The organism is Parabacteroides sp. PH5-46 (genome assembly GCF_029892785.1).
In the GTDB taxonomy this organism is placed as follows: Bacteria; Bacteroidota; Bacteroidia; order Bacteroidales; family Tannerellaceae; genus DFXE01.
On the sequence record NZ_JARXXA010000006.1, the window covers coordinates 115,344 to 173,014 of the forward strand.

47 protein-coding genes and 1 riboswitch (2 of these 48 cut by a window edge) are annotated in these 57,671 nt (G+C 43.6%); of the genes, 26 read left to right on the forward strand and 21 right to left on the reverse strand.

What is annotated here, in order from left to right; all coding sequences use genetic code 11:
* Positions 1-908, reverse strand: partial view of an alpha/beta hydrolase gene (locus tag M2470_RS08085; protein WP_280744604.1) — the 5' portion only. The gene continues 52 nt to the left of window position 1, outside the view; 908 of the gene's 960 nt are visible here — the first part of the coding sequence; it begins with the start codon at positions 906-908; the stop codon falls past the left edge of the window.
* Positions 909-1,288: 380 nt separating this feature from the next.
* Between M2470_RS08085 and M2470_RS08090 the strand changes: the two genes are divergently transcribed.
* The 6 genes from M2470_RS08090 to M2470_RS08115 all read left to right on the forward strand — a co-directional run bounded on the left by M2470_RS08090 (position 1,289) and on the right by M2470_RS08115 (position 7,490).
* Positions 1,289-3,514: a GH92 family glycosyl hydrolase gene (locus tag M2470_RS08090; protein WP_280744603.1), complete on the forward strand. Its 2,226-nt coding sequence runs from the start codon at positions 1,289-1,291 to the stop codon at positions 3,512-3,514.
* Between the two features lie 148 nt (positions 3,515-3,662).
* Positions 3,663-3,977 carry a hypothetical protein gene (locus tag M2470_RS08095; RefSeq protein WP_280744602.1) on the forward strand — a complete coding sequence of 105 codons (315 nt, stop codon included), beginning with the start codon at positions 3,663-3,665 and terminating at the stop codon, positions 3,975-3,977.
* 82 nt (positions 3,978-4,059) lie between these two features.
* Positions 4,060-4,737, forward strand: a complete 678-nt coding sequence (locus M2470_RS08100) for a response regulator transcription factor (protein WP_280744601.1) — start codon at positions 4,060-4,062, stop codon at positions 4,735-4,737.
* Positions 4,737-6,014, forward strand: a complete 1,278-nt coding sequence (locus M2470_RS08105; RefSeq protein WP_280744600.1) for a HAMP domain-containing sensor histidine kinase — start codon at positions 4,737-4,739, stop codon at positions 6,012-6,014. The genes M2470_RS08100 and M2470_RS08105 overlap by 1 nt, the downstream gene beginning before the upstream one ends.
* A 101-nt stretch (positions 6,015-6,115) precedes the next feature.
* Complete coding sequence (locus tag M2470_RS08110; RefSeq protein WP_280744599.1) at positions 6,116-7,042, forward strand: DUF4097 family beta strand repeat-containing protein; 927 nt, start codon at positions 6,116-6,118, stop codon at positions 7,040-7,042.
* A 7-nt stretch (positions 7,043-7,049) separates the two neighbouring features.
* Positions 7,050-7,490 carry a PepSY-like domain-containing protein gene (locus M2470_RS08115; RefSeq protein ID WP_280744598.1) on the forward strand — a complete coding sequence of 147 codons (441 nt, stop codon included), beginning with the start codon at positions 7,050-7,052 and terminating at the stop codon, positions 7,488-7,490.
* Here the strand turns inward: M2470_RS08115 and M2470_RS08120 are convergent.
* Positions 7,471-8,664, reverse strand: coding sequence for a DUF418 domain-containing protein (locus tag M2470_RS08120; RefSeq protein WP_280744597.1), 1,194 nt, complete (start codon positions 8,662-8,664; stop codon positions 7,471-7,473). The two genes, M2470_RS08115 and M2470_RS08120, sit on opposite strands and share 20 nt — an antisense overlap.
* A 70-nt stretch (positions 8,665-8,734) precedes the next feature.
* Between M2470_RS08120 and M2470_RS08125 the strand changes: the two genes are divergently transcribed.
* From M2470_RS08125 to M2470_RS08155, 7 genes are all read left to right on the forward strand, one after another.
* Positions 8,735-9,970, forward strand: coding sequence for a 3-phosphoshikimate 1-carboxyvinyltransferase (locus tag M2470_RS08125; protein WP_280744596.1), 1,236 nt, complete (start codon positions 8,735-8,737; stop codon positions 9,968-9,970).
* Between the two features lie 68 nt (positions 9,971-10,038).
* The gene (locus tag M2470_RS08130) at positions 10,039-10,458 is read left to right on the forward strand and encodes a phospholipase (RefSeq protein ID WP_280744595.1); all 420 of its coding nucleotides are present in this window, start codon (positions 10,039-10,041) and stop codon (positions 10,456-10,458) included.
* A 4-nt stretch (positions 10,459-10,462) separates the two neighbouring features.
* Positions 10,463-11,281, forward strand: a complete 819-nt coding sequence (locus M2470_RS08135; RefSeq protein WP_280744594.1) for a metal ABC transporter permease — start codon at positions 10,463-10,465, stop codon at positions 11,279-11,281.
* A gap of 36 nt (positions 11,282-11,317) precedes the next feature.
* Positions 11,318-14,779, forward strand: a complete 3,462-nt coding sequence (locus M2470_RS08140) for a tetratricopeptide repeat protein (RefSeq protein ID WP_280744593.1) — start codon at positions 11,318-11,320, stop codon at positions 14,777-14,779.
* A 162-nt stretch (positions 14,780-14,941) separates the two neighbouring features.
* Positions 14,942-15,223: a type II toxin-antitoxin system RelE/ParE family toxin gene (locus tag M2470_RS08145; protein WP_280744592.1), complete on the forward strand. Its 282-nt coding sequence runs from the start codon at positions 14,942-14,944 to the stop codon at positions 15,221-15,223.
* 1 nt (position 15,224) lies between these two features.
* Positions 15,225-15,527: a HigA family addiction module antitoxin gene (locus tag M2470_RS08150; protein ID WP_280744591.1), complete on the forward strand. Its 303-nt coding sequence runs from the start codon at positions 15,225-15,227 to the stop codon at positions 15,525-15,527.
* Positions 15,528-15,609: 82 nt separating this feature from the next.
* Positions 15,610-18,204: a DUF5916 domain-containing protein gene (locus tag M2470_RS08155; RefSeq protein WP_280744590.1), complete on the forward strand. Its 2,595-nt coding sequence runs from the start codon at positions 15,610-15,612 to the stop codon at positions 18,202-18,204.
* On the opposite strand, the gene M2470_RS08160 is transcribed toward M2470_RS08155, so the two are convergent.
* The 9 genes from M2470_RS08160 to M2470_RS08200 all read right to left on the reverse strand — a co-directional run bounded on the left by M2470_RS08160 (position 18,205) and on the right by M2470_RS08200 (position 31,788).
* Positions 18,205-19,323: an ABC transporter substrate-binding protein gene (locus M2470_RS08160; protein ID WP_280744589.1), complete on the reverse strand. Its 1,119-nt coding sequence runs from the start codon at positions 19,321-19,323 to the stop codon at positions 18,205-18,207.
* A 2-nt stretch (positions 19,324-19,325) separates the two neighbouring features.
* Positions 19,326-20,996: a DUF5074 domain-containing protein gene (locus tag M2470_RS08165; RefSeq protein WP_280744588.1), complete on the reverse strand. Its 1,671-nt coding sequence runs from the start codon at positions 20,994-20,996 to the stop codon at positions 19,326-19,328.
* A 27-nt stretch (positions 20,997-21,023) separates the two neighbouring features.
* Positions 21,024-23,030 (reverse strand): TonB-dependent receptor, encoded by a 2,007-nt coding sequence (locus M2470_RS08170; RefSeq protein ID WP_280744587.1) that lies wholly within the window; start codon positions 23,028-23,030, stop codon positions 21,024-21,026.
* Between the two features lie 37 nt (positions 23,031-23,067).
* Positions 23,068-23,274, reverse strand: a riboswitch (cobalamin riboswitch).
* Between the two features lie 307 nt (positions 23,275-23,581).
* On the reverse strand, positions 23,582-24,643 hold the full coding sequence (locus M2470_RS08175; RefSeq protein WP_280744586.1) for a 6-bladed beta-propeller: 1,062 nt from the start codon (positions 24,641-24,643) through the stop codon (positions 23,582-23,584).
* 229 nt (positions 24,644-24,872) lie between these two features.
* On the reverse strand, positions 24,873-25,796 hold the full coding sequence (locus M2470_RS08180) for a fimbrillin family protein (RefSeq protein WP_280744585.1): 924 nt from the start codon (positions 25,794-25,796) through the stop codon (positions 24,873-24,875).
* 83 nt (positions 25,797-25,879) lie between these two features.
* Positions 25,880-27,616, reverse strand: coding sequence for a fimbrillin family protein (locus M2470_RS08185; RefSeq protein ID WP_280744584.1), 1,737 nt, complete (start codon positions 27,614-27,616; stop codon positions 25,880-25,882).
* An 89-nt stretch (positions 27,617-27,705) separates the two neighbouring features.
* Entirely contained in the window at positions 27,706-29,376 is a 1,671-nt protein-coding gene (locus M2470_RS08190) for a fimbrillin family protein (protein WP_280744583.1), read from the reverse strand.
* Positions 29,377-29,431: 55 nt separating this feature from the next.
* Positions 29,432-30,466, reverse strand: a complete 1,035-nt coding sequence (locus M2470_RS08195; RefSeq protein WP_280744582.1) for a DUF5119 domain-containing protein — start codon at positions 30,464-30,466, stop codon at positions 29,432-29,434.
* A complete protein-coding gene (locus tag M2470_RS08200) occupies positions 30,463-31,788 on the reverse strand; it encodes a DUF3575 domain-containing protein (protein ID WP_280744581.1) in 1,326 nt (441 codons plus the stop codon). The genes M2470_RS08195 and M2470_RS08200 overlap by 4 nt, the downstream gene beginning before the upstream one ends.
* 432 nt (positions 31,789-32,220) lie before the next feature.
* Here M2470_RS08200 and M2470_RS08205 point away from each other — a divergent pair, with 432 nt between their 5' ends.
* Entirely contained in the window at positions 32,221-32,850 is a 630-nt protein-coding gene (locus M2470_RS08205) for a hypothetical protein (protein ID WP_280744580.1), read from the forward strand.
* A 12-nt stretch (positions 32,851-32,862) separates the two neighbouring features.
* The gene (locus tag M2470_RS08210; protein ID WP_280744579.1) at positions 32,863-34,143 is read left to right on the forward strand and encodes a hypothetical protein; all 1,281 of its coding nucleotides are present in this window, start codon (positions 32,863-32,865) and stop codon (positions 34,141-34,143) included.
* On the opposite strand, the gene M2470_RS08215 is transcribed toward M2470_RS08210, so the two are convergent.
* Positions 34,133-35,641 (reverse strand): GH3 auxin-responsive promoter family protein, encoded by a 1,509-nt coding sequence (locus M2470_RS08215; protein WP_280744578.1) that lies wholly within the window; start codon positions 35,639-35,641, stop codon positions 34,133-34,135. The two genes, M2470_RS08210 and M2470_RS08215, sit on opposite strands and share 11 nt — an antisense overlap.
* 79 nt (positions 35,642-35,720) lie before the next feature.
* Between M2470_RS08215 and M2470_RS08220 the strand changes: the two genes are divergently transcribed.
* From M2470_RS08220 to M2470_RS08230, 3 genes are all read left to right on the forward strand, one after another.
* Positions 35,721-36,734: an ATP-dependent 6-phosphofructokinase gene (locus M2470_RS08220; RefSeq protein ID WP_280744577.1), complete on the forward strand. Its 1,014-nt coding sequence runs from the start codon at positions 35,721-35,723 to the stop codon at positions 36,732-36,734.
* A gap of 93 nt (positions 36,735-36,827) precedes the next feature.
* Complete coding sequence (locus tag M2470_RS08225; RefSeq protein ID WP_280744576.1) at positions 36,828-37,364, forward strand: DUF3267 domain-containing protein; 537 nt, start codon at positions 36,828-36,830, stop codon at positions 37,362-37,364.
* A 417-nt stretch (positions 37,365-37,781) separates the two neighbouring features.
* Positions 37,782-38,447 (forward strand): ATP-binding cassette domain-containing protein, encoded by a 666-nt coding sequence (locus M2470_RS08230; protein ID WP_280744575.1) that lies wholly within the window; start codon positions 37,782-37,784, stop codon positions 38,445-38,447.
* On the opposite strand, the gene M2470_RS08235 is transcribed toward M2470_RS08230, so the two are convergent.
* From M2470_RS08235 to M2470_RS08260, 6 genes are all read right to left on the reverse strand, one after another.
* Positions 38,434-39,585: a DUF6261 family protein gene (locus M2470_RS08235; RefSeq protein ID WP_280744573.1), complete on the reverse strand. Its 1,152-nt coding sequence runs from the start codon at positions 39,583-39,585 to the stop codon at positions 38,434-38,436. The two genes, M2470_RS08230 and M2470_RS08235, sit on opposite strands and share 14 nt — an antisense overlap.
* A 25-nt stretch (positions 39,586-39,610) precedes the next feature.
* Positions 39,611-40,045 (reverse strand): helix-turn-helix domain-containing protein, encoded by a 435-nt coding sequence (locus tag M2470_RS08240; RefSeq protein ID WP_280744572.1) that lies wholly within the window; start codon positions 40,043-40,045, stop codon positions 39,611-39,613.
* Positions 40,046-40,494: 449 nt separating this feature from the next.
* Positions 40,495-41,373, reverse strand: a complete 879-nt coding sequence (locus tag M2470_RS08245) for a response regulator (RefSeq protein WP_280744571.1) — start codon at positions 41,371-41,373, stop codon at positions 40,495-40,497.
* Positions 41,374-41,391: 18 nt separating this feature from the next.
* A complete protein-coding gene (locus tag M2470_RS08250; RefSeq protein WP_280744570.1) occupies positions 41,392-42,627 on the reverse strand; it encodes a sodium ion-translocating decarboxylase subunit beta in 1,236 nt (411 codons plus the stop codon).
* The gene (locus M2470_RS08255; protein WP_280744569.1) at positions 42,627-44,540 is read right to left on the reverse strand and encodes a biotin/lipoyl-containing protein; all 1,914 of its coding nucleotides are present in this window, start codon (positions 44,538-44,540) and stop codon (positions 42,627-42,629) included. Before M2470_RS08255 ends, M2470_RS08250 begins: the two co-directional genes overlap by 1 nt.
* 24 nt (positions 44,541-44,564) lie before the next feature.
* Entirely contained in the window at positions 44,565-44,846 is a 282-nt protein-coding gene (locus tag M2470_RS08260) for an OadG family protein (RefSeq protein WP_280744568.1), read from the reverse strand.
* A 314-nt stretch (positions 44,847-45,160) separates the two neighbouring features.
* On the opposite strand from M2470_RS08260, the gene M2470_RS08265 reads away from it, so the two are divergent.
* On the forward strand, positions 45,161-45,832 hold the full coding sequence (locus M2470_RS08265) for an MIP family channel protein (protein WP_280744567.1): 672 nt from the start codon (positions 45,161-45,163) through the stop codon (positions 45,830-45,832).
* A gap of 94 nt (positions 45,833-45,926) precedes the next feature.
* Here M2470_RS08265 and M2470_RS08270 read toward each other — a convergent pair whose 3' ends face one another.
* Positions 45,927-46,199 (reverse strand): HU family DNA-binding protein, encoded by a 273-nt coding sequence (locus M2470_RS08270; protein WP_280744566.1) that lies wholly within the window; start codon positions 46,197-46,199, stop codon positions 45,927-45,929.
* Positions 46,200-46,385: 186 nt separating this feature from the next.
* Here M2470_RS08270 and M2470_RS08275 point away from each other — a divergent pair, with 186 nt between their 5' ends.
* The 3 genes from M2470_RS08275 to M2470_RS08285 are packed head-to-tail and all read left to right on the forward strand — an operon-like array spanning position 46,386 to position 49,069.
* Positions 46,386-47,105: a rhomboid family intramembrane serine protease gene (locus tag M2470_RS08275; RefSeq protein ID WP_280744565.1), complete on the forward strand. Its 720-nt coding sequence runs from the start codon at positions 46,386-46,388 to the stop codon at positions 47,103-47,105.
* Positions 47,089-47,964 (forward strand): rhomboid family intramembrane serine protease, encoded by an 876-nt coding sequence (locus M2470_RS08280; protein ID WP_280744564.1) that lies wholly within the window; start codon positions 47,089-47,091, stop codon positions 47,962-47,964. The genes M2470_RS08275 and M2470_RS08280 overlap by 17 nt, the downstream gene beginning before the upstream one ends.
* Positions 47,948-49,069 carry an endonuclease/exonuclease/phosphatase family protein gene (locus M2470_RS08285; protein ID WP_280744563.1) on the forward strand — a complete coding sequence of 374 codons (1,122 nt, stop codon included), beginning with the start codon at positions 47,948-47,950 and terminating at the stop codon, positions 49,067-49,069. Before M2470_RS08280 ends, M2470_RS08285 begins: the two co-directional genes overlap by 17 nt.
* Before the next feature lies 1 nt (position 49,070).
* On the opposite strand, the gene M2470_RS08290 is transcribed toward M2470_RS08285, so the two are convergent.
* Both M2470_RS08290 and M2470_RS08295 read right to left on the reverse strand, forming a co-directional pair.
* Positions 49,071-49,619 carry a DUF4468 domain-containing protein gene (locus M2470_RS08290; protein ID WP_280744562.1) on the reverse strand — a complete coding sequence of 183 codons (549 nt, stop codon included), beginning with the start codon at positions 49,617-49,619 and terminating at the stop codon, positions 49,071-49,073.
* 10 nt (positions 49,620-49,629) lie between these two features.
* Positions 49,630-50,793 carry a DUF4468 domain-containing protein gene (locus M2470_RS08295; protein WP_280744561.1) on the reverse strand — a complete coding sequence of 388 codons (1,164 nt, stop codon included), beginning with the start codon at positions 50,791-50,793 and terminating at the stop codon, positions 49,630-49,632.
* A gap of 199 nt (positions 50,794-50,992) precedes the next feature.
* Between M2470_RS08295 and M2470_RS08300 the strand changes: the two genes are divergently transcribed.
* The 4 genes from M2470_RS08300 to ftcD form a co-directional block, all read left to right on the forward strand.
* Positions 50,993-51,874, forward strand: a complete 882-nt coding sequence (locus M2470_RS08300; protein WP_280744560.1) for a PepSY-like domain-containing protein — start codon at positions 50,993-50,995, stop codon at positions 51,872-51,874.
* Positions 51,875-52,185: 311 nt separating this feature from the next.
* Entirely contained in the window at positions 52,186-55,206 is a 3,021-nt protein-coding gene (gene secDF / locus M2470_RS08305; RefSeq protein WP_280744559.1) for a protein translocase subunit SecDF, read from the forward strand.
* Positions 55,207-55,389: 183 nt separating this feature from the next.
* Positions 55,390-57,393 carry a urocanate hydratase gene (locus M2470_RS08310; protein ID WP_280744558.1) on the forward strand — a complete coding sequence of 668 codons (2,004 nt, stop codon included), beginning with the start codon at positions 55,390-55,392 and terminating at the stop codon, positions 57,391-57,393.
* On the forward strand, positions 57,390-57,671 hold the 5' portion of the coding sequence (gene ftcD / locus M2470_RS08315) for a glutamate formimidoyltransferase (RefSeq protein WP_280744557.1). 624 nt of this gene lie beyond the right edge of the window; 282 of the gene's 906 nt are visible here — the first part of the coding sequence; its start codon is at positions 57,390-57,392; its stop codon lies beyond the right edge, outside the window. The genes M2470_RS08310 and ftcD overlap by 4 nt, the downstream gene beginning before the upstream one ends.

Here is a 57,671-nt window from a genome sequence, read left to right on the forward strand (position 1 = left end):
GGTTTGCCTAATTGTTTCATTTGGGTATGGATCATCAGCGGCTCTTTGTTTTCTACATACTTGGTGATAAAGGTGCGTATTTCGTTCAGGTTCTGAACCATAGGGTCACCGGATATCTCATGGGCGGCATTTTCCACATCATAGAAGTAATAGGGGAGTTCAGACTCCTTTAATTGCTGACTAATGGGCTGTGAGCCGTATACGGCCCAATCCATCATCTCTAGTTTGCCGTAAGGCACATTGCTGTCTGCATTTCCGTGGAATAGCTGAATAGGACTGGGGTTTACCGTCCACTTGAGCCCTCCCTGATTGCTAAAGATCGCTCCGGCAAAGGCGATAATACCTCCGTAGCAGAAGTCATCCGGCAGGCGTTTGGCCGCTTCGTGCAGGTTACACCAAAGGTATTCACCCTGCAGAACGGTTATGGCGCCGGCGCTTGATCCGCAGGCTACGATCCGGTTTTTGTCGATATTCCACTCACCGGCATTCATGAATACAAAGCGGGTGGCATCGTATAAGTCTTCAACTGCTATATTGATAGCATTATCCAACATGCCGACGAATGTCATGGGGTTGCCATCCAGTTGTTTGGAAGCATCCTTCATGCCCAGGCGGTAGTCAATCGCTATGGCTACATAGCCGCTTTTTGCCAATTCGTGCATAAAGGCAGTATTGAACTCATTATCACGTTCTCCATTGGCAAATCCTCCTCCGAAAACAAAGATAACACAGGTTCTCTCTTCTTCCGCCGGAGAGGGTATTTCGTATTTATCCAGCCGCAAAGTATCCCGGTCTTTGATACCATAAATATAGGTTTGTTTCTTGATTTCGTCTGCAACGGAGAGGCCGGCAAACAAATATACATTCGTAAGAATAAGGCAGATAGCAGTCAAGACATATTTTTTCATATTCGTCATAATTATAGATACGCCGTAAAGATACTTATTTCAGTACAAATGCCTTGAAAAATGAATGGCGTACTTGCCGAAAAACGCTTGTTTTTATTTGTTGCCGATAACTATCAACAATTCTGCTGATAATTATCAACAATATTGCCGATAACTATCGGCAGGCTTGCCGACAATTGTCGGCAACAAAAAGTAATGGGGGAAATACTGGGTGTTATCTGCTTGAAATCAGGCAATAGAGTCGCTTTTTTATTGTGTTTTCGTATGTATTTCCGGCAACAAGAGTTTACGCTATACTTGTTTTGGATTATTTGCAGAATGTACAAAAAGCTGTACCTTTGCATCTCGCATATTTTTACTTATTTAATATACTATATCTTATGGCTATAAAAAGGGGATTTATTCTGGTTTTGGCTAGTGTTGTTGTTTTTAATTCTTGCGTGAGTACAAAGAAGGAGGAGGCTATACTTCACAATCTTACTCAGTATGTAGATCCGTACATCGGGACGGGTGATCATGGACACGTATTTATGGGGGCGAATGTGCCCTTCGGACTGGTGCAGGTAGGACCGTCCAATATTCCACAAACATGGGATTGGTGCTCGGGATATCATATATCCGACTCTACAATCATAGGTTTCAGCCATATGCACCTGAGCGGAACAGGTATTGGCGATTTGGGGGATATCAACTTTATGCCTGCCATTGGCGAGGTGAACCTTAACAGAGGACAGGCAGACGACTATAACACAGGTATATTTTCCCTGTTCGACAGGAAAACGGAAAAGACAAAAGCCGGCTATTACGGAGTGCACCTTGACCGGTATAATATTGATGTAGAGCTGACAGCCACCAAACGGGTTGGTTTCCACAAATATACTTTCCCTGCTTCGGAAGATGCCAAGGTAATTATCGACCTGGAAAACGGGCAGGCCTGGGATGCTCCTGTAGAAGGATATATTGTGCAGGAAAACGATTCGGTGATATCCGGTTACCGCTATTCTAAAGGCTGGGCAAACGACCAACGGGTTTTCTTTACCGCGATATTCTCTAAGCCGATGAAGCAATTTATCGTTTCGGAAAAGAACGAGATAAAAGAAGGTAACAGTCTGAAAGCCAGAAGAACGTATGGACAGGCGCTTTTCAGTACACAAGACAAGGAAGAACTTTACGTAAAGGTGGCGCTTTCTCCTGTAAGCATAGAAAATGCCAAGCTGAATATGCAAGCCGAACTTCCTGCTTGGAATTTCGAGCAAACAATCACAAATGCTGATAAAGCGTGGAATGAAGAGCTGAACAAAATCCTGATTGAAACAAATGACAATCGCGTAAAGCGGACGTTCTATACTGCATTGTATCATACGATGATTGCTCCGTCTGAGTTTTGCGATGTAAACAATGATTATTACGGAGCAGATAACCAAATGCATAAAGCCGGAGCATTCAAGAACTATACGACCTTCTCCCTTTGGGATACCTATCGCGCGGCACATCCGCTGATGTCGATTATCCATCCCGAAAAGATGAGCGATATCATGAATACGATGCTTACGATCTACCAGCAGCAAGGCAAACTGCCTGTATGGCACCTGATGGGTTGCGAAACCGACTGTATGGTAGGTAATCCGGGTATATCCGTAGTAGGAGATGCCATCCTGAAAGGATATGGCGGATTCGATAAGGAGCTGGCTTTTGAAGCAATGAAGAACTCGGCCATGCTGGACGAAAGAGGCCTGAAATACATGAGAGAATATGGCTATATCCCTTACGATAAAGAACCGGAAGGTCTGGCCAAGTGTATGGAGTATGCGATTGCCGACTGGAGCATAGCCCAGGTAGCCAAACAAATGGGTAAGACTGAAGATTATGAGTATTTCCTAAACCGTAGCAAATCTTATAAGCATTATTTCGATCCGGAAACCCAGTTCATGCGTGGGTTATCTTCGGAAGGCGTATTCCGTAGTCCGTTCAACCCCTTTGAGTCTGTACACCGCGACAATGATTATACCGAAGGAAACGCCTGGCAATACACCTGGCTTGTGCCTCACGATATAGAAGGGCTGGTAGAACTTTTCGGAAGCAAAGAACGCTTTATCGAGAAGCTGGATTCACTCTTTATCGTAGAAGGCTCTTTGGGCGAACATGCCTCTCCCGACATCAGCGGACTGATCGGCCAGTATGCCCACGGAAACGAGCCGAGCCATCACGTAGTCTACATGTATCCGTATGTAGGACAGGCTTATAAAACAGCCGAAAAAGTACGCGAAGTACTGAGCGTGATGTATAACGACCAACCTGCCGGACTCTCAGGAAACGAAGACGTAGGCCAGATGTCAGCCTGGTATATCCTGTCGTCTTTGGGTATGTATCAGGTAGAGCCCGCCGGAGGTAAGTACATCTTCGGTAGCCCGATAATGGACGAAGCTACCATCCGCGTGAAAGACGGAAAAACTTTCCGCATCATTGCTCACAACAATAGCACGCAAAACAAATATATCCAGGCCATCAAACTAAACGGACAGCCCTACGATAAGTATTATATCGACTTCAAAGACATAGAAGCCGGCGGAACATTAGAGTTTGAAATGGGTAGTTCGCCCCTGTAATTATCAGGGATTACCTATAAGATATTCCTTTATGAAAGGCGTTCTCCATAATTGTCACGGAGAACGCCTTTTTTATTCCGAAATACAAAATTCCTACAGATTCCCTCTTTACTTTTGGCCAATAAATCGTTTTAAATATTCTATTAATATGAAAAAATTGGTATTATTTGTAGTGATGGCATTTGCCTTGGATGGCGCCTGTATGGCAGATGCAAATACAGATTATGTACATTATAAAAGGAACTATGGGCAGACGTATTATAAGGGGTATGTATCTCCGAAAGAATTGCCGAAAGCAGTCATAAAATACCTGGATAAACATTATCCCGATTATACGATCATGATCTCTAAAAGAAAAGGAAACGGGCATTATTTTGTAAAAATCCGTTTTGCAGGAAATGGTTATCATGCGTATCATAGAAGTTTAGTCTTTGATTCTGAGGGGAGAGTGATTAAGGGATAAAGTAATCTTCATCAAATGCCTGTGCTTTTTGTGCAGGCATTATTTTTTTAGTAGATTTATTGTTTTAATCCGATGCATTCATATGAACCTGTTAATTATTGAAGATGAGATAGATTTGCTGGAGTCAATAAAAGAATTCTTATTGTCGGAAGCATTTACGGTAGAAACGGCAACTACCTTTCAGGCGGCTGAGGAAAAAATAGACCTCTACGACTATGATTGTATCATTGTAGATATCAGTTTGCCGGGTGGAAGCGGCCTTGACCTGATACGCAAATTAAAGAACCGGGATAAGGATACGGGAGTAATCATTATTTCAGCTAAAAATTCGCTTGGCGACAAATTAACGGGTTTAGATATAGGAGCCGACGATTACCTTACAAAGCCTTTCCATCTTTCGGAATTAAATGCACGTGTCAAATCTATCATACGGCGCAGAGGTTTGAAAGGAACAAACGTAAAGAAATTCAACGAGCTGACACTCAATTTTGATACACGCCGACTTTTTGTCAATGATAAAGAGGTAGTGCTGACCCGCAAGGAATACGACCTTTTGCTTTACTTTATTATGAATGAAGACAAGGTATTGAGCAAAGAAAATATAGCAGAACATTTATGGGGAGATAACATGAGTATTGCTGCCGATTCGTTTGATTTTATCTATAATCATATTAAAAATATGAGAAAAAAACTGATAGAAAACGGCAGCAAAGATTATATAAAAACGGTGTACGGGATTGGATATAAATTTTCGGAATAATGAGTCTGATAAAGTTAATACGAAGGTATCTTTTGGTGTCTGTTTTGATAGTACTCCTGCTCGGTTGTATTTCTCATTTTCTGATATTTCGTTTCTTCATACATTATTCGAGCGATGAGATGCTGAAAGACCAGAAAGTGAAAATAGAAAATTATATCGCCCGCAATGATACGCTTCCTTTAGCTGCTACTTTGGTATTGAAACCGGCCCGTATAGAAGTAAAAAAAATAGAAAACCTCCAGTCATTCCCCGCTGAAATATTTAAAGATACGGTCATGTATAGTGAAGAAACAGGGACTTTTACTCCCTATCGCCAGCTGTATTTTACCGTCTCGTATAAGGATGAACATCATCTGATAAACATCAATCAGCCAACGGTTATCTCGGATGATTTGTTTTATGCAATTGTTTCGTCTCTTTTGATATTACTGCTCCTGTTTATTTTGTTTACTTATGCGATTGAGTATTTACTAAACAGAAATATATGGAAGCCTTTGAATTATAATCTTCAGAAGTTGCATGAATATGATCTGAGAGCAAATACAGTGCTGGAGTTGAAGAATCCCGGCATAAAAGAATTCGATGAGATAAACAATGTAATTCTACGCATGGTAGGTAAGATTAATGCCGACTATGAAAATTCGCGTCTTTTCACGGAAGATGCTTCACACGAAATGCAAACTCCTTTATCCATTATTAAGTCTAAAATGGATTTATTGATGCAAAATTCTTCATTAATGCAGAATGAAGAAAATGAAAAAAATATGAAGGCTATATCAAGAGCCACATCCCGTCTGTCTAAATTAAATAAGTCTCTACTGCTTATTGCCAAAATCAATAATAATCAATACACCGAAAAGAAGAATATACAGTTAGATAAACTGCTGGAATTGTATTTAACTGATCTGGAAGAACTGTTCGAAACAAAAGAACTTTCAATCAATACGGATATCCAAGCTTGCTGTTTATACATGAATTCGGATTTGGCCGACATAATGCTATCTAATCTTTTAAGTAATGCGATCCGTCATAATGTGGTACAAGGCTATATTGATATCATATTGAATGAATCTCAACTAATCATACGTAATACCTGTAAGAAGACAGAAGAAAAAACGGCTAATTTGTTTAACCGAATAACCTTTCATAATAAGTCGGAAGATTCTTCGGGCTTAGGATTAAATATCGTGAAATCAATTTGTGACTCGAATGAGTTCACCATCCAATACGATTACCCTGAAGACGATATATTCAGCATAAACATACGATTCTGCTGATTTTTTTTGCCAATTGGTTTTTCTACAGATTTTCTACAATTTCCAGTCATAGCTTTGTCCCGAAGTTTAATTTCAAATGTATTATTTAAACAGAAAGAGTTATGAAAAAAGTAATGTATTATACGTTTTCATTAAGTGTGATTTTGTTTTCTACATTCGCGACAGGATGTAGTGGTAATGATGACGATATTTTAGAGGAAGGTAGCGGGGAAACAGTCGTTGAAGGCCCATCGATAGACGATGTATTGACACTCCCCTCGGAGCCCTCTTTTCTTGGAGACTCCATTCAGTTTACAAAGACATTCTCATTGGCAGAATACAGTATAAAAGAGGTAAAAGTGTCTACTACGCAGAACGGACATATCTCCGTTTTAGGAGGTTACAAAGGCCAATCCGGAGTATATATTTATGCAAAAATAGATGATAATAGAGGCAAGGTTTCTGACGAACAGATAAAAAATATCCTGGATAAGTATTACATCGTAGAATCGTATGCCAGCGGGACGGAAATTGTTGCTACTGTAAAAGAAAATACGGCCGTTACCCGTGAAGCGGATTTCCGTAATCTGCGGATTACCGTCCAGGTATTTACACCCCGGAATGTTTCAACAACATTGCAAATCGCACGAGGAAGTATTATTGCAAAGAATGTACATGGAAACCAACATACGGCAACATCTACCTCCGGAACAATCAAGTATATCGACTCGTCGGGTAAAAACTTCACCCTAACTTCGGATGCCGGACATATCGGCCTGATTAATACCCCTGCAACCGGATCTATTCATGCCAAGATGGCCAAAGGTACTATCCAGATTGCTTTGCCGAAGGATACAAAAGCAACATTGAGTTTGGAGTCGTCCACAAGAGTAAATGCCCATATACTGAATAAGTCAAACTTCCAGGGAGTAAACACCCGTACCAAGGTAGAAGGAACACTTAATGGCGGAGGATATGAACTAAAAGCGATAAATGATTTAGGAGTAATTAATCTCTCCTGGTATGACGGCAGGGGTGGAAATTATTAAATAGAAGATGAAAAAATACAGCTTACTTTTCTTATGGGTGATATTCAATTTTTCAATCTGTGCTACAGCTGCTCCATCCGTTGTATATCAAAGGCATTTGCCGAGGAAAATGCAGGTTTTTCTGGACAGGCATTTTGGTAAATATGAAATAGAAAAATTGGAATATGATGCGGAAGACGGGGAATGTAAAGTGAAGTATTCAAACGGGATTGAGGTAGAATTTGATGATTTTGGAAGTTTGATAGAAATCGAAAGCGATTATGCCCCCTTGCCTAAAAGTATCATAGACATTTTACCCTCTCCCGCTATTGATTTTATCGCCAAAAGATATTCACAAAGACCTATCCGAAAGATCAAGTATAAATCCGGTACTTACAAAGTAAAATTAGGCAAATCATTAGAGATAATCTTTGATGAAAGAGGTAATGTTATTGAGATTGATGATTGATTTTTTCATCTCCTATCCAGGTCCATTTGTGCCAGATGTGCTCGAATGGACCTTGTTTATGTTTTGAGAGCCACCATTGGCAGCCTTTTACTTGTAATAGGAATACAAAAATTCCGATGAGTAAGCTGATTGTATATCCGCAATAAGGCGCCAGGTACAGACCGAAAGGGAAATAGATAGCGGCTCCTATGATGGATTGAGTTATATAGTTGGTCAGACTCATTCTTCCGTAAAAACGTAGGCCGGAAACGGCATTGACAAACCTTTCGCGTTGATAAAGCAGGACGAATGAAGCGACTAAAACAAACGTAAAAGCCAGCTTCTGCCACATATCAAAGGCTGTTCTGGCTGTTTGCTGTATGATCATATTGCTTTCTATCATTAACTCACTCAGGCTGTACAAGGGGGCGAAAGATATGGCGGCTATTATCAATACTTTAACCCAAAAACGCAGATTCTGTTCTGTTGCGATAAACAGTTGTTTTCTGCCGATGTAACAGCCTAAGAGGAATAAGCCTGCTGTTTGCACAAAGCGTCCGGCATTCACAGCCCATAAAAGACTGGCTTTCTGCCCTAAGGTAATATTACCGATGATGAAATTCCATAAATTTCCGGCTTTTGTGTATTCCGCCACTTCTGCGTACATAGCGCCTACACCCAGATCCGGTAGTTGATGTGCCGGATTGATCAGGCTTGCGATGTAATGAAACCATTCGATGGGCTGCAAGAGGAAGATGACAGAGCTTATGAGGATTGCTTTGTCGCTCCAGTTGCGGGTGAAGAACAAGACAAGTCCGACAATGGCGAACAACAGTAAGACGTCTCCGGCCGGGAAGAAAGCGGCGTTTAAGGTGGCAAATCCTACCAACAATACCATGCGCCACAAAAAGCGATAGCCAAAATCTTTCCCTTGTTTCCTTTGATTATTACTTTGAATGTAGAATGTAAACCCAAACAGGAGGGCGAAAATAGCATAGGCCTTTCCTGCAAATAAAGTGAAAATACAGTTAAATACCCCCTGGTCTACTATGTTCAACCAAGTAGGATAGTTGGTGGGATAGACTGGGAAAATAAAATGTTCTAAGTTGTGTACCAATACAATAGCCATAACGGCAAATCCTCGTAAAGCATCAACAACTTCAATACGCGGATTCTTATTTATAATATGTTTCATCAGTAAAATAGATGAGTTTTAAAGGTTACTTTGTATCTTTGTTACTTAATTGAGAAATGCTTCAAAGATAATGAAATATATGATAACAAGCCCGGGTAATAGTGTCCGGGCTTCTGTTCCGCTACCGGCCTCTAAAAGTATCAGTAACCGGGTGTTAGTGCTGAATGCATTGGGCTATAGCCCCTATGAGATACAGAACCTGTCGGATAGTGACGATACGAGAGTAATGGCAGAGGCGCTCCGCTCTAATGATCGCGACTTTAATATTGGGGCAGCGGGAACGGCTATGCGTTTCCTGACGGCTTTCCTGTCGAAGGTGGTTGGTGAATGGACGATTACGGGAACGGAACGAATGAAGAACCGTCCTATCAAACTGTTGGTAGATGCCCTGAATAGTTTGGGAGCGCGGATTGAGTATATGGAAAAGGAAGGATATCCTCCTTTGCGTATATTCGGTAGTGCTATGCAGGGAGGGGAGATATCCCTGTCTGGAAGTGTCAGTTCTCAATATATATCAGCCTTGTTGATGATCGCTCCCTATATGGAGAACGGGCTTACTTTGCACTTGGAAGGGAAAATTATTTCAGTCCCTTATATTCATCTTACGATCCAGTTGATGAAGCAGTTCGGAGTAGATGTTCTTTGGAATAAACAAACCCTAAAAGTTCTTCCACAGGAATACAAACCTGTACCTTTTACGGTAGAGTCTGATTGGAGCGCCGCTTCGTACTGGTATGCCATCATGGCATTATCGAAGCAGGCAGAAATTGAGTTGCTGGGCTTATTCAAAGATAGTCTGCAAGGTGACTCCGCAGGGGCTAAGCTGTTTTCCCAACTGGGAGTAGGGACAACTTATACCAAAGAGGGAGTCGTATTGAAAAGAAACGGAAACTTGGCAAAGAAATTAGTATATGATTTTGTCAATGAGCCCGATCTGGCACAAACTTTTGTCGTAACTTGTGTGTTGTTAAATATACCGTTCCGCTTCTCCGGTTTACAGAGTCTGAAGATCAAAGAAACAGATCGTATCGAGGCTTTGAAAACAGAACTGCATAAGCTGGGTTATCTGCTTACAGACACCCATGATAGCATATTGGAATGGAATGGTGAACGATGTGATCCGGAGGCTAATCCGGTTATTGAAACGTATGAAGATCACCGGATGGCAATGGCATTTGCCCCCGCTGCTTTGATGCGGCCGGAGGGACTCATAATAGCAGAACCCGGAGTCGTAACTAAAAGTTACCCCAACTTCTGGGAAGATTTGAAAGCCGCAGGCTTTGCTATAATGGTGAATGGTGAATGATGAATTGTTAATTTTTGATGTATATTATGTAATTAACAATTAACCATTAATAATTGATAATTAAAGAAATGTTTTATCTGATTTTAAGTTTGATCGCTTTAGGCTGTATCGTTGCTGTTATAGGATACTTCCGGAACAGAAAACTGCAGAAGATGCTGGAGCGTGGAGAGATATCCGAAATACCGGAAGTCTCAGAAATACCGGAAGTTTGTTGCGGGCAACATGAACTCTGCGAGCGGGACAGCTTACTTGCTGCCGTAAGCAAAGGGATTGAATACTACGACGATGAAGAGCTTGATCGTTTCCGTGGTACAGCAGCCGAAGACTACCAAGAAGAGGCTGTAAGTGAATTTCGGGAAGTCCTTTATACCTTGCGCGAAGTGGAGGTAGCAGGTTGGTTGCGCAGCCTTCAGTTACGAAACATAAATCTCCCCGATTCATTAAAAGATGAAGCCTTCTTGATCGTAGGAGAAAGAAGAGTTAGCTAAAAAAATGTTTGATCTATTACAATATTCTTTTTTTCAGAATGCCTTGTTGGGTAGCTTGCTAACAGCTATTTCTTGTGGAATAGTAGGAACGTATATTGTTGCCCGCCGTCTGGTTTTTATCAGTGGAGGGATTACGCATGCTTCGTTTGGAGGGCTGGGGCTGGGCTTTTATCTGGGAACGAACCCTATCCTGACAGCAATGCTGTTTTCTATCCTTTCTGCTTTTGGGGTGGAGTGGGTTAGTAAGTCGCAAAATGTGCGGGAAGACTCGGCTATAGCCGGTGTGTGGTCGTTAGGGATGGCTTTGGGTGTTATTTTTATCTTTCTTACTCCGGGATATGCTCCTAATTTATCAGCCTATCTGTTTGGAAATGTACTTACAATTACATTTACGGATATTCTTTGGATCGCCATTGTTTCAATACTCCTGATTCTGCTCTTCTCTTTTTTTCTGAAAGAAATTGTATATGTAGCTTTTGATCATGACTTTGCCGTGACCCAACGACTACCTGTCAAGTGGATAGAATATACCATGATGTTCTTTATAGCCGTTACGATTGTCCTCTCTATCCGGCTTGTGGGGATCATGCTGTTGATGAGTCTGTTGACCCTGCCGCAAATAACCGTTAATTTGTTTACTTCCGATTTTAAAAAGATTATCTGGGGGAGTATAGGCCTTGGTTTTTTGGGGTGTCTTACCGGATTAGTCTTGTCCTATTACCTCGACGTACCTTCGGGAGCTTTTATAATTCTGGTACTGGTCTTGTTTTTTCTGCTTACAAAAGGTGTATTATTCCTTAGGCAAGGCAATAAACGGAGTTAATTTCAGTTTATAATACGTTAAAGGTAGCCTCATATAGTGAAGAGAAGTTTTTATTATATCGTTTTGCTTTTTATTTTAAGCTTACTTGGATCGTGTAGTACAAAGAAAAACACGAAAGTAACGCGTTTTTACCATTCCTTTAACTCCCGCTATAATATCTACTATAATGGCAAACTGTCTTTCGATGAATCACTGGATGCCATGCAAACAGGTTATACCGAATCGTATACTGATATGATCCTGATGTATCCTATCAGTGCGCAACCCAAAGACAAAGAAACTCCGGGAGGCTCTTTCGACCGGGCTATCGAGAAGGGCAACAAAGCCATCAAGCTACATTCCATAAAAGCCAAACCAGCTAAAAAACCGGGATGGCGAAACAACCCCAAACAACGCGCTTTCCAGGAGCAAGAGGAGTATAATCCCTTCCTGAAACATTGCTGGCTGTTGATCGGGCAGTCGCAGTTCTATAATGCCGACTTCCTGCAGGCTGCTGCTACATTCTCTTATATTGCCCGCCACTATTCGCAAGACGAAGAAGTAGTAGCCGAGGCACGTATCTGGCAGGCACGCTGTTACTCTGAAATGGAATGGTTTTATGAAGCCGAAGATATTTTAGGAAAACTGAACATAAACGGGATGCCAAAGAGCAAGCTGAACGATTATGCTACGGTATATGCCGATTACCTGGTAAAGAACAAAAAGTACGAAGAGGCAATCCCTTACTTTAAAACAGCTATTAAAGCGGAGAAAAACGGGAGGCAACGTACGCGTATGAAATATCTGCTGGGACAGATATATGCCGACCAGGAGTTAAACGATTTGGCGTATAAAACCTTTGGAGAAGTGATAAAGGCAAATCCCCCTTACGAATTGGAGTTTGCCGCTCGCATCCGGCAGACAGAAGTGTTCTCCGGAACCAATTTCCAGAAGGTTGTGAAGATGCTGGGGGGGATGGCTAAAAGTGAGAAAAACACCAACTATCTTGATCAGGTATATTACGCATTAGGGAATGTCTACCTCTCACGCGAAGATACGGTACAGGCCATCGCAAACTATGAGTTGGGAGCAGAAAAGAGTGTCCAGAACGGTATGGATAAAGCTATTTTGTGGATCAAACTGGGCGACATCTATTTTCAGCAACGCAATTATATGAAAGCTCAGCCTTGCTTCAGCGGAGCGATAGGTATCATACAAAAAGAGTATAAAGACTATGAGCGGGTAGCCAAACTATCGGCTGTATTGGACGAATTGGTTGTACATGTAGAGGCTGTTCACCTGCAGGATAGCTTGCAGGCATTGGCTAAAATGCCGGAATCCGAACGTCTGGCTGTCATAGACAAAATCATTGAGCAGGTTATCAAAGAAGAAGAAGAGGCTAAAGCTGATGCGGAAAGAGCTGAATACCTGGCAGAACAGGAGGCGATGGGAACAGGTATTGATCGTCCGGGAACGGAATCGAATGTCCTGACCATACCAACTGCCGGAGGAGGAACATTCTATTTCTATAACTCTCAAACAGTTTCCCAGGGAAAGACTCAGTTCCAGCGCAAATGGGGTAGGCGTACCTTGGAGGATGATTGGCGTCGACGCAATAAGCGAGTAACAACCTTCGACGAAAACCTGGCTGACACTCAGATGAATCAGACAGGTATGGAATCAGACAAAGAAGTACAGCTTGGAGCGGATGGTGAGCCACTCCCTGTCGATTCCTTAGCAACCGGACTACCGGAAGAAATGTCCGACGATCCCAAAACCCGGGAGTACTACTTGCAACAGATCCCCTTTACGGAAGAAGATATAGAAGCATCCAATGTTATCATTGTTGACGGTTTGTATAACATGGCGATGATCTATAAAGATAAGTTGGAAGACCTTCCGCTATCCATCGAAGCTTTTGAAGAATTGGAGCGCCGTTTCCCGGCTAATGCCCACTCATTGGAGAGCTACTACCAGATATTCCTGATGACACTCCGGACCGGTAATACAGCCTTGTCGTCACACTATAAATCAAAGATAAGAACCGAATATCCGGAAAGTGATTATGCCATCGCTTTAGCTGATCCTGATTACGAATACAATATCCGAATGATGGATGCCGTACAGGATTCAACCTATGAACGAACCTATGAACGCTACCTGGCAGAAGATATCCATACTGTCAGGGAAAACTACAAAGAGATGAGCGAAAAATATCCGCTGGCTACTTTGTTGCCTAAGTTCATGTTCCTGGACGCTCTTACCTATGTACAGGAAGGAGATGCCGAAGGTTTCAAGGAGGCTTTGAAAGCATTGGTTGAGAAATATCCGGACGCAGATGTTTCCGAGTTGGCCGGAGAAATGCTGAAGGGTGTTCTTCGTGGTCGCGAAATCGTGCAGGGAGGTGTCAGAGGTATGATCTGGAATATGCGTTTCGGAGAAGGTGAGCTTACGGCTGCAGACTCAGCTCGCACCTTCAGCACGGAGAAGAATCAAGCTCATCGCCTGATGCTGATGTATCCTTCCGAAGTGCTTGACAAGAATCAATTACTGTTTGCCGTAGCTGCTTATAACTTCTCTAATTTCCTGGTAAAGACGTTTGATCTGGCCCAGGAAGAGAGCGGCTCGCTAAGTACACTTTCAATCAGTGGCTTTGTAAACTTTGAAGAGATTCATCAATACTACAAGATGATCTATGGAAAAGACGGATACGCTTCATCATTAGGTGGTGAAGTAGCTGTTATTCCTATCTCAGATGAGAATTATGAGACGTTGATGAGGGGTAAAACACTCGAAGAATATATAGCCTTCCTGGAAGAAAACTTCAGCGAAGAAGCTCCGGAATTGGTAGGCCGCCTGAAAACCCGTATAGAGAAAGACGAAGAAGCAGCAGGCGAAGAAGAGAAAGCACCTGTTATTACTGTAGCACCGGAAACGGAGCAACAACTCGCACCTGATATACCGGTAATAATAGAACAGCCTTTGCTCATTATCGAAGATGCTGAGGTTATTATTTCACCTGTTGAGTTGGATACTGTACAAACCAATCCGCCTGTGCAGGAAGAAGACGAAGGCCTTACGCTGAAAGACATTCAGGAAATGCGTAAGCGGGAAGCCGAAGAAAAAGCTCGCCTGGAAGAAGAAGAGCGCCTGGTAAAAGAAGCCTATGAAAAAGAAGAACAGGAACGGGCGGCTCAATTGAAGAAAGAGCAGGAAGAAGCCAGGAAAAAACAACAGCAAGAAGAAGAAGCTCTGCTGAAGGCCAAAAGAGAACGGGAAAAACAACTGGTACTCGACCGGAAAGAAAAGCAAAAACAAACAGAAGCCGACCGCAAGGCCAGACTGAAAGCCCGCGAACAACTCCGCAAAGAAAAAGAGCGCGAGTACAAAGAGCGCCTCAAACAAAAAGAGAAAGAGCGTAAAGCCAAAGAGCGCGAATACAAACAGAAACTTCAGGAAAAAGAAAAAGCTCGTCGCGAAGCCCAAAAGGCAAAAGAATCATCCGCTCGTAAGCGCTGATTATCAAAGCATTTTAATACTCTAAAAAAGCACCCATGCGTTTACAAAAACGCATGGGTGCTTTTTGCAAAACGCATGAGTGCATTTTTTTGATTGCATGTGACAAATATTTTTCATTCTCAAAAGAAATACTTACCTTTGACGTTAGTAACGCAAGAAGTTATGATTATCACGTTTGGAGATAAAGAGACTGAAAAAATATGGAACGGTATTGCATCAAAAAAACTTCCATTTGAAATTCAAGAAATTGCAAGAAGGAAGTTGAGAATGCTGAATAACTCTGTGGATATAATTGATTTGCGGATTCCTCCCTCCAATCGGTTGGAAAAATTGAAAGGAAATTTGAAAGATTTTCATAGCATTAGAATAAATGACCAATGGAGGATTATCTTTAAATGGAATAATGCAAATGCGAATGAAGTAAGAATAATAGACTATCATTAAAATGAAAAAGTTAAGAAATATCACACCGGGCGAAATCTTGTTGGAGGAATTCTTAATACCTCTGGATATTTCGCAATACCGATTAGCAAAAGAATTGGGAATACCTCAAACAAGGGTTTCAGAAATTGTAAAAGGGAATAGACGGATTTCTGCTGATACAGCCGTTAGATTAGGCATTTTTTTTGGTAATTCAGCAAAGTTCTGGCTTGGATTACAAGATGATTATGATATTGAAAATGAATTACAGGAAAACTCGAAAGAGTTGAAAAAGATAGTCAAACACAAAATCCAAGACGCTTGCTGATTTATTTCTGAGGATGCAACGTTTGCGAGCCGGTTACGTATTTTAAAGTAGAAACTACTAATTACGTAACTTGTTTGTAACCATGAAACATGCATCGCTACTTATCGTATGCTTTTATCTTTTTTCTTTGCCTATCTCTGCTCAAAGCGAGAATTCCGACAGGTCTTTTGCTGCTGTGAGAGTCAGCACTCCTCCCATTATTGATGGTCTATTGCTTGATGATTGCTGGGAGAACACAGGGGAATGGTCAGGTACTTTTGTGCAGCAACAGCCGGATGAGGGTAATCCGGAAACGGAAGAAACCCATCTGAAGATACTCTATGACAATCATAATATATATGTGGCTTTTCGGGCGTATGACTCCCAACCGGAGAAGATAAACCGCTGGCTGGCTCCCCGTGACCAGATCAAAGGGGATGCCGTATGTATCATGTTCGACAGCTATGCAGACAAACGTACCGGTTTTGCTTTTGCTCTCACTGCTGGCGGTACAAGGGCGGATTTTTTATGTTCAAATACCAACAATGATGATTATACCTGGAATGCCGTATGGGAAGGAAAGGTGTCGTATGATAACAAAGGCTGGTATGCCGAATTTCGTATCCCTCTTTCGCAGCTTCGCTATTCTGGTGAAACAGAGCAGGAGTGGGGGTTCCATGCCCTCCGCAAGATAGACCGGAAACAGGAAACGGATCATTTACACCTTATCCCACGCAACAATAAAGGTTTTGTCTTTTCTTTCGAAACCCTGACAGGTATATCCAACCTTCCCAAGTCAAGAAGGGTAGAGCTCAGTCCCTATACATCGCTTAAATACCAGACGTCTGAAAAGGAAGCTGGGAATCCTTATGCTACAGGTAGTGAATGGGGGTATGGTGTTGGGCTGGATGGAAAGATTGGCCTGTCTAGTGACTTTACGTTGGATTTTACCATCAATCCGGACTTTGGACAGGTGGAGGCAGACCCTTCTACCATCAATCTGACGGCTTTTGAAACTTGGTACGAGGAGAAACGCCCCTTTTTCCTGGAAGGAAAGAATATCTTTGATATGATGGGAGAATCGATGTTTTATTCGCGCCGGATCGGTGCCCGTCCTCGCTGGAGTCCGGATGATGAGGAAGGACGTTACAGTTCCGTTCCGCAGCAGACTCATATTATCAGTGCCATAAAGGTATCGGGAAAGAACAGGAAAGGCTTGTCGGTGGGAGTATTAAACAGTATTACCTCCAAAGAATGTGCAAAAATCACCGAGAATGGAAGTGAATACAATATGACAGCCCAACCCTTGACTAGCTATTCGGTAGCGCGTGTGCAACAGGATATCAAAGGGGGGAATACGATACTGGGGGGTATGCTGACATCGACCAACCGCTCCATCAAACACGACCATCTTTCCTTCCTGCCGCGTAATGCCTATACCGGAGCGCTTGATTTTACGCAATATTTCAAAGAGCGGGAATATTACATCATGGGAAGTGTGCAGTACAGCCATGTAGAAGGCTCAAAAGACGCCATGATTGCCTTGCAGGAATCTCCGGTTCATTATTATCAGCGCGAGGATGCCTCGTATGTGTCGGTAGACAGCTCGCGCAGCCGTATGAGCGGTAGTGCCGGAAACATCGTGATAGGGCGGGGAGGCGGAAAGAAGATCGTCACCGAGCATCGGTTTGTGTGGGCTACTCCCGGATTCGAGCTGAATGATATGGGCTATCTGCAAAATGCGGATTATAAGTTGATAAGGGGGCATGTAGGCTATGTAGAGAATAAACCGCAAGGCATCTTCCGCAATTATGTTTTCGACACTTTTTATCGTGTGATATGGGATTATGGCAAGACCAATACGTTTGCTCGTGCCGGAGTAGAAGGGGATATGACTTTTACAAACAAATGGGGTATATATGCGTGCGCTTTTTATGACTTCAAAACGGTAGAGAACGGTATGCTTCGGGGTGGCCCGGCCGTGTTGCTCAATCCTCGTTGGGGTACTGATCTGAGCTTCTGGTCGGATCAATCCAAAAAGGTAGGAATAAGCGGTTATCACGGTACGGTGTTAGGAGATCAGCGATATGCTCACTTTGCCTGGGGAGAAATCAGCTATCGGCCAATACCCAACCTGGCTTTACGAGCCCGTGTTAATTATACCTATTGGGATAAAGGCCTAGAATATGCCGGGCAAGAAGAACTTGATTCGGGAAAGAAGGCTTACCTGATGAGCTCTTTAAGGCAAGATGTATTGGGTCTTACGATACGCATGGATTACAGTATTACGCCCGATTTATCCATCCAATTCTATGGTAGCCCCTTTATGTCGTCGGGTAAGTATACCGAGTTCAAACGAGCGACAAATACAAAAGACAAGAAGTACGCCAACCGCTTCGGCTTGCTGGATGATGTGATTAGTTATAACAAAGAGGATAACACCTATTCGGTAGTAGAAACCAATGGCGATAGCTACACCTTCGACAATCCCGATTTCAGCTTCCGCGAGTTTCGTTTCAATCTGGTAGCCCGCTGGGAATACCGTCCCAATTCTACTATTTATCTGGTTTGGGGACAAGACCGCTCCGGCTCGGCTTCGGAATACATTTCCTCCTTTTCCCAAAACACCAAAGACTTGTTCAACTACAGCCCCACCAATGTATTTATGGTGAAACTAAACTATTGGTTTACGCTCTGATCATTCCATCTTTTGGTAATAGCGAGGGGTATAATCCGGTAGCAGTTCGGGGTGGAATACCCAGATCAGGTCTTCCAGCAGGTAATCGGGATGGATGGGGAATTCTTCGTAATAGGGGACTTTCCCAGTGTTGCAGGTGTAGATGTTCCGGTTTTTCCAGGCGTCGAAATTCTCGTAGGGCGTGTATTCGTCGCGCAGGCTTTTGTAGGTCATCTCGTCTGTCTGGTTATATTTCATTAGCCAGATATCGGCATGCATGGCCTGGTCTAATACCGTTTCAAAAGCTAGCGGCGTACTGCCCGAACCGGGGATGTCTTTGAAGATGTAATCGGCACTAGCATCTTTGAAGAAATGGGCTATGTAGCTGTCGTTCCCGGATATATACCAAAACGAGCCATAGCGCTTTTCCGACAAAACGGTCGGATACTTGGTTGCAGTCTTGGCCAGGCTTTTCAGAGCAAGATAGCGTTCCTCTGTATCCCTGAAGATGGAGTCGGCCATCGCCTCTTTTTGGAATAACAAACCGTAAAAACGTCCCCATTCTGCCCTTCCCAGCGGGAGTGGCTCCATATAGTCGGCTGCCTCAATGATGGGAATACCTATCTTTTCGGCCTGTCCGTAATTACTGTTTTGGAAGGGGGAAGCGATAATATACTCTACATCGATGTCAATCATCTTCTCTACATTGGGGGATGTAGCCATTCCCAGATCAACGATTCGTCCGCTTTGTAGTCCTTCCTGAATAGTTGGCGAATCCATATACTGAGGTTCACAAACTCCGATGATCTTATCAGCCTCTCCCAGTTGGTCGATAATCGAAGCATGAACCGAGGTATATACTGCTATCTTGCGAAGAGGTACTCGTACAACTGTTCCTTTGGGTAAATTGCCAGGCAGCGCTTGGCCTCTCTCCACCAGCAAATACCGTTGCAGGACCTGAGTCGTATTCCAGGGATCGATCACTTCTACAGAGATAAAATCGTCAAACCGCTCTACTGTAAATCCTGTAGCATAGCGGATGGTATCCGAGTCATTCGCCTGAACGGAAGTAGCTTGTTTTGCCGGTTGCGAACAAGCCGCAACCAGCAAAATGAAGCATATTGATACAAAGTGTTTCATTGTTATTCAGTAACAAAAGTTACCCATTTGGCATAATATCCACCTGTATCCATTGCTTCTCCTTCCAGTTTTCCATCCGAACTGAACATATACAGAGAGCTTGTCGCGCCATAAGGCGATTCGACCATCAGTATTTGCCCGTTGGCAGGATTAACGAAAGAGGAAAGAGAATTATTCGTAGATATTGCGTTGCTGTCTTGAATGAAGTTTTCGCTGATTACTTCTTCAGTTTGCGTATTATACTTTTTATAGGTGATCCCGGCTGCTCCCCATTGGGCGTACATGGTGTATAATTCATCGTTTACCAATGCCATATACGAGGCGTTACCCATTACAGTTACTTCTTCTGTTGTTGCATCAATGCGCTGTAAGGTGTTTTTAACATCGCCATAGTTACCCATAGAGATAACATAGATGTCCCCTTGGCTGTCAGCTTTGAGTTGGGTAGGATTAATGAGTACTTCAATCTCTTTGCTTACGGCAAGTGCTTGCAGATCAATCACCGATACGGTTTTTGCATATCCTGTTCCATAATCAAGACCTCCTGAGTTCGCTACATATAGTTTTCCGTTGGAAACAGCTAGTTGCTCGGGATAACGGCCTACCGGGATAACCTTTTCTACTGCTAAGGAAGCGGTGTCCAATACAGCTACCGAGTGACCATAGTAATAGCTTACGTAGATTTTCCCGTTATCAGCCACCATACCGCGAGGATTCATCGGCTCGCTACCTTCCGGTGTGATGCTCTTTATTTCTTTCGCGTTCATGTCCAACACAGCGATACGGTTTGAGGCTGTAATTGTAATATACATTTTCGAGCCGTAGATAAGTAGTTGCTCGGCAGAATCACCCAGGCCTTTGCCGTTAGCTGTTTTATAGACTTCTGTCGTCAGCTTACTGGTTGTATAGTCGTAGTAGCTTAAAGAGGCATTGTTTGAACCTTCATTTCCGCAGTTCAGAATATAGAAGCCCCCTTTTGTGAATTCGTCTTTAACGGCTACTGTAGACAGGTTGTCGGATTCGCCATTTACAGTCAGGGTTACTACGTGCAGATAGGCTTTGTAGGTTGTTCCTTCAGGGATGTCGAAAGAGGTAGCGTCTGCTGCTGCTTCGCCAATCTTTTCTCCTTTTGAGGTGTTGCTGTTGCTGGCATAGATCACATAGCCGGTTATCTCGGTAATGGGGTTTGCCGGAGCTGTCCATGACAGTGTACCTCCTATTTGTTGGTATTTTGTATCGGTATCTGTAAATGTTGCTCCTGTTACTACCGGGTCGCCATAATTGTCTACGATAGCCAGATTGGCGATGTTGGTTGATTCGCCGGTAGCATTCCGGGCAATTACCAGGATATATTTCTGATGTTCTGTTCCGTCCGGGATGTTGTAAGAGGTTGTTCCGGCTGCAACTTCTCCCAGTTTCTTCACCTTATCTGTTTCGGAACTGCCCAGGTAGATCACATAATCGTCAATATTTGTTTCCGGGCTCGGGAGTGTCCACGACAGCGTACCGCCAATCGTACCTTCTTCGGTATCGGTATCGGTAAACGAGAGGTTGCTTACAGCCCTGGCGGGAGTTAACAGATCATTGTCTTTATCATCGTCACCACATGATGTAAAGGTAAACGACATTGCGATTAATGCGCAAGTACTAAGCAGATAAAAAAACTTTTTCATGTTCATTTGTCCTAGTGAATTATTGGTTTAAAATATATATTTGATACTTCCTCTGAACGAACGTCCCGGCATTGGATAATAGCGGATTACGTCGTATGTTACATCTCCCAAGTTTACAATCTCCGCTTGCAAACGCAGAGAAGATTGTCCGAATGTAAACGTCCGGTTGAAAGATAGTTGTTGCTCTATATAGCCCTCTATCAGATTGGCTTCTATGTTCTGTGGGAGCGAGTAACGATCGCCTACAGCCGTCAGTAGCCAACTGACATTCACCCACGGATTCTCCCATGATACCGAAGCTGTTCCGCTATGTTCGGGGGTGTAGGGGATTTGGTGTTTGTACGTTTTCGCCTCTTTGTCTGTCTTATCAATCGCCTCTTGCCAGGTGTACGAACCGTCTATGCGGAGGAACATTCCTTCCGGCAGGGTAAAACGGGCGGATACGTTTATGTCCAATCCCTTGATATCCACCTTTCCCATATTCATCATTTTCCAGATAAACATGGTAGGGAGGGCTACGATCTTATCATCTACCCGGTTGTAATAACCGTCTACTGTCAGGCTTACGTAATCCAGCCTTAGCTTGTCGGATGCGCCATTCCAGGTAAGCCCCAGGTTGTATTGGGTGGCCTTTTCGGGGTCTAAGTCTTTGTTTCCGATCCTATCATAATACAGATCGTTGAAGGTCGGAACCCGAAAAATATCTTTATACGAAGCCCGAATACGCAGGTTCTGATCAGCTAACAGCTTGTACGAAAGGCTAACAGCCGGAGAGAGACGCTTGCGGTTATCGGCAGCTTCGCCATTTTCTACTTCTTCGGTGATGAAGGTTCCAAGCAGACTGGCTGTAGCTGTCAGCCGTTCGTTTTTAAACTGAGCTGCCAAAGCCGTCAGAGAGGTCAGCCGCTCCGGGAACAGGCACTTGGGAGTTGTAGCATCCAGTGTATTGACAAACACATCCTCTGCCAAAGAGAAGGAGAGGTGGCGAATAGGGGTATATAACAAAGCTGCCGAAGCATAATACTCCCGCTGTGTATACACGTCGGTTTGCTGTCCGTCTATGTATTTGCTGTGGAAATCCTGATAATGCGTCCAGGAGTAGTCGAACTTGCCTTGTGCCTTCAGCGAGAGCTTGCTGCTCAGGCGGTTTTCGTACACTCCCTGCACAAAGCCGTTCCGGTTGCGAAGCCGTTCTTTGTGATAGTCGTTGTATAAGACTACCGATCCGGGAAGCCCTCGCCGGGAGTCAAACCAATAGCCTTTCAGGCGTAGTGTGCCGTTGGTTTCCCAGTCGGCAAACAGGTTCAGTTCTGTCCGGAGCGACTTAATATCGCTGTTCTTCCGCTTCTCTTCTGTCACGATTTCCCCATTGGTAAACGTATAAGGATACTGTCCGTCAGCCCTTAGCCAGTCGGCTTGAAGAGAAGCGGCGTATTGCTTGGCCAACTTCTGTTCGTAGCGCAGGGAGGGGTTGAACATACCGAAGGAGCCGGCCTTTACCTGTCCTTCGAGTCTGTAACTTTTTTTATCGAATTGTGGCGTTTGAGTTGTGATATTCAGGGCTCCGGCTGAGGCATACATCCGGGCGGTCTGAAAAATATAATCTGCCTGTCCGATGGAAAGAGAAACGGTCTCTACATTATCTAACGTAAAACGGCTGATATCCACCTGCCCGCTTTGGGCGTCGGTGATGCTTACCCCATCATAACTAACGGCTGTATGCTGAGCGCCCAGGCTGCGTACAGACACGGTTTTCAGTCCGCCAATGCCTCCGTAATCCTTTACCGTAACGCCCGAAAAGCGGCGAACAGCCTCGGAGAGGTCTTGCAAGCCCAACCGCTCCATACCCGAACGATCCAGTAATTGAATCGGCGCGCCCTCCCGCATAACAGAAGGACGTGCCTTTTCAACCACTTCCACGTTGGAAAGTGAACGATACGTAATACTATCTGTCTGTTGCGCAGCTGAAAAGACAGCAGGAAAAAGACAGACCAAGAGCCAAAGCCCTTTCTTATAAAACAACAAATCTGGCATACAATTTCGGTTTACCAAATACCTTTACCCGAGGTATTGCATAAAAAAGAACCATGGCAGGTTTTCTGGCTTGTCCTCCTCTTTGTCGGCCGCCTTCCCGTTCCACAAAGGGAACAGTGGCAATGAAGAATGCCGGAGTTTCAGGACTTACAGCTACGGGTACAGCTCCGGTCTTTCACCGGATTCCCTTTTACTAACCCATCTGCGAGATCAAACAGGTTACACCATAATTCGACCGCAAATATACACAAAATTACAATTCCGCAACAAATCCCCGATATTTTTTACCCTTTCAGTTGTTGGAATGAAAGTCTTGCGTACAAAGTCCGAAAGACAACCGGAACGGTTGTTAACCTTGGTAGCCCGATGCGCTAGCGTCGGGTTATCGTAGGACGCCATCCCCCTCATAGCGTGCCGAAGGTACGCAATATCATTGTCAAGATAGCGTACCTTCGGCACGCAAATGTTATATTCTATCCCATTATCCCGATGCTAACGCAACGGGCTACCAAGATGAACAACCGTTCCGGTTGACCACACGATATATTCAATCATCCTTTCAGGTGGACGATGAAGATTACGGGGTTGTCGGAATTGCTGCGGGTGGGGAAAGCCATTCTGGCTTCTTCGCCTGATTTGCAATAGTAGTAGGTATTGCTGAAGGTGTCGAGGGGCTGTAGGTTGCAGACCGGGCCGGTGTGGTAGAAGTTGTCTTTGAAGCCTTCGGAGAGTTGCCAGGACTTTCCGCTATCACTGTCGTAGCAGAAGGTGTAGGTCTGGTCGGGATCGTGCGGATTGTGATAAGAGGAGAACCAATAGCGCCTGCCGAAACGCAGGGGGTAGACGTTTATCGCCTCGGCGTATGAGAGGGGTACAGGGTATATCCCGTTGTTGCGAATGGCCAGGGTATCCTTCAGTAATTTCTCTGTTTGCAGGATGGGCGAATAGGCATAAACGGCTCCGGTGTCTTCCGTTACACCCAGCTCCAGGTGTAGGTACGAAGCATAGGGCGCTTTGCTAGACAGCTCGGCAGAGGCCAACTTGTAAGAAGAGATTTCCCGGAACGTAGTATCATATTGTACTACCTTTTTTTCAACGCAGATTTCCCGGGTGGCAAGGTCGGGCTGGGTATGTTCTTCTACTGTCCAGATGGAGTGATTGTACATGGCTATGGAGCGTATGTGCTGGTTATGTACGTCTACGCCCATCTTCTTCTGCTCCAGTAGTTCACCGCCAAAGGAGTAGTAAAAGAGGTCGTTCACATTCCCTAGTACGATAAGCTGACGGCTTACAGGATCAATAACATAGGTGGCTGCGCGGATCTTCTGAGGATCAGTAATCCGCCCCAGAAACTCCCCCGTATACCTGAAACGATACAGCACATCCCCGCTGATCAAAAAGATATTATCCCCTTCCCGGCGGATATCCCGTATCTTTTCCATCTTCCCATAGCCGGTAGGCATCAGAGGAATAGCCGTTACCTGCTCGGCTATATCAGACAACGACCCCTTGAGAGCGCTCTGAAGCTGCCCCTCATCTGTCAGCAGTTCATATCCCAACTTACCGTATATAGCAAGCATAGAGACAAATAGGAAAAGGAATGTGCGTTTCATAACTATAAAATAAACGCGAATGTATACATTTTATTGCAGCACACAGCACAGAACAAACAACATAAAAAGTTTCACTCTTTTTTTAAGTATGAAACTAAAAGTTTCACCCAGGAAGATACTCAAGGATCACTGCGAAGATCTTTAAGGATCACCGCAAGGATACCTAAAGATCACCGTGGTGAAACTTTTAGTTTCACTAAATAAAATAAAGTGAAACAAAAGGAAAAAACTAGTTGTATTCGAGGTTGATCCGGAAGGTGTATTTCTGTCCCATCTCGAAGGTGAAATCAGCGCTGGCGTCGTTGGGGTGGTGGATGGGTGTTTCTTTTGTTAGACCTTTTGCTACCACTTTTTCCTCTGCGGAATTCTCTAATACATCGTAGGTTATAGCTACTTTAAAATCAGTACCGGTTTGTGGTAGTACCATCAGAGGACCGACTGCGGGGTTGGATACTGCTGTGAAAGAGGAACCGAAAGGTATATCAACAGAGCTATTTAGGGCAATAGCGTAGTTTGTCCTTGTTCGTTGGGCTTCCCACATCCAATCTTCAGTAGTACTGCCTATGAGGATTCCTTGCCGGCAGAGGTTTAGTAATGTCACTTCACGAATGCGGAAGATATATCCCGGCGAATTGCTGTTTCGTGCCTCAACGTTAACCGACGAAAGTACATGCTGAAACTCCAGACGGATAGGAACTGTAGTTTGTTGGGGGGCTTTGGCAACCATAAAGTCGTGTTGTGTCATAAGGTCGGTCGTTACATCATAGTCGATGCGAACCCTATCGTATGCACCACCAATCTGAAAGTCATTTACTGAGGCATTGGCTGGACTGTAAGCAAAAAAGTTGACTGTGCCATAGGAGGGCATATAGAGGATAGGGGAGTATACCCAGGCGCCACCGGCATTCTTTTCGACAGATTGTCTATCCATAAAGTCAGCTACATAATTGCCCGGAGCTTTTGCCCAGACGGCCGATACCCGAAACGTAGCAATATTGCTAGCTGTAGTCTCCTGTGCGCGTGTTTGCATGGCATCACAAGAGAAGCTAATCGCCTGTCCGGAAGGGATATTGTCCTCCATATCGTTGGTGCAGCCAGTCCACAAGGTTGCTGATACAACGATGGCTAATAATATATGGATTCTCTTTTTCATTTTGTTTATCAGGGTTTTGTTCTACCCTTTCTTTGTATCCGGACGGGGACATTCAACCCCGTCCGGCTTTTGTATGCTAAAAATTAATTCTTCGGATATTTTGTAGAAGTTGAAGAAAGAACAGTTCCGCTCACAGTCTCAATTTCTTCGATTGTAAATGTGGAATCGCCACTACCGCTGTAGTAGGTATTAAAGAAGCCATATCCAGTTAAATTAGCCACAGGAAAGTCATCCCAAACAATCAGTTTAGTGATACCGATTGTGCCATTAGCGGCCTGACTTGATATTAATTGGGTTGTTGTAGGTATACCGGATATGTCTAGTGTACCTATTTCCTTGAACTTATCGGGAGCCTTTATTTTTAGTGTTTTAAGACTAGAATGCTTGAGGTCAATTTTTACAACATTAGTTGTCAGATCAAGACAGAGATTGGTCATGCCTGTGAAATATTCGAGTCCTGTAAGATCTGCATCAGCATCTGAAGCAATTGTTATTATTTTCTCGTCATTGCCGGCAACAGCTTCAATCTGATTTAGTGTCACACCTTGCGTGGAGTATCCACTAGGATTAGCCAGTTTGGCAAGACTCTTACTGATAAGGCCTGAGCCATAATAGTCAACCTGGGGGACGTATATTGTTGGGTTGTCGTCCCATTTGCTTACAGCTACATCGAACTTGATATCATCGCCTACTTCAGAACCAAATGTGAAACAGAAGTTATATTGACGTCCGATCTCGAAAGTAAACGGAACATTATTTCCTTTATCTGTCGAGCGGGCTAAATCGGTTACCATAAAATAGACATCTTCGTAGTTATTTTTATCTCCGGCATAATAGGTGCCGCTAGGGTTATTAAGATAGGCTTTGTAGCTGAGCTTTATCAGGAACCCACTTTTATCAGTGGGGCTACCCAAGGTAGTTTTCTGTGGCAACACCATCAAAGCATTGCTTTCGCCGTGAAGTGATTTGAAATCAGACAACAGGTTTATAGGGGAGTCACCCATATCGAGAACCATCTTATCTTTACTTGCATCAGGAGTCCAAAGTACAAGAGGGTCAGCTGATACAGCAGGATAGGGAGCGAATGTCGCATTAGTCGGGATATCTTTGAAGTCGATAGACCCTGTCATGGCTAAATCCAACATTTCAACTCCACCTATAATGTAGGTCAGGTTGGGTTTAGTTGTTTTCGCAAAGAACTTTACACGCGAAAGAACATGGGCAAAAGTCAGTTCTACTTTGCCATCCGTTTTCGGGTCGGTTTTGGCCAATAGAAAGTCTTCCTGCGCAGTATTCTTTATTTGAGCCTGGGTTACCGGATTGGGTACGGTGTATGTGAGCTTATCGCCTTGGAAGCCGTGAAGGCCTTTCGATACGTTTTTAGAAGACGCAGGACTATAGGCGAAGAACGATACACCTCCACCAATAATATCAGCCGAAGGCCAGTAACGCATCGGCGAATATGTCCAATCACCAATAACTGACTCGCGGCGTGTAATGTCATAGGCATTAAACATATACTCATCGGCAGAAGCTTTCTTTACTGCTTCAGCAACAGCTGCCGAAGTAGTGGAAGCACCAGCATCTTTCGCTTTCTGAATCTCATTTTCCTTGTCCCACCAGCCGGTTACAGTGAAACCGAGGATATTTTCGCCAGTGGCTATCGTGGCACGTGTGTCGGTACCTTTATCTATAAATGAGCGAAAGCTGATCTCTTTACCGCTACTTTCTTTTTGGGTGTTATTGAGCTCTTCGTCATTTGAGCAGGAGCCCAGGGTTAAGGCGACTGCCATAGCCGCCAGTAAATATATTTTTTTCATATTGAATTGTTTTTTTATCATATTTTTTATTTATGTCAGACGGGGAATATTAAGCCCCGCCCAATGTGCTGACAACGCGATTAGGGGTATTAGGGTAATGTTACATTCTTACCAAGAGAACTACTACCTGACATTATTTCACCAACCTTTATTGTTGAAAACCCATAACCAGAACTCTGAGTAAATGTCATACTATTCTTCCATTGGGTTAGGGTTAATCCGTTTGGTACAATCAATGTGCCGATTTTCATACTACCATTGCGGTAAGTAGTACCATCCTTATAAGTACCAGCATGAATCTGTGTCAAACTACCTCCCGATATATCTACTGTTTCTATTGTAGCATCGTTTTGTTCACCGAAGGTTAATTTTTTGAGATTTGGGAGAACTTTGGTATCAAGCATTGTAAGTTTTGAAGTACTGGACATCATATTGAGCCTGAGTTCGGTTGTTTTTGTTAAATATTCAAGCCCCTTTAAATCAGCATCTGTAGTAGCGTCCATGGTTAAGGAAGTGCAATTATCAAGCTGAACTTGAGTCACACCGTACTCTCGGTAGTCACTGTTTATTGCCTTAGCAATACTTTCGCTAATCAAGCCTTCAAACCAATAGTTTTTCAGCGGCAGATTGATATCAATTTCATCGTCCCATTTGCCTACTTCTACGTTAAATGCAATTTCACCACCTGCTTCAGCGCCGAAAGAAAGGCTGAAGTTATACTGACGTCCGATTTCGAACGTAAAGGGTTCTTTAGATGATGTTATAGAACGCAAGTCATCGTGCACTGGAAAGTAAACTGTCTTATACGTATCATCGTCGGTTCCCATAGAGCCGGCATAATAAGTTCCCGGATCATCCACTTCAATGAATGCTTTGTAGAGCACCTTAATCATAAAGTCTGTAGAGGTTTTAGACGGATTTGTTGCGTATGAAGTTTTCTGTGGCATCACCATCAAAGCGTTGGTTGTACCCAGGATTGATTTGTAATCATTCTCCACATATACGGGAGAATTTCCCAGGTCGATACCTAGATCTCCTTTTGTATTGGAACTCCAAAGTGTTACAATCGGTTCGCTAGCTGTTTGAGCGTAAGAAAACGTTCCGTTTTCCGGAATATCTTTCAAGTCGATAGTTCCTTTTTTGTTGATATTCATTAATTCCACACTCTTGATCAGGTACGTAATCCCCGGATTGGTTTTTTTCGCAGAGAATGTTGCGCGTGAAAGAACGTGGGCGAAATTTAGCTGAACAGTGCCACCATTCATCGGAGCAGTTCTGGCCAACAGGAAGTCTTCCTGTGATACTTCTCTACCCGGCTCAGGCATGGTGTATTCAAGCGCTTGGCCTGCATATTCGTAAAGCCCTTTGTTCTGTGTTACATATATTGACGAAGCAGGGCTGTAGGCGAAGAAATGCACCAGCCCTTTTTTCGGCCAATAAAGGCTTGGAGAGTACTCCCAGTTGCCTATACCAGCTTCGCGGCGGGTGATATCAAACGCATTAAATAAGTATCCCGCATTCGTCTCCGGGCTCGTGATAACAGCAGAGCCATCATCTGTTTTATCCCACCAACCGGTAACGGTGAAGCCAAGAATATTGGATTCAGTAGTGACCGTTGCACGTGTATCACTTCCTTTGTCAATAAAGGAACGGAAAGCGATTTCGCCACCATTCTCTTCTGATTTACCGACCTCCTTATCTTCCGAACAGGAACTCAGCATTAAGGCGGCTGTTGCTGCCATAAATAAGAATTTTCTCATGTTTAAAATAATTAAAAGTTGTTTACTCATTTTTTTACTTATTACTTATTATTTGTTATTTTAGTTCAACTATAACCTCATCGCCCCAGTCGCCTACACCTATTTCGAAACCATTTCCCGAGCCACTGCCCGGATTGTTGGGGTCTGTTGGGTCTACTTCGGGGAGGCCGCCGCCGTTGTCGCCGTCGTTGCCATTGCCGTCGGGATTGTTGTCTATCAGGATGTCGTAGCCGTCGCGTGCCAGCTTGGCGGGGCGGTCGGTCATCGATTCTTCTACCTGGTCTGATACATTCCAGTATGAATTGTAATATTTACTGGCGGTAGAGTATAGTTCCATCGTGAAGCGGTTCTGATAGGGGGCCAGGGGGGCGAAGGTGTAAAATTCGCCTTCTATAAAGCCGTATCCCTTTTCGATGTCGTGACCTGTGCGGACATTGCCGAACAGGAGGGTAGAACGTACGTCGGTGGAGCTGTTGGTGCTAAAGTTGAAGGCTGCTGCCATTCCCGATATCGCTCCCCGGCTGTCGCGTATGTTGTCTACCCCCTTCACGTTATTGATCCGGTAGGTAAACTGGCGCAGGATGTTTTGGGGATAGAAGTCGAGCGTTATTTCATCTTCACCGTTGGCAAAAATTACGTCGAATGTATTCTCCCATGCATGTGCATAGAATGCCGTTCCCGAAGGTGCGCTCACGGTTGTTTCTTCTGCCACCGGCGTAGCGTAGGTGTCGTAAGTGGCGCGTGAGGCACCGGAGAAATAGGCCTCGAAGGCTTCCATTTCCAATTCGTTGCGGAAGTAAATATCCGATGCATTATAGTCGTAGCAGAAGGGTCGGTGGCATGTTCCTTCGTTGAGGTAGATGTATTTTACACCTTCCGACGGAACGTTGTCGCGTCCGTAGTCTGTTACTCCGGAGGTTTGGGAGAACAGGTTGATGCGCATGCTGCATGCCTGCGTATCCGGATCGTCCCAATGGATTACTACTTTGATGGCTTTGTCGCCTCCGCAGTTGTCTTCACCCAGCTCTTTGTGTTCGCAGGATACGGCAGCTAATATAAAAAACAGTAATAAAAGTAACTTGCTTTTCATCGTAACGCCTCCTTCCTTTTGCTCTTGTTTACTCCACTGCCAATTTGCCACACCAGCGATATGCCTACTTTGGTAGGACCGAAATAGGTTCGGTCATGCGTGCTTAGCAACGGGAAAACTCCTTCTTCGCAATCACTCACATCGTATTTCTTATATTCTCCTCCGAAGTATCCGACACCCAGGCCGAATTCAAGATTGAATCTTCGCCCGATGGGTATGGCATATCCGATGGTTAGTCCGCCTGAGTAGCTCCAGAGGCTTTGCTGCCCCTTGTCGCTGTTCTTGTCGGCAAATAGTCGCAGGTCGTAGTCGCCTCCATATCCGTAAAGACCCACATACCAGCCGTTCAACGGATTTCCGGTACGGTTTCCGAACCATCGGCGCACCTCAATCCCGGCCATCTGTATCCGGTGATAGTTGTATTTGCTGGCTCCTGTGTCCCACCACGACCAGTTTCCTTCGGCGGCAACAGACCATTTATAGTCGCGTCCGAAGGGTATTTCTATCGAAAGGTTGGGTAGCAGCGCCAGGTCGTACAGTAGGTTGTTCTTGACAGCGATATAGAAAGGCTTTCTTTCCTCCAGTGGTTGAGACGGTTCAACATCTTTTTCTCTCTCCCTTGTTACATACACCTTTCTTTCCAGGTAAACGGTGTCTACGCGTGCCGGCTTTTCGCGGTCTCTGAAGTAGATCGTACCTGAAACGCCTCCCCTCAGGTGGGGCAGTATATGTTCCTGCAGGTATTTGTAAGGCTGGCCACCTCCGAGGAGCGCCATCCGCCTTTTTTGTTCTTCCCTGGGGAGTTTACTACGCAGAATGCGAAGTAGCTCCTTTCGGTAGGGCACATTCATGTCATTTTCGATCATGGACTCCAGCCCTTCCCAGTTCTCTCCCTGTGGAATGGTGACGATCTGGTCGTCGTGCACTCCCGGGTAATTAGTCAGTATATAATGCTTGAGAGCCAAAGCCCTCCATTCTGCTAATCGGTAATTGTTTTGGGAAGATCCTTCGGGAGACGCACTACCTGTAATAACAATATAGGCAATATTCTCCACGGAATTACTGCTGAATATGCGGTCGAGCATCCTGAGTGCGCGCGCATTATCCATATATTCGTATTCGATATCACTCCGGTTTACCCGGTAATGAATACGAACAGTCTTCATCAAGGTAGTATCTATTGACCTATTTTTCACATTTACAACGAGATCGACAAATGGAGAACTATCTTCGGCCAGCGTTTCCGGCATAGCGTAGAGAGAAGGCGCTGTTAAGATACAACACAAGAATAGAATAAGTAATTTAGTATATTTGTAATTCATGTACAATTTTCGGCGATTCTTTTGGATTAGTGTCGAAAAATGCAAAGATATGGTACTTTTTGCATATATGAAAATTTATTTTTCTAATAATTACATTTTTCGATAAAGTAAGGGTGTCTTAATTTCATTTTACGAGTCTATTTTTAAAAGAAATTCCTTTTGTTTGCTATATTTCCTCAATATGTAAAGAAATTTCTAATGTATACAATTACAGTGGTTTATCTTTTCTTTTGAGGTATTGTTAAAATCCAATGACGTATTATTGTCTTCCTATTTCTAAACACTTGTCTTTCTTAAAGATAAAAACATTTTTTAATTATTATACAGCGTTTTTAAATGTTTTCGCATCTTATTTAATGGGGTAAATCCCCTAAAGTTGGCTAATGTAATGTGTTTGAATGGAAATTAGATACAATTTAAGAGAGAGTTGATATGAAGAAACAGTTAATCTTTATCCCTATGTTATTGTGGATGTTTACATTGGCAACCTACGCACAGGGAGTATCGGAAAACGGACATGAAAAGAGTGACGTTTTTCTACGTAAAACAGGAAAGTTGATCAGCTTCACCCAAGGTGGAGTACTTCTCGGTAACTCGGACAACACCAACAGTGCTCCGTTTATTCTCAATACGTCGCTAAATTATGCATTTACCCGAAATATCTCTGCCGGAGTAGGAGTAGGAGTGGAGTTTTTTCGCGAAACCCATTTGCCTGTTACAGGAAATATACTCTATCAGTTTGGAGATAAGAGGCTTGTTCCATTCGTGATGCTTCAGGCCGGATATCAGATAGCATTGGAAAGTAAGCTGACCGACGACAGGCGCTACTATATTCCCTATGACAGTTATTTATCTTATTATTATCCGCAATATGAGTTGGATGCTAAAGGAGGATTTATGGCAAATCCTTCTGTTGGTATTATTTACTATACGAAGCAAGGTGTCGGTTTGAGTCTGGCGTTAGGCTACCGGTATCAGAAATTAAATTATACAGGAGAGGATGATTATAAGATGCATATTGAATACAATCGTCTTTCCCTGCAATTTGGTATCATCTTTTAAATTTTATCACGTATGAAAACTATATATACATCCATACTAGCCTTGATGGCTATTGCTTTTATCTCTTCATGTACAGATAAATACACAGAAGAGCTGAACCTGAATGCACCTGTTTATATGAGTTATAGCGAACTGCGTTCGTCGGTAAACAAAACCTCTCCGAGGGATATGGTAAATCCCGGAAAGATTTATTTTAAAAGGAATTACCTGATGGTCGTTGAGATTTTTGAAGGTATCCACTTCATCGATATTTCCAATCCGGCAAGTCCGCAAAACAAAGCATTCCTGGAAATTCCGGGCTGTATTGATATTGCAGTAAAAGACAATTCATTATACGTTGATAGCTATGTAGACCTGGTAGTTGTAGATGTTTCCGACATGAACGATATCAAGGTAAGCGGCCGGGTAGAAGATGTGCTGCCCTACACTCTCCCAAGGGCAGAGCAGGATCGACTCCCTTATGGAAAAATAGACAGAAAAGAAGGAATCGTAATCGACTGGAAAGTAGTACGGGAGAAACGGGAGCTGGAAACAGAACGCTATCCATATTACGACGACATGGTATCATCACCAAGTGACAATTGGTCTTCAGGTGAGAGTTCTTCCGGTATCGGAGGAGGCTCGATAGGGAAGAGTGGCTCCATGGCTCGCTTCGGCATCTATGATAAGTACTTATATACAGCTACCGACTATATGTTATATCTGTTTAATATCAACAATCCGGCCAAACCGGTAAAGGATGGAAGTATGCACCTTAACAGTAACATCGAAACAATGTTCATCTATGACGGACATATGTTCTTTGGCATGCCTAGCGGTATGATGGTCTACAACCTGAAAGTACCTTCGGTTCCCGAATTTGTAGGGATATACCGCCACATTACAAGTTGTGACCCGGTAGTGATACAAGACAGCATAGCCTATGTAACTTTGCGGAGCGGAACAACCTGCGAAGGAACAGTCAATCGCCTGGATGTGGTAGAAATGTCAGAAAATTACTCGAAGTACAACCTGCTCAACTCCTACACCATGACAAACCCTCACGGCCTGGGAATCGACAAAAATATATTGTTCATCTGTGACGGAGACGCCGGATTAAAGGTATATGACGCCCAAGATCTGGACAAGATAGCAGACAATCAACTGGCACATTTCCCCGACATTCAGACATACGACGTCATTCCGGTAAACGGCTACTTGTTCATGATCGGCAAGGGAGGTTTCTATCTATACGACTATTCAGACATCAAAAACATCAAACAAATCGGACATATTCCGGTAGTTACAAATTAAGAGCCAGCAGTTCTTCTATTTGTGTACGATCATTACTTAGGCGGGGAATCTTGTGTTGTCCGCCTAATTTTCCTTTTTGCTTGAGCCAGTTGTAGAAGGTTCCTTCTTTTGAAACGGTTATCTTCAGTGGTTGGAGGGAGATATCTTTGTAGCGCTTGGCTTCGTAGTCGGAGTTGAGCTCTTGCAAATGTTTGTCTAGCAAAGCGGCAAAGTCGTCGATGGAAGGAGGCATTTTCTCAAACTCGATAAACCATTGATGCAGGCCTTTTGCCTTATCCAGCAAGAATAAGGGAGCAGCGGTATATTCCTTTACCTTGGTGCCGGTTTCACGACTGGTCATGCTGATAGCCTTGTCAGCATTGTCTACCATTAGTTCTTCGCCAAAGGCATTGATATAATGTTTGGTTCTACCGGAGATAATAAACTTATGCGGAAAGAGAGACGTAAAACGCACCGTATCACCGATAACATACCGCCAGAGGCCGCCACAAGTAGTAATCACCATGGCATAATTCTTCCCAGTCTCTACCTGTTCAAGCGGCAGGATCGTAGGGTTCGCACTATCCAACTCATTTAAGGGCACAAACTCGTAGAACACACCATAATCAGGCATCATCAACAGACTGGAATTTCCCGGATCATCTTGAATCCCAAAGAAGCCTTCCGATGCATTATAGGTTTCGATATAATGCATATTATCCGATGGAATAAGCGTTTTATACTGGTCGCGATAAGGCTCAAAGCTGATACCTCCGTGAAAGAACACTTCCAGATTAGGCCATACGTCGGTAAGATACTGTTTACCTGTCTTCTCCAACACCGATTTAATCAATACCAGCATCCAGGAAGGAACGCCCGACAGACTGTTTACGTCTACATTCCAGGTACTATCAACAATGGCTTTGATTTTGCTTTCCCATTCATCCATCAGGATGATACGCTTTTTAGGTACGCGAAAATGGTTTACAATAATCGGGATATTCTGTATTAACACAGCGGAAAGGTCACCGCAATGTGCACTTTGATTCAATGAAGAAGGACTATGACTACCGCCCAGTATCAACCCTTTGCGAGAGAAGAAGCGGCTTTTAGGATTACTGCGCAGATAAAGAGCCACACAATCAAATCCACCTTTGTATTGGCTATGCTTAATTTCGGGGGTGACGGGGATAAACTTACTCTTGTCATTCGTGGTGCCGCTACTCTTGGCATACCATTTAACGATTGAAGGCCAGAGTACGTTCTTTTCTCCGTTGATCATCCGGAATACATACGGTTTGATATCCTCGTATCCCTGTAGAGGCAGGCGGCTTGAAAAGTCTTCATACGTCCGGATACTCTTGAAGTCGTACTTCTTTCCCCACTCCGTATTTCGGGCTTTCTGCAAGAGTGACTGAAGCTGATTCCGCTGGATATCATCGGTATTATGCGCAAATCTCTCGATTTCTCGTTGACGGGGAACGAATATCTGTGATGTTACTCTTGTTAAAATATCCATGCTCTCTTAAATGAATCGGATGCAAATGTAGCTATTCTCTCTGTTATTCCTATCTTTGTTGTGAATAATTAATGTTATCATGAGAATAGGTATTCTTTCTTCAGGGGGTGATTGTCCCGGTATCAATGCCACAATACGTGGGGTTGGTAAGACTGCTATCATGCACTATAATATGGAAGTTGTAGGAATCCATAGTGGCTTTTCAGGCATTTTGAAAAAAGACATTCAGCTATTAGACGAACGAAGCCTTTCCGGTATACTCAACCTGGGAGGTACCATCCTGGGAACCTCTCGCGAGAAGTCTTTCCGCAAACTAATTGCCGACGACGAAGGACAGGCATCCATCATTAAAAAAAGCTACGATGAACTAGGCCTCGACTGTATCGTCTGCATCGGAGGAAACGGCACACAGAAAACAGCCAACCTACTCTCCGAGATAGGATTAAACATCATAGGCGTACCCAAAACCATCGACAACGACGTATGGGGAACCGACATCACCTTTGGTTTCGACACAGCCGTTAACATAGCAACCGAAGCCATCGACAGGCTCCACTCCACCGCCAGCTCGCACAAACGCGTAATGGTAGTAGAAGTAATGGGACACAAAGTAGGCTGGATTGCCCTCTACGCCGGAATGGCCGGAGGCGCCGACGTTATCCTGCTACCCGAACTAGGCTACGATATCACCAAAGTAAACGAAGCAATCCTCGACCGCTCCCGGCGCGGAAAACCCTACTCCATCGTAGTAGTAGCCGAAGGAGTAGAAACTGTAAACAGAAAGAACCGTCCGGCAGACTTTATCACAAAAGCCATTGAAGACGGCACCGGCATAGAAACCCGCGAAACCGTTCTGGGATACACCCAACGCGGCGGCAACCCTTCCCCTTACGACCGCAACCTAGCCACCCGCTTGGGTGGACACGCCACCGAACTAATAGCCAACAAACAATTCGGACGCATGGTATGCATGAAAGACAACAAAGTAGACTCCATCCCCCTCTCCGAAGTAGCCGGCAAACTAAAAGTAGTAACCCCCAACCACGACCTCATCATCCAAGGCCAACGCATGGGTATCATGTTCGGACAATAAAAAAGAGAGAAAAGGATCAAAAAGTTAGACGAAGGCCCTCTCCTCTGACTGTTCATTTATAAAAGAATATAAAATATATCAAACTTAATTTTTATGGAAGAAAAAACAATAGATTCCGGTAGAGTAAACATGATTTCATGTGTTGTTTTTTGCATTGTGTTTGCTTTAGTTTTGCTACCATTTTTTTATATTTTAAATGATGGCTTTGAGGAAGCAACAGTAAAGTATCCAACCTATTGGTTTATTATTGCCATGTTTGTAGCCATAGTTATTCATGAATTAATTCATGGTATTTGTTTTGCACTCTTTGTCAAAAACGGTTTCAAGTCTGTCCATTTTGGTGTTAAATGGAAAGCGCTTACTCCCTATTGTCATTGCACTGAATCACTTAACGCGAATCAATATAGAATAACATTATTAATGCCTACGATTATTTTAGGAATTATTCCCACCATAATAGCTTATATCATTAACGATTATAGCACTGTACTATTTGGATGTGTAATGATTGCTGCCGGAACAGGTGATTTTTTTTCCATTTGGTTATTACGTGGTTTAAACAAAAATATATTATTAAAAGATCATCCCGAAAAGATCGGTTTTCTAATATATAAAGAAGAAACTAATTAAAGAAATAATAAACGGATAGAAGAGCAGCTTTTATTTGCTAAACATCCATAACGCTATATATTTATATCAAGAGTAAACAATAAAAAGCATCATGAAAAACTCCATCGACTGGAAAAAACATTGGGTATTTAACTGGGTATTCTTTAAGAGTAACTTGTTTATGGGGCTTGTTTTGGGGCTTGGGTTTGGAGTTTATCAGCAGGCGATAGGGGGAGATGGGACGTTGTTGGGGTTTGTTAGGCAATGTCTATTGGCTATTCCTTTGGGGTTTTTGTTGAGTTTTTTGTATAAGGAGTTTGTCTATAAGGAGGGGTATTATTTTTATTATAATCAGGGGATATTGAAGGTTGAGCTTTGGATTGTTTCTTTTATTCTTTCCTGTTTTTTTTATCTGATATTCAAATTAATACATATAGTATGGATGATTGTCTTGAGGTAGATAGTGTGGTGAAGAATTTCTCGGAGAAGACCATCTTGTCCGATGTTTATCTTTGTTGCAAGCCGGGGGATATTATCGGGCTGTTTGGACTGAATGGGACAGGTAAATCCACCTTGCTCAAGATTATTTTCGGCACCTTGAAGGCCGACAGAAGTTTCATTCGCATCAACGGACAGGTGCAAACAAGGCCAGCCTATTTGTCCGGCTTGGTGGCCTACTTGCCTCAGCATAATTACTTGCCTCACAACTTGACGATTACCGAATTAGTCCACCTTTACCTCCCCAAGGAGCAGGTGAATAACTTCCTGGGCGACCGCTTCCTGTTTAAGTACCGGAAATCGAAGGTGAAAACACTTTCCGGCGGAGAACAGCGCTATTTGGAAATCAAACTTCTGCTCTATCACACAGCCCCTTACGTATTGCTGGATGAACCCTTTAACGGACTCTACCCCTTGGCGGCCGAAGCCATTCGCGAACATATTACAATCGCCTCCCAGACGAAAGGCATTATCCTGACCGATCACAACTTCCGCGAAGTACACAAGGCCGTGAACCGCCTCTTGCTCCTCAGCGACTGCCACCTCAGGGAAGTCTCCGATGCCGATGCTCTTTCCGCCTACGGATACGCCTCTAATCCAAGGTAGTACATATGGGGCAGGAGGTGCCGTCGAGGATGGCGATTACTTCGTTGTCTTTTATTATCTTTGCGGGGCCTTCTCTTTCGCCTTCGAAGGGGATGACGAAATAAGCTGTTGATTTGAAGGGTGATATAATCAGGCCGATGCGACTGGGGTTTTGGGCATCGTCGGACATCATGAAGCCGATGATCGGAAAGTCTAGCACCTCATCACGTTTGTTAATCATCTGTAGCACACCGCCCAAGGCTGCGGGGTATAGTACCCGGGAAAACCTGACAGGGTCTTGCGCCCTGAGGCTCATCTTAAGCCCTCCCAGAGTCTCCTCCTCATAGGCAACTTGCTCAACGATTATAAAATGCGGCGGATCGAGAGCAGGCTGATCAGAAGGCGTATTTTCATCCTTTGGTTTCTTATAAGATGAATGCCGGGTCAGATTATCGGCTGCCGTTCTAAGGTATGAATTAACAGTGTCAATAAAGTCTTCCGTTATTGTAAGCAGTTCTAAATCAGGCGATACTAAGAGGGCGTTTTGATGCACCACCATCAGCAGATCGGCTACTGCGCTGAAGGATGAATCGCTCTTGCGCTGGGCATTTATCAGTTTATGCCGCCGCATCACCCTTATTTCATGCGCACGTGTGCGATAGAGACTCATAAAACTCTTGTTTTGCACATTCAGCAAGTTCAGTTCTGCCTCTAATCCAAGCACTTGAGTGGCTTCCAGGTAAGGCTCTTTCTTCAGGTCGATAATCAGTTTACTTATAGCTGCCGAATTTTTGGTATATGATTCAGTATTGCTGCCTTTGTAATCTAAGAGTTTATTTTTCAGTAAGATGGCAGCTTCTTTTTTTCTTTCTACTTTATTATATGTATAATATTCTACTGTGCGATTAATATCACGAAAGCTTTCATCGCGTGCGGCATCCATCTCCTGAATTTCTTTGGTTATGGGCAGCTTTCGTGACACTTTAAATTCATCAATTTCTACCTGAAAATTAGCTACATATGTACTCCATAAAGGAGTGAGCCCGGGAATAAGCATATACTTATCGTTTCCATATTGAATGATCGCGTCGTGCGTATCATAATGTTCGGCATTTGTTAGCGCATGTAACAATCCCATATGAGAAATAATTTTTTTCATAATATAAGTGATTTAGAAATGGTTACTATAAATAAGAAGTGATCTTATAGGTTATTTCTTTTTCTACCTTCCTGCATGTTTTCCGATATTTGGAAGGCGACATCTGCTTTAATCTTTTGAAAAAAGAATAAAAAGAAGAAGAGTTGAGAAAGCCTAATTTGACAGATACCTCTTTGATAGACATCATGGTATGTATCAGCATCCATTGCGCATCATATAGAACCAGATAGTCTTTAAACTCGGCCGCTGTATAATCCGTAAAAGATTTCACCGTTTTATTCAATTCATCCAAGGTAAGGTTCATACTTTGGGCATAATAACTTAAATAATCATTTCTGCGCGAGCGAATTTGCTGCCCAAAATTATCTATCACATCATTTCCTGAAGGATTTAACGGCGTATTGTCTTTTTCAGGCGGAGTCCAGATTTCATCTAAGGTAATTTTCTTAATTGTACTCATACGCATTGGAGTTTTAATGATAGTATTTAACAAGTCTTCATGAGTAATCGCTGCAAGTAACAAAATATTTTTCAAAAATTCACACAAAATGCCGGAAAATTTACATCCGATAATCATTTTTATAAAAAAAGTTACTCAATCTCAGATTTCGATAATCATTTTATATAAAAACCATGAGCCATTGGACAGGGAGAATATGCTTTTGCACTAAAAAGTTATTCAATCTCAAACTTCAGTAATCATTTGTCATCAAAAAGTTACTCAAGTTTGAGATTGAGTAACTTTTTCGGCTCAAATGATTACCAAATCTCAAGATTGAGTAATCTTTTAGTACAAAAACATTCTTCCCCTATTCAGGGATTAAACTTTTTATGCAAAAAAGATTATCCAAATTCGAAATGGATCATGATTTTGTGACGAAAAAGTTATCGCATATTTTCAGTATGCTATTAAATGTCTTTGCTGGGGGGGGTGGTGAAGTGTTTTTTGTAGGCGGTGCTGAAGTATTTGGGGTCGGAGAAGCCTACTAGATTGGCTACTTCTACGATGGTGTATTGCTTGGTTTTGAGGAGTTCGCGGGCTTTGTTGAGGCGGTGGATGCGGATGTAGTCGTTGGGGCTTTGGCCGGTGAGGGTTTTTATTTTGTTGTATACGGAGGTGCGGCTCATGGCTAGTTTGTTGCAGAATTCGTTGATGGAGAAGTCGGGCTTGTCCATTTCTTCTTCGATGATGTGGACGGTTTTGTTGAGAAAGTTTTTGTCTAATTCGCTGATGTCGTTGTTGATGTTGCGTATGCGGGTTTTCAGGATGCTGAGGTTAAAGGGCTTGGTGATGTAGTCGTTGGCACCGGCTTCGAGTCCCATCATGATGTTTTCTCTTTCGCTGAGGGCGGAGAGGAAGATGAGGGGGATGTGGCTGGTTTCGATGGAGGACTTCAGGCGGCGGCACATTTCGTCGCCCCGGAGGCCGGGCAGGATGATGTCTGAGAGGATGACGTAGGGGTTGATTTCGCGTGCCAGTTCGAGGGCGCGGTTTCCGTCGCCTACGCTTATTACCTGATAGTCGGGCGAGAGGCTTTGGGTGAGGGTTTCGATTTGTTCGGGATTGGTTTCTACCAGCAGGATGATTTCTTTGTCGGGCTGGGGACGAGGCAGAGGGGCTGCGGGTTGGTTGATGCTGTGGATGGCTTGAGTGAGTAGCTCTCGGGCTTTGGGTGAGAGTTCTTCGGTTTGGAGTATGTGGCGAAGGAGTTCTGTGAGGAGGCGTATCTTTTCGTTGGCCTCCTCACAGGTTTCCTGCCTGTTTTCTGTGTTCGGATAATCGTTCATTACCCTGTTATTTTTCTGTTATCCCAAGAAGGAGATCAATACTCCGGCGGCTACGGCCGATCCGATAACGCCTGAGATGTTACTGGCCATGCAGTATTGCAGGACGTGGTTCTTGGGGTCGTACTTGAGGGCTATATCATTGGCTACACGTGATGCCATGGGTACGGCACTGAGTCCGGTAGCTCCAATGAGGGGGTTGATCTTCTTCTTGGTAAAGAGATTGAATAGTTTTACCATAAAGATACCTCCGGCAATAGAGAGGGCAAAGGCCAGGAATCCTCCTACTACAATTCCGATGGTGGTGAAATTGAGGAAGGCTTCGGCCGTCATGGTGGCTCCTACGCATAGGCCCAGGAATACGGTTGCCGTGTTCATGATGCTATTGGAAATGGCATCGTGCAGACGGGCGGTGGTGGCTCCGATTTCTTTAATCAGATTGCCAAACATCAACATACCGATCAAGGGCACGGCAGAGGGTACGAAAAGGGCTACGATAACGGTTACGGCTATCGGGAAGATGATCTTCAGCACGCGCATGTTCTTTATCTCTACGTCGGAAGGGTATTTCTTTTCCTGTTCTTTCATGTTGATGCGCAGTTCCTTTTTGGAGCAAAGCAGGTTGACTACCAAGGGTATGATTACCGGTACCAATGCCATATAGGAGTATGCGGCAATGGCGATGGGACCCAGTAGATGGGGCGCCAGCTTGATGGTGGTAAAGATAGCGGTTGGTCCGTCGGCACCTCCGATGATACCGAGTGCGGCTGCTTCTTTGGGCGTGAAGCCCATTAGTATGGCAACGAGCAAAACGGTGAAGATTCCCAGCTGAGCTGCCGCTCCGAAGATGGAGAGGCGCAGGTTGCGCAGCATCGGCCCGAAGTCGGTAAGTGCTCCCACGCCCATGAAGATAACGGGGGGCAGGAAGCCAGTCTTGATCAGCATGTAGTAGAGGAAGTTCATCAGACCCATCTCGTGGGCGATGTCGTGCAGAGGCATCTCCCAGATGTTCTTCATCACACCATGTATATTTACGGCTCCGTTTTCGTCGGCTTGTATGATGCCCATGTCGCCACCGGGGAAATTGGCCAGCAACACTCCGAAGGCTATGGGTACCAACAGCAAAGGCTCGTACTCTTTCTTGATACCAAGGTAGAGCAATACGAAGGCCAATAGGTACATGATGAGGAACTGCGGCTCGGCAATTATATTGCTGAAAGCCGTCATTTCATACAGGTTGCTAATTATCTCCTTCATTATCCGATGGTCATTAATACGTCATCTTCGGCTACTGTGTCGCCCGGAGCAGGGAGTATAGAGGTGATTGTACCGCTAAATTCCGAACGCACGGCATTGTATGTTTTCATTGCTTCGATGTAGCACAGGACATCGCCTTCTTTTACGGTATCGCCTACCTTGAGGGGTGTATCAGAGGTACCTTTCACGAGGAAGAATTTTCCTTCCAGCGGCGACAGTACTTCTTCTCCACCACCGGCACTATTGCTTGCTGCGGGAGCGGCTGCCGGTTGAGCTGCTACAGGTGCTGAAGCGGCGGGAGCGGCGGCTGAGGAGGTGTTTCCAAAGTCTACCGTTACCTGGTATTTCTGTCCGTTTACATCTACGCTCATTACCTGAGGAGTGGTAGGCAAGGCGAAAGAGGCGGCTTGTGATTGGGCTGCCGGTTGAGCTTCGGCTGCCGGTACATTCTGCTCTGCTTTACGCTTGGCCACGTCTGCCAGGAATTCCACTTTGGCTTTTCCGGAGCGATAGGCTTCGTATTGAGCGGGGTGCATGGCGTATTCGAATAGTTCTTCGTCGTCTTCGCCCATTTCCCACTGCTTCTCGTTCATGAGTTTGCGATATTTGTTCAGGGCGTCGGGATAGTTGTCTTGCGGATTGCCCTCGAAGAATTCGCGTCCTTCCAGTTTGGCCTTTTCTATGATTTCGGGAGCCAGCTTGCCGGGCAGGCGTCCGGCCTTTCCGAGTATCATGTCCCAGATATCATCGGCTATCATGCTCCAGCGGGCTTTGCCTTTTTCGAGCTGCATGACGTTCATCATCGCCAGGTTCTTCACGTATTGGCTGAAAGGAGTAACCAAAGGAGGATAGCCAACGCGCGGCCATACGTAGGCCACTTCGTCGAACAGCTTGATGAGCAGTTGGTCTTCCGACATCAGAGGCTTGTTGTTCTTTATGTTGCTCTTATTGATGCTTTCGAGGTTCTTCTCGAGGTCGGACATCAAGCTTCCCATCATACCTCCCGGCAATCCGGGGCCGATCAATAGGGAGTTCATCAAGCGGTTCTTCGGACTGATGTATAGGCCGAGGAAGTCGTCCATGAATTCCTGTACCATGCTTCTTACCTTCATGTAGGCTTCCATGTTGATGTCGGGCACTTTGTATCCGGCATCTTTCAGCATGGCGTGTACTGTCAGCAAATCGGCATGTCCGGTACCCCACGAGAGAGGCTCCATACCTACGTCGATATAGTCGCAACCGGCATCGCAGACTTCCAGAATAGAAGCTACATTAAAACCAGGCCCTGCGTGACTGTGATATTGGATGGGGATTTCGGGGTATTTAGCTTTTATGTTCTTTACGATCAATCCCAGCGAATGAGGACGTCCTATCCCGGCCATATCTTTTATGCAGATCTCGTCTGCGCCCAACTCAATGAGCTCAATGGCCATCTTGGTGTAATACTCAACGGTGTGGATAGGCGAATGCGTGATGGAAAGAGAGCATTGTGAGATCATACCTGCTTCTTTCGCATACTTGATAGAGGGGGCAATGTTTTGCACATCATTCAGTCCGCAGAAGGTACGGGCGATATCGGTTCCCTGTGCCTTTTTAACGGTATAGAACAACTGGCGCACATCGTCGGGAACCGGGCTCATGCGAAGGCCGTTCAATGCGCGGTCAAGCATGTGTGTTTGTATGCCGGCTTCGTTGAATGGCTTTGTCCACTCGCGTACCGCCTTATTAGGGTTCTCTCCGAATAATAGATTTACTTGTTCGAAACCTCCGCCATTCGTTTCTACGCGATCAAAACAACCCATTTCGATAATGGCTGGAGCAACTCTGGTAAGTTGGTCAACACGAGGAACATACTTTCCGGCTGATTGCCACATGTCTCTGAAGACCAAACTGAATTTGATTTCTCTTTTCATATAAAAATATGTATAGCTGGTTTATTACTTTTCAATCTTAATGACCTTTCCTTTCCCACCGGTCAGCACACTAATGGCTGATACGATTGCCGCTGTAGTAGCACCGGGCATACTGTTGTCCTGTGTGTGTGGAAGCGATTGCGACTGTACGGCAGCTGTTCGCTTTTTAACTATAATCTCCTCGGGGATATATTTATTCACAAACGCAATCAAACCTTTGCCTAAATAAATGACAATCAGTAAAATTGCGAACACTGTCGCCATTCCTACAACCATTAATAAGAGTCCTGTTTCTATGTTTTCCATTAGAAAAAATATTAGAGAGGGATCCAAATCTTTCAAAAAGAAAATTTTCCGCCAAATTAAAAACAGTTGCAAATGTACTAATTCAAGATATATCGACCTAATACTTCTTCTATTAAAAAAATAAAAAAACGTATATGTAATGTAAATATTTCTTCTGATTGATAAGAAAAAGAGGCAAACTACTTGCGATTTATCATAAACGACTATTTGTGAGCCGTAAGTGTTTATTATTTGTTTTTTTATTTATACTTTTGTTTTGATAATAGGATAAATATTTATTTATAAATCCATCATTTAATTTAATTAATAACAAAATGAAAAAGTATTTAGCTGAAATGATCGGAACAATGGTTCTGGTACTTATGGGTTGCGGATCTGCCGTATTTGCCGGCACAGGCGGACAGATTGTATCATCTGTAGGAACGCTGGGAGTAGCCCTTGCCTTTGGTTTGTCTGTTATAGCAATGGCCTATACAATCGGCAAAATCTCCGGATGTCATATCAATCCGGCCATTACCCTGGGTGTATTTCTTTCAAAGAGAATGTCGGGAAAAGATGCCGGGATGTATATGCTGTTCCAGGTAATTGGGGCGATCATTGGTTCTTCTATTTTATTTTTGCTGGCCAGCGGTTCAGGCTCTGCCACTACTTTAACTGGGGCAAACAATTATGCAAGTGATGCCGTAGTAACAGCATTCATTGCCGAAGCGGTGTTTACCTTTATCTTTGTGTTGGTGGTACTGGGAACTACTTCTAAGGGAGGTGCCGGTAATTTTGCAGGTTTGGCTATCGGTCTTACTTTAGTGTTGGTGCATATTGTATGTATCCCTATCACCGGAACGTCTGTGAATCCGGCTCGTAGCATTGGTCCGGCTCTTTTTGCAGGCGGCGAACATCTGGCTCACCTTTGGTTGTTTATCGTAGCTCCGTTTGTAGGTGCGGCTTTATCAGCATTGGTTTGGAACGTAATAGATACGGAAGAATAAAAAGAGAATACATTTTAATACAAAAAAGAAGCCATCCCAACGAGTAGGATGGCTTCTTTTATTTCCCTTTAAAGAAAGACTTTTTTTATTCTGCTTATTTCACTAAATTGGAAAGTTCAGAACCAGCTTTAAATTTAACTGCTTTGCGAGCAGGAATGTTAATAGGCTGTTTTGTTTTAGGGTTAACACCTTTGCGAGCTGCTTTTTCCGAAACTGAGAAAGAACCGAATCCTAACAATGCAATTTTTTCACCCTTCTTCATTTCGTCAGAAACTGTTTCAATAAAAGCGTCAACAGCTTTTTTTGCGTCAACTTTGCTTAAGCCAGATTTCTCAGCTACAGCACTAATAAATTCTGTTTTGTTCATAATGTTAAAAAATTATTCGTATTAAACAATTCTTATAATAGCCTTTTACTGGCACCAAATGTACTTTTATTTTAGTATACAACAAAGAATTTGTGTTTTTTTTTATCGTTTTTTTGTGTTTTAATATCTAAACGCCATAAAATCGCAAATATATATATACCTTTGCTTTACAAAATCGATGAAACAATGATGAATCAGAATAATTCCGGCTTCTTAAATTCCATACCCGTTGTTACTAAAAACTTGATTATTATTAATGTTCTTTTTTGGATTGCGAGTATTACTTTACCCAAAGTAAATGTTGATTTAGTGGCATTGTTGGGCTTGCATTTTCCCGGGGCAAAGAACTTTAATCCGATTCAGTTCATTTCCTATATGTTCATGCACGATACGCGTTCTATCAGCCATTTGTTTTTCAATATGTTTGCTGTTTATATGTTCGGACGTATCCTTGAGCAGGTGTGGGGGCCTAAGCGTTTCCTGATCTTTTACATGGTTACGGGAGTGGGTGCGGGATTGATACAGGAGTTGTCCTGGTTTTTTGAGTTGCGCGATGTTCTTTTCTCCGGCCATGATATGGTGAACCTGAATGGTGTTCAGTTAATGGCTAAAAGTGAGTTTCTGAACCTGTTTGTTACAGTAGGAGCTTCCGGCGCAGTATTTGGTATATTGCTGGCCTTTGGGATGAAGTTTCCGGATGTTCCTCTCTATATTATGTTTGTCCCTATCCCCATAAAGGCAAAGTATTTTGTTGTGGGATACGGGCTTATCGAATTATTCCTGGGTGTTTCCAACTTCAGTGGAGATAATGTTGCACACTTCGCCCACTTGGGAGGAATGCTCTTTGGTTATTTTTTAATCCGTTATTGGAAAAAGAAGGATGCAGAGAATGGACGGTATTTTTAAAGATTTGAAGCAAACGTTTCGCCAAGGTAGTCTGCTTGCGAAACTTATATATATAAATGTAGGGATATTTGTTATTATCCGCCTGATTGCGGTATGCTTCCTGCTGTTTAATGTAAGAGATATTCAAATTCTGACATATTTAGGGGTACCCTCCTCTTTAGAGTCGTTGCTCTATAAGCCCTGGACGCTTATTAGCTATATGTTTGTTCATTACGACTTTTTGCATATCCTCTTTAATATGCTGTGGCTCTATTGGTTTGGGAAGATCTTTCTACAGTTTTTCGTTCCCCGGCAATTAGGTGGCATTTATTTTTTAGGCGGTATAGCTGGATCCATCTTGTATCTTGTAGCATTTAATATATTTCCTTATTTTCGCGAGATGCAGTCGGCTACTATGATTGGAGCTTCCGCATCTGTTATGGCGATTGTTTTTGCCGTTTCTTTTTACCGGAAAGATTATGAAATCGGGTTGATGTTCATTGGGAGAATCAAGCTGATTTATTTGGCAGTTGCGGCATTTGTTATTGACTTTCTGTCTATTACTTCTTCAAATGCCGGAGGGCATATCGCCCATATAGGAGGAGCGCTTCTGGGCATTTGGTTTGCAAGTCGGATCAAAGAGGGCAAAGACCTTACAGCACCGATAAACAGGCTGATAGACAAAATTGTGAACATAAGGAAACCGAAGTCTAAGATGTATGTTTCTTATAAACGCAAGGAGACCGACTATGATTATAATGCCCGTAAGCATCAGGAGAATATAGATCTGGATGCTATACTGGATAAGTTGAAACGTTCCGGCTATGAAAGCCTTTCGTCGGAAGAAAAAAAGAGATTATTTGATGCCAGCAAAAAATAAGGGAACAGGCAAGGGAATCATTTTTTTCAAGAGTATTATTCAATACTTTTTTGTGATAGCCAACGTATTGGCTGCACTATTGCTGATTGTATCGGCCTATTCCGACTATGTCTCTCCCAACAGAAGCCTCTTCTTTTCGTATATAGGTTTGATTTTCCCTTTTATTTGCCTGATGAATGCATGTTTCTTGGTGTATTGGATCATCCTTCACCAGTGGAAGTTTTTGCTGATCGGAGTTATTGCTTTTGTTGTCTGTTGGAAGCCTGTGCGGAGCTACTTCCCTCTGCATATCAAATCCAAACCTGTACCGGAAGAGGGCGTTATCAAAGTGCTAACATACAACGTTATGGGATTTGCCTACAAAGATCATACGAAAGAGGAGCCAAACGAGATCGTCCGATATATTATTAACTCAGAAGCAGATATTGTTTGTCTGCAAGAATGTCATATTAATAAATCTAAGATTACTGAAAAGAAGCTGAATAATGCCCTGGGAATGTATCCTTATCATTCCTTTGTACCACTGCAAAGTAAGAACTGGGGCCTGGCTGTTTACTCTAAATTTCCGATCCTTAAATCCCGCAAGATAGAATACGGTAGTGAGTACAACGGCTCAGCAGTCCACGAATTAGATATCAATGGAAAAAGCATGACCTTGATAAACAATCACCTGGAGTCGTTTAAGCTCACCATGGATGATAAAACCCGCTATTCCGACTTTATAAAGGGAGTAGGCCCAGAAACCTTTGACGAGCTGAAGGGTACGATCCAACGGAAACTGGGCCCCGCATTCCTTATACGCGCCAAGCAGGCACGGATAATTGCGGATGAAATACAGCGTGCGAAAAGTGACTATCTGCTGGTGTGTGGCGACTTTAACGACACCCCTGTTTCATATGCCCACCGAAAGATACAAGGCTCGCTGCTCGACGCTTTTGCCGAGTCGGGCAGGGGATTAGGTGTTACCTATAATCAAAACTTTTTCTGGTTCAGGATAGATCATATCCTATATTCCGCTAATATGCAAGCCATTAATTGCAGGGTAGGGCATGTTAAATACTCCGACCACTATCCTGTATATTGCTATCTGAAGCTGGAAGAGTGATTCATTCCTCTTTTAATGCGGCGTATAGGTCTGCAAACAAGCTCTCAACAAAGAAATAAGTGGCGTTGCAGAACAGCACCGGGTCTTTTATCGATGCAGCTGTGTTGCTCAATCCGTTATCGGCAATTACCTCTTCCGCCGTATAGGTTTTGAAGCGTTTATCCCCCTCTGCATCATATTGATAACGTATATCCCTCACCTCTGCCGTATATCCTTCATTATGGCAAGTGACATACATTTTATACCGCAGGAGTGTTTTGGTAGAATCATCCATCAGCAGTTCTACTTTGGAGCTCACCAATATGCTGCTTTTGCTTGCATTTGATGATACATTCGACATGAATACGTCTTTCCCGTAGTTCTTCCTTGCCCATGCGTCGATAGCCTTGAATAGCGCTTCTTTTGCGAGTCCGGGGGCTTCTACGGTATCGGTATAGCATACCTTCCCCCTCTTCATCGGGGCGCAATCTTTGGTGGTACCTTTATGTCCTTGGGACATAGCTGAAACGCAGGAAAAAAAGCAGAGTATAAGTAGTAAATGTTTCTTCATAATTGCTTTATTATTTGATCCAAACATTGATAATTTCGCCTATATACATTTTGTTAATCTGTTTCCCCAGCCACTCTTCGCGAAGCTCCTGATTGCTAATTGATTCTGTGCTTAACGATTGTGAGATGAGCTTGCGGCATTCGATAATCATCCAGGCTTCGCCAAAAGCCTTGCTACCCGATGGTGTTGTGATGGGAGTAAGTCCCGATCCTTTCACTTTGTCGGCGTCTTTGCCGGATGTGCTTCCGCAATATTTCAAGGCTTCCCTGTAGGCTTCTGTATAGAAGGTAAGTGTATAAGTATCATTCTTTTCCATTAACTGATAGGTGTAGCGCGTAGGATTGATAAAGCAGGTAGCTACCGGCTTTCCGAACACGTAACCCAAGCCACCCCAGCTGGCTGTCATCATGTTGAAAGACGTTTCATTTCCAGCTGTAATAAGCATCCAATCTTCAGAGAGCATTTTGATGATATTCCCTGGTATTTTGTCGGGTGTGATCTGTTTAAATCCGGCAAACGTATTTGAGGGAGCAGATTCGGAAATAACATTTGCAGGCGCAGACGGAGTCGGTGTTTCAACAATAGTTTCCTGCACAACAGGCGCTTTGGGTGCAACAGTCAAAGCAGAAGTCCCTAAAGCAGCGGCTGCTTCGTCCATCAGAAGGGTTGCATAATCAATGGTGGCTGTCCGGAATTTTCCGTTCACCCGAGCTAACTTCCCTTTGCTTAAGGCTTTACTGTCGGTTATCCACTCTTCGGCAGTATAGCGTTCCGGTTCTCGCTGGTATGCAACATTATATTCGTAGCGGATGCCCTGAACGGAGATTTTGCAGGTATGTCCTTCACATTCAAAGATCATGCGGTAGTTTATCAATGAGCGGTCGAGCGCCAAGGCTGTACTCGAAAAAACCAGATACTCTTCCCCACTAATGGCGATGTCGCCTTCTTCCCTGTTTTGATAAAGAATCCGGTTCTTGTCATCGTTGAAACGCTCTTTAGCCCAGGCTAATAACGTGTCAAAAATATCCTTCTGAGAGAGGGAAGAAACATTTATTGTTTTTGAAAAAACCACTTTCCCGTCTACTTCCGGCACAGCTCCGGCCAGATACTTGTCATCCGTCTGAGCATAAAGGAATGCAGGGATGAGTAACACGATGAATAATAGATACTTCATGTTTAAAATTTTCTTGTTTTTCCGAACAAAGATATCTATTTTATTACCGAAACTATGTTAAACAGCCCATTTTATAGATTGTTTGGATAATTTCATCTAAAATATTTATCAACTTATAAAAATGGAAGTAAAACTTTATCTGGTGCTTCTTGTTTAAAGGGTAGAAGCAGGAATTAAAAAACAATTTATAGATAAAGTCATGAAAAAGAGTAAATATAATATATGGATACTGGCTGTTGTATTGGCGTTGATGTCAACAGGATGTTCTTCGGATACATTGTCCGAAAATGGGGATGCTTCAGCAGTAACAACAAGTATAAATCCCGGAACTCTTGTTTTAAAGGCTTTTTACGATGATTACCAAGGTGCAGAACACATAAGCTGGTCAATAAAAGATGATTACTATGTGGCTGATTTCAGCCTCAATACCGAGCCGGCTACTGCCTGGTATAGCGAAAGCGGAGAACTTGAAGTAGGAAAAACAAGTGTTTCGTCAGCTAAGTTTGAAACAGCCGTCTCCACTGTGTTATCACAGATGAATGTTTCAGGATGGCAGGTGAAAGGAGCCCATCAGCTTGATCGTAAAAACCTGAGCACGATCTACCAGGTTGAGGTAACGGAAGATAACAATGACATAAATGTTTATTTCACTCAATATGGCGACTATATCAAAACAGCTTACGATTCGCAAGATATTACTGATGAGCCGATTGACTTCTCCTCTGAACTCTCTGTTGCCCTGCAGAAAATATTCAGTAATGCGGTGATTGTTGATGTTACTTCTACCAGTTTCCAGATAACCAATGTAGGTATATTAGACGGGGTAAGATATAAGGTTGTCAGCTTTGATGCGGATTACTCCTGGGTAGCAACTATTTGGGATCTTCACGACAACGAAATTCCGGATGTTGTTGTAGCAGGTTTTAAGAATTCCAAATATGGTTCGCAAACAGTAAACAACGTAAAGGCAAAGATTGGTAGCAACGGTCTGAATTATCTGTACTACTTTGAGCAAGAGTCTAAAAACGTGATTCTTACGATTACGGAAGAAGGACGTTTGACCAGCGCTATTAGTTACTAAATCCGATATTCTCTAATTCATTTTCACATAAAAGCTCGCTATTAGCGGGCTTTCTTTTTTTCCTTTTTTCATCAGAAGTAGGTTAAAAATAATTTAGAGGTACCTCTAAACGGATTTAGACGTACCTCTAAATAAAAAGTATTTTTTCAGGAGTGAAAAAGTCCACAGGATAATATGTCCTTTCATCTGTAATCTGCTGAAAAGTGATGATAATTATTGATTTTACTCTTTGACAAAGAAAAAAAACTCTATATTTGCACCCTGTAAAAAACAAATAATAAATAATGTAATAATATAAATATAAGATTCAAATGCAAAACAAAGGATTTGTAAAGGTCTTCGCGGTGTTACTTACGCTTGTGTGTTTGTTCTACTTATCGTTCTCGTTTGTAACGAACCATTACAATGCGAAAGCCGCTGAGTATGCAGGTGGAGACCCTGTAAAAGAGAGTGCATACCTGGACTCTTTGAATACCCAGAAAGTATGGCTTGGGTATACCCTCAAGCAATGCCGTGAAATGGAAGTAACCTTAGGTCTTGACCTGAAAGGTGGTATGAACGTAGTACTCGAGCTGAATGTGCCCGACGTAGTTCGCTCATTATCAAACAATAATCAGGACGAAAACTTCAACAAAGCGTTAGACTTGGCCTACGCCCGCCAGGCTACCAGCAACAGAGATTATATCGACCTCTTTGCTGAAGAATACAAGAAGTTAGACCCGGGAGCCCGTCTCTCCGCTATATTCAGCACATTTGAATTAAAAGATAAAATTACACCTCAGAGCACGGATGCTCAGGTGATAGCTGTACTTAAAAGCGAGTCAACCAGCGCGATAGACAACTCATTCAACGTGTTGCGTACGCGTATCGACCGTTTTGGGGTGGTATCTCCGAATATCCAGCGTTTGGAAACTGCCGGACGTATCCTGGTGGAACTTCCCGGTGTGAAAGAACCCGAACGTGTTCGTAAACTGCTTCAGGGTAGTGCGAACCTGGAATTCTGGGAAACATATGAACTGTCTGAAATCTATCAGCAGTTGATTTCTGCAGACAATCTGCTGGCTACTTTGCTGGCTGACAAAACGCCTGTACAAACGGAAACAACAGAAGCAACTCCTGCGGCTGACAATCTGCTGGACGAATTGCAACAGTCTACCGACTCAGTAGATGCCAACGAAGCAGACTCATTGCTTTCACAGCTTGCCGGAGAAACTACAGATGCCCAGGCTGCCCAGTCGATGGAAGAATATGCCAAACAACATCCCTTGTTTGCCCTCTTGCAACTGAACACCTATAACGGACAGTTGGCTCCCGGCTCAATCGTAGGTATTGCACACACCAAAGATCGTGCGAAAATAGACGAATATCTGAGCATGCGCCAGGTGAAAGACATCTTGCCTCGTAACCTTTCTCTGAAGTGGGGTGTAAAGGCGATTGATGAAAAAGAACTGTATTACCAACTATATGCTATTAAAGTAACCAACCGTGACGGTAGCCCGGCTTTGGGTGGTGATGTAGTTACGGATGCAGTAGCCGACTTCTCGCAGACAGCCGGTCGCTCGGAACAGCAGGTTAGTATGTCGATGAATGCCGAAGGTGCGAAAGCCTGGGCGCGTCTGACAAAAGATAATATCGGCAAATCTATCGCGATTGTACTGGACGAGTTGGTGTATTCAGCTCCCCGTGTAAACGACGAAATTACAGGAGGCCGTTCTCAAATCTCCGGTTCATTTACGCCGGAAGAAGCGAAGGACTTGGCAAACGTGTTGAAGTCTGGTAAAATGGCAGCTTCTATTAATATCGTACAGGAAGACGTAGTAGGTCCTTCACTGGGACAAGAAGCAATCAATGCAGGGGTGATCTCTTTCATTCTGGCTTTGATACTGCTGATGGCCTATATGTGTACGATGTACGGAATCATACCGGGTATGATTGCCAACGGAGCTTTGATATTGAATATCTTCTTTACAATGGGTATTCTTGCCTCTTTCCAGGCGGTACTTACCTTGCCGGGTATTGCGGGTATGGTGCTTACGCTGGGTATGGCGGTAGACGCAAACGTGTTGATCTATGAACGTACAAAAGAAGAGCTTCGCGCAGGTAAAGGCTTGGCAAAAGCAATTGCAGACGGATATAGCAATGCTTTCTCTGCCATCTTTGACGCGAACTTAACGTCTATTATCACAGGTGTGGTATTGTTCTATTTCGGAACAGGTCCTATCCGTGGTTTTGCTACTACATTGATTATTGGTTTGTTCGCTTCATTCCTTACGGCTGTATTCTTAACCCGTATCGTTTACGAAGCATTACTGGCTAAAGATAAACTGAAGAACATTACATTCACTACTTCTGTCAGCAAAGACCTGTTGACCGATCCGAAGATCAACTTCCTGGGAATGCGTAAAACAGGTTATCTGATTCCTGCAGTGATCATCATTATAGGTGCTATTTCACTGGCAACTGTTGGTTTGAACAATGGTATCGACTTCACTGGTGGACGTAACTATATCGTACGTTTCCAGCAGGATGTAAATACTGCGGAAGTTCGTGATCTGTTAGACGAGCAGCTGGAAGGCGCAGTAAGTGTTATTACCATTGGTTCACAAGATCAGGTTCGTATATCTACCAACTATAAGATTGCAGATAACAGTCCGGAAGTAGATCAGGATGTCGAATCCAGAATATTTGAAGGAGTAAAATCTCTTCTACCTGCCGGTACAACACTGGAGCAGTTCTCGGGAGATTATATCAAGAGTTCGCAGAAGGTAGGGCCAAGTATGGCAGATGATATCAAGAATGCAGCTATACTTGCTGTAATATTCGCTATGATCTGTATGGCACTTTATATTCTGGTTCGTTTTAGGGATATCTCTTTCTCAATCGGTACATTCTTCTCGGTAGCTGTAACTACATTGTGTATCATTGCGTTTTACTCCATGCTTTGGAAGATTTTGCCTTTCTCTATGGAGATAGACCAGACGTTTATCGCTGCTATCCTGACAGTTATCGGGTACTCTATCAATGACACGGTGGTTGTATTCGACCGTATCCGTGAAACGATAGGTCTTTATCCGAAACGCGACAGATACCAGGTTATAAATGATGCATTGAACTCTACGCTTTCACGTACGCTTAATACAACATTCTCTACCTTAATTGTTGTACTTTGTATCTTTATCCTGGGTGGTAGTACAATCCGTAGTTTCACATTTGCAATTTTGCTGGGTATTGTGGTAGGAACTTATTCTACATTGTTTATCGCAACCCCGATTGCATACGAAATACAGAAGAGAAAAATCGCTAAAAAATCTTTGGCTACAGCTGCTAAATAAAGGATATATTCTATCTTATATATAAGAAGCTGTCTCGGAAACGGGGCAGCTTCTTTGTTTTTTGTCAATATGCTAATAAACATGCAATAACCGGTTTGAAATATTATTTAATATATCTAAATTGCAGCCGTTTTATGACAGTATAGCTTACAAACTGTAAGCAACTCTTTAACTTTATGGAATATGGATATATATCTTAGTAATCAATTACCTGATTATCCTTCTTTTGTTCCCGGTATACGGCGTGCGCCGGATCGGGGCTATACTTTAACGCCAGCACAAACGGTTACAGCTCTTAAAAACGCACTTCGTTATATTCCTGAAGAATTGCACGAAACATTGGCTCCCGAATTTATGGACGAGTTGGCAACGTACGGACGCATCTATGGTTATAGATATCGGCCTGAAGGAGATCTGAACGCCAAACCTATTGATGAATATAAAGGAAACTGCCTGGAGGGGAAAGCCTTTCAGGTAATGATTGATAATAACCTCTGTTTTGATATTGCTCTCTATCCTTATGAGTTGGTAACCTATGGCGAAACAGGGCAGGTATGCCAGAACTGGATGCAATACCGCCTGATAAAGAAATACCTGGAAGTCTTGACCAACGAGCAGACCTTGGTTATTGAGTCTGGGCATCCTTTAGGCTTGTTTAAGTCAAAGCCCGACGCACCGCGTGTGATCATCACCAACTCGATGATGGTTGGGATGTTTGACAATCTGAAAGACTGGCACGTAGCTGCCCAGATGGGAGTAGCCAATTACGGGCAGATGACAGCCGGTGGGTGGATGTATATTGGTCCGCAAGGCATTGTTCACGGTACCTTTAATACCCTGTTGAATGCCGGACGCTTGAAGCTGGGAATACCGCAGGATAAAGACTTAAGAGGCTATCTGTTCGTTTCTTCCGGCTTGGGAGGCATGAGTGGGGCTCAGCCCAAAGCTGCTGTTATTGCCGGAGCCGCCTGTATTATAGCCGAAGTGGATGAGTCGCGGATCAAGACCCGTACAACGCAAGGCTGGGTACAGTATGCAACAGACAATCTGCAAGAAGCCTTTGCATATACCCGTAAAGCAATAGATAAGAAAGAGCCGGTATCGGTAGCCTATCATGGGAATATCGTTGATTTACTGGAATATGCCGAGAAAGAAAACATACATATAGACTTACTGAGTGATCAAACCTCTTGCCATGCGGTATACGAGGGAGGATATTGCCCAGCAGGTATTTCATTTGAGGAACGGACGGATCTGTTGGCTCATAACCGGGAGGAATTCAACCGCAAAGTAGATCAAACCCTCGGCAGGCATTATAAAGTAATCAAGAAGCTGGTAGCCAAAGGGACGTACTTCTTCGATTATGGTAACTCCTTTATGAAGGCTATCTATGATGCTGGCGTGAAAGAAATATCCAAGAATGGCATAGATGAGAAAGACGGCTTTATCTGGCCTTCTTACGTGGAAGATATCATGGGGCCTGAGTTGTTTGATTACGGATATGGCCCGTTCCGCTGGGTATGCCTGAGTGGTAAGCATGAAGACCTGATTAAGACTGACCAGGCCGCCATGGAATGTATCGACCCGACCCGTCGTGGACAGGATCTGGACAATTATAATTGGATCCGGGATGCCGAGAAAAACCAGTTGGTAGTAGGAACACAAGCCCGTATCCTGTATCAGGATGCCGAAGGGCGAATGAATATAGCTTTACGTTTTAACAAAATGGTTCGCGATGGCGAAGTTGGCCCCATTATGCTGGGGAGAGACCATCACGATGTGAGTGGAACAGACTCTCCTTTCCGCGAGACATCCAACATATACGACGGAAGCAATGTAATGGCCGATATGGCTGTACAATGCTTTGCCGGAAATGCTGCCCGGGGCATGAGCCTGATTGCTCTGCACAATGGCGGTGGAGTAGGTATCGGAAAGTCCGTCAATGGCGGATTTGGTATGGTTCTCGACGGAAGTGAGCGTGTGGATGAAATCCTCCGTTCGGCCATGTTGTGGGATGTGATGGGTGGTGTGGCACGCCGCTCCTGGGCACGCAATAAAAATGCCATGAGTACATCTGCCGACTTCAATAGTAAATACGAAAAAGAATATCATATAACCCTCCCTTATATTCCGAAGGAAGACTTAATGCTAAAAACTATCACGAATTACTTAAACAAAGAAAAATGAGTAGCTGGAGTAAAATTATGGAGTGTGTCCCCAATTTCAGTGAGGGACGCGATTTGGAAAAAATAGAAAAAATAGTAAGCCCTTTCAGAGCCAAGGCCGGTGTAAAACTTCTGGATTACAGCAATGATCAAGACCATAACCGATTGGTTGTTACAGTAGTTGGAGAACCTGAAGCTTTGAAGGCGGCGGTGTTGGAAGCCATCGGATTAGCTGTAGAATTGATAGACCTGACCAAGCACTCCGGGCAGCATCCACGTATGGGGGCCGTAGACGTAATA

Bases quoted from the DNA above. Each gene is read 5' to 3' on its own strand.
- M2470_RS08240 (WP_280744572.1), bottom strand. From the start codon at position 40,045: ATGAGTACAATTAAGAAAATTACCTTAGATGAAATCTGGACTCCGCCT.
- M2470_RS08285 (WP_280744563.1), top strand. From the start codon at position 47,948: ATGCCAGCAAAAAATAAGGGAACAGGCAAGGGAATCATTTTTTTCAAG.
- M2470_RS08265 (WP_280744567.1), top strand. From the start codon at position 45,161: ATGAAAAAGTATTTAGCTGAAATGATCGGAACAATGGTTCTGGTACTT.
- M2470_RS08205 (WP_280744580.1), top strand. From the start codon at position 32,221: ATGAAGAAACAGTTAATCTTTATCCCTATGTTATTGTGGATGTTTACA.
- M2470_RS08145 (WP_280744592.1), top strand. From the start codon at position 14,942: ATGATTATCACGTTTGGAGATAAAGAGACTGAAAAAATATGGAACGGT.
- M2470_RS08260 (WP_280744568.1), bottom strand. From the start codon at position 44,846: ATGGAAAACATAGAAACAGGACTCTTATTAATGGTTGTAGGAATGGCG.
- M2470_RS08220 (WP_280744577.1), top strand. From the start codon at position 35,721: ATGAGAATAGGTATTCTTTCTTCAGGGGGTGATTGTCCCGGTATCAAT.
- M2470_RS08185 (WP_280744584.1), bottom strand. From the start codon at position 27,616: ATGAAAAAAATATATTTACTGGCGGCTATGGCAGTCGCCTTAACCCTG.
- M2470_RS08245 (WP_280744571.1), bottom strand. From the start codon at position 41,373: ATGAACGATTATCCGAACACAGAAAACAGGCAGGAAACCTGTGAGGAG.
- M2470_RS08250 (WP_280744570.1), bottom strand. From the start codon at position 42,627: ATGAAGGAGATAATTAGCAACCTGTATGAAATGACGGCTTTCAGCAAT.
- M2470_RS08130 (WP_280744595.1), top strand. From the start codon at position 10,039: ATGTTTTATCTGATTTTAAGTTTGATCGCTTTAGGCTGTATCGTTGCT.
- M2470_RS08120 (WP_280744597.1), bottom strand. From the start codon at position 8,664: ATGAAACATATTATAAATAAGAATCCGCGTATTGAAGTTGTTGATGCT.
- M2470_RS08190 (WP_280744583.1), bottom strand. From the start codon at position 29,376: ATGAGAAAATTCTTATTTATGGCAGCAACAGCCGCCTTAATGCTGAGT.
- M2470_RS08110 (WP_280744599.1), top strand. From the start codon at position 6,116: ATGAAAAAAGTAATGTATTATACGTTTTCATTAAGTGTGATTTTGTTT.
- M2470_RS08280 (WP_280744564.1), top strand. From the start codon at position 47,089: ATGGACGGTATTTTTAAAGATTTGAAGCAAACGTTTCGCCAAGGTAGT.
- M2470_RS08160 (WP_280744589.1), bottom strand. From the start codon at position 19,323: ATGAAACACTTTGTATCAATATGCTTCATTTTGCTGGTTGCGGCTTGT.
- M2470_RS08310 (WP_280744558.1), top strand. From the start codon at position 55,390: ATGGATATATATCTTAGTAATCAATTACCTGATTATCCTTCTTTTGTT.
- M2470_RS08115 (WP_280744598.1), top strand. From the start codon at position 7,050: ATGAAAAAATACAGCTTACTTTTCTTATGGGTGATATTCAATTTTTCA.
- M2470_RS08150 (WP_280744591.1), top strand. From the start codon at position 15,225: ATGAAAAAGTTAAGAAATATCACACCGGGCGAAATCTTGTTGGAGGAA.
- M2470_RS08225 (WP_280744576.1), top strand. From the start codon at position 36,828: ATGGAAGAAAAAACAATAGATTCCGGTAGAGTAAACATGATTTCATGT.
- M2470_RS08105 (WP_280744600.1), top strand. From the start codon at position 4,737: ATGAGTCTGATAAAGTTAATACGAAGGTATCTTTTGGTGTCTGTTTTG.
- M2470_RS08200 (WP_280744581.1), bottom strand. From the start codon at position 31,788: ATGAATTACAAATATACTAAATTACTTATTCTATTCTTGTGTTGTATC.
- M2470_RS08155 (WP_280744590.1), top strand. From the start codon at position 15,610: ATGAAACATGCATCGCTACTTATCGTATGCTTTTATCTTTTTTCTTTG.
- M2470_RS08195 (WP_280744582.1), bottom strand. From the start codon at position 30,466: ATGAAAAGCAAGTTACTTTTATTACTGTTTTTTATATTAGCTGCCGTA.
- M2470_RS08230 (WP_280744575.1), top strand. From the start codon at position 37,782: ATGGATGATTGTCTTGAGGTAGATAGTGTGGTGAAGAATTTCTCGGAG.
- M2470_RS08175 (WP_280744586.1), bottom strand. From the start codon at position 24,643: ATGAAACGCACATTCCTTTTCCTATTTGTCTCTATGCTTGCTATATAC.
- M2470_RS08095 (WP_280744602.1), top strand. From the start codon at position 3,663: ATGAAAAAATTGGTATTATTTGTAGTGATGGCATTTGCCTTGGATGGC.
- M2470_RS08100 (WP_280744601.1), top strand. From the start codon at position 4,060: ATGAACCTGTTAATTATTGAAGATGAGATAGATTTGCTGGAGTCAATA.
- M2470_RS08295 (WP_280744561.1), bottom strand. From the start codon at position 50,793: ATGAAGTATCTATTATTCATCGTGTTACTCATCCCTGCATTCCTTTAT.
- secDF (WP_280744559.1), top strand. From the start codon at position 52,186: ATGCAAAACAAAGGATTTGTAAAGGTCTTCGCGGTGTTACTTACGCTT.
- M2470_RS08170 (WP_280744587.1), bottom strand. From the start codon at position 23,030: ATGCCAGATTTGTTGTTTTATAAGAAAGGGCTTTGGCTCTTGGTCTGT.
- M2470_RS08135 (WP_280744594.1), top strand. From the start codon at position 10,463: ATGTTTGATCTATTACAATATTCTTTTTTTCAGAATGCCTTGTTGGGT.
- M2470_RS08300 (WP_280744560.1), top strand. From the start codon at position 50,993: ATGAAAAAGAGTAAATATAATATATGGATACTGGCTGTTGTATTGGCG.
- M2470_RS08235 (WP_280744573.1), bottom strand. From the start codon at position 39,585: ATGAAAAAAATTATTTCTCATATGGGATTGTTACATGCGCTAACAAAT.
- M2470_RS08125 (WP_280744596.1), top strand. From the start codon at position 8,735: ATGAAATATATGATAACAAGCCCGGGTAATAGTGTCCGGGCTTCTGTT.
- M2470_RS08210 (WP_280744579.1), top strand. From the start codon at position 32,863: ATGAAAACTATATATACATCCATACTAGCCTTGATGGCTATTGCTTTT.
- M2470_RS08270 (WP_280744566.1), bottom strand. From the start codon at position 46,199: ATGAACAAAACAGAATTTATTAGTGCTGTAGCTGAGAAATCTGGCTTA.
- M2470_RS08275 (WP_280744565.1), top strand. From the start codon at position 46,386: ATGATGAATCAGAATAATTCCGGCTTCTTAAATTCCATACCCGTTGTT.
- M2470_RS08290 (WP_280744562.1), bottom strand. From the start codon at position 49,619: ATGAAGAAACATTTACTACTTATACTCTGCTTTTTTTCCTGCGTTTCA.
- M2470_RS08255 (WP_280744569.1), bottom strand. From the start codon at position 44,540: ATGAAAAGAGAAATCAAATTCAGTTTGGTCTTCAGAGACATGTGGCAA.
- M2470_RS08090 (WP_280744603.1), top strand. From the start codon at position 1,289: ATGGCTATAAAAAGGGGATTTATTCTGGTTTTGGCTAGTGTTGTTGTT.
- M2470_RS08215 (WP_280744578.1), bottom strand. From the start codon at position 35,641: ATGGATATTTTAACAAGAGTAACATCACAGATATTCGTTCCCCGTCAA.
- M2470_RS08165 (WP_280744588.1), bottom strand. From the start codon at position 20,996: ATGAAAAAGTTTTTTTATCTGCTTAGTACTTGCGCATTAATCGCAATG.
- M2470_RS08180 (WP_280744585.1), bottom strand. From the start codon at position 25,796: ATGAAAAAGAGAATCCATATATTATTAGCCATCGTTGTATCAGCAACC.